This is a genomic window from Thauera carbonicopians (assembly GCF_025699485.1).
Lineage (GTDB): Bacteria > Pseudomonadota > Gammaproteobacteria > Burkholderiales > Rhodocyclaceae > Thauera.
The window spans coordinates 115,343-173,013 of sequence record NZ_JANUXN010000005.1 but is presented as its reverse complement, the minus strand read 5'-3'; the positions used below and the strand labels follow the sequence as shown (position 1 = coordinate 173,013).

General features: G+C 64.3%; 46 protein-coding genes (1 of these 46 cut by a window edge). 23 read left to right on the top strand and 23 right to left on the bottom strand.

Annotated features, from left to right (window positions below; translation table 11 throughout):
* Both narL and NX068_RS09835 read right to left on the bottom strand, forming a co-directional pair.
* A protein-coding gene (gene narL, locus NX068_RS09840; protein WP_263461097.1) for a two-component system response regulator NarL crosses the window boundary here: on the bottom strand, positions 1–175 show its 5' end (the start). Its footprint begins 476 nt before the window's first position; only the first 175 of its 651 coding nucleotides appear in the window; its start codon is at positions 173–175; the stop codon falls past the left edge of the window.
* Entirely contained in the window at positions 172–2,121 is a 1,950-nt protein-coding gene (locus NX068_RS09835) for a histidine kinase (protein ID WP_263461096.1), read from the bottom strand. The genes narL and NX068_RS09835 overlap by 4 nt, the downstream gene beginning before the upstream one ends.
* A gap of 284 nt (positions 2,122–2,405) precedes the next feature.
* Here NX068_RS09835 and NX068_RS09830 point away from each other — a divergent pair, with 284 nt between their 5' ends.
* Positions 2,406–3,101 (top strand): Crp/Fnr family transcriptional regulator, encoded by a 696-nt coding sequence (locus tag NX068_RS09830; RefSeq protein WP_263461095.1) that lies wholly within the window; start codon positions 2,406–2,408, stop codon positions 3,099–3,101.
* Positions 3,102–3,264: 163 nt separating this feature from the next.
* On the opposite strand, the gene NX068_RS09825 is transcribed toward NX068_RS09830, so the two are convergent.
* From NX068_RS09825 to gmk, 5 genes are all read right to left on the bottom strand, one after another.
* The gene (locus NX068_RS09825; RefSeq protein WP_263461094.1) at positions 3,265–4,689 is read right to left on the bottom strand and encodes an exonuclease domain-containing protein; all 1,425 of its coding nucleotides are present in this window, start codon (positions 4,687–4,689) and stop codon (positions 3,265–3,267) included.
* Positions 4,690–4,726: 37 nt separating this feature from the next.
* A complete protein-coding gene (locus NX068_RS09820) occupies positions 4,727–4,915 on the bottom strand; it encodes a DUF3460 family protein (protein WP_263461093.1) in 189 nt (62 codons plus the stop codon).
* Positions 4,916–5,006: 91 nt separating this feature from the next.
* Entirely contained in the window at positions 5,007–7,211 is a 2,205-nt protein-coding gene (locus tag NX068_RS09815) for a RelA/SpoT family protein (protein ID WP_263461092.1), read from the bottom strand.
* Positions 7,212–7,235: 24 nt separating this feature from the next.
* Positions 7,236–7,451, bottom strand: coding sequence for a DNA-directed RNA polymerase subunit omega (gene rpoZ / locus NX068_RS09810; protein WP_263461091.1), 216 nt, complete (start codon positions 7,449–7,451; stop codon positions 7,236–7,238).
* A gap of 2 nt (positions 7,452–7,453) precedes the next feature.
* Positions 7,454–8,068 (bottom strand): guanylate kinase, encoded by a 615-nt coding sequence (gene gmk, locus NX068_RS09805; RefSeq protein ID WP_263461090.1) that lies wholly within the window; start codon positions 8,066–8,068, stop codon positions 7,454–7,456.
* Positions 8,069–8,242: 174 nt separating this feature from the next.
* Here gmk and NX068_RS09800 point away from each other — a divergent pair, with 174 nt between their 5' ends.
* Positions 8,243–9,076, top strand: coding sequence for an aldo/keto reductase (locus tag NX068_RS09800; protein ID WP_263461089.1), 834 nt, complete (start codon positions 8,243–8,245; stop codon positions 9,074–9,076).
* A gap of 98 nt (positions 9,077–9,174) precedes the next feature.
* Entirely contained in the window at positions 9,175–9,507 is a 333-nt protein-coding gene (locus NX068_RS09795; RefSeq protein ID WP_263461088.1) for a helix-turn-helix domain-containing protein, read from the top strand.
* Between the two features lie 227 nt (positions 9,508–9,734).
* Here the strand turns inward: NX068_RS09795 and NX068_RS09790 are convergent, their stop codons facing one another.
* Positions 9,735–10,742: a LysR family transcriptional regulator gene (locus NX068_RS09790; protein WP_263461087.1), complete on the bottom strand. Its 1,008-nt coding sequence runs from the start codon at positions 10,740–10,742 to the stop codon at positions 9,735–9,737.
* A 268-nt stretch (positions 10,743–11,010) separates the two neighbouring features.
* Here NX068_RS09790 and NX068_RS09785 point away from each other — a divergent pair, with 268 nt between their 5' ends.
* The 5 genes from NX068_RS09785 to NX068_RS21225 all read left to right on the top strand — a co-directional run bounded on the left by NX068_RS09785 (position 11,011) and on the right by NX068_RS21225 (position 17,912).
* Positions 11,011–12,204, top strand: coding sequence for an efflux RND transporter periplasmic adaptor subunit (locus NX068_RS09785; protein ID WP_263461086.1), 1,194 nt, complete (start codon positions 11,011–11,013; stop codon positions 12,202–12,204).
* 10 nt (positions 12,205–12,214) lie between these two features.
* Complete coding sequence (locus NX068_RS09780) at positions 12,215–15,406, top strand: efflux RND transporter permease subunit (protein WP_263461085.1); 3,192 nt, start codon at positions 12,215–12,217, stop codon at positions 15,404–15,406.
* Between the two features lie 16 nt (positions 15,407–15,422).
* Complete coding sequence (locus tag NX068_RS09775) at positions 15,423–16,952, top strand: efflux transporter outer membrane subunit (protein ID WP_263461084.1); 1,530 nt, start codon at positions 15,423–15,425, stop codon at positions 16,950–16,952.
* A 353-nt stretch (positions 16,953–17,305) separates the two neighbouring features.
* The gene (locus NX068_RS09770) at positions 17,306–17,551 is read left to right on the top strand and encodes a type II toxin-antitoxin system Phd/YefM family antitoxin (RefSeq protein ID WP_263461083.1); all 246 of its coding nucleotides are present in this window, start codon (positions 17,306–17,308) and stop codon (positions 17,549–17,551) included.
* A 220-nt stretch (positions 17,552–17,771) separates the two neighbouring features.
* Positions 17,772–17,912 (top strand): Lrp/AsnC ligand binding domain-containing protein, encoded by a 141-nt coding sequence (locus NX068_RS21225; protein ID WP_327084817.1) that lies wholly within the window; start codon positions 17,772–17,774, stop codon positions 17,910–17,912.
* A gap of 102 nt (positions 17,913–18,014) precedes the next feature.
* Here the strand turns inward: NX068_RS21225 and NX068_RS09765 are convergent, their stop codons facing one another.
* From NX068_RS09765 to NX068_RS09750, 4 genes are all read right to left on the bottom strand, one after another.
* Positions 18,015–19,232 (bottom strand): ATP-binding protein, encoded by a 1,218-nt coding sequence (locus NX068_RS09765; RefSeq protein ID WP_263461082.1) that lies wholly within the window; start codon positions 19,230–19,232, stop codon positions 18,015–18,017.
* A 34-nt stretch (positions 19,233–19,266) separates the two neighbouring features.
* The gene (locus tag NX068_RS09760; protein ID WP_263461081.1) at positions 19,267–20,505 is read right to left on the bottom strand and encodes an LA2681 family HEPN domain-containing protein; all 1,239 of its coding nucleotides are present in this window, start codon (positions 20,503–20,505) and stop codon (positions 19,267–19,269) included.
* Positions 20,506–20,854: 349 nt separating this feature from the next.
* Positions 20,855–21,778 carry an HNH endonuclease gene (locus tag NX068_RS09755; RefSeq protein ID WP_263461080.1) on the bottom strand — a complete coding sequence of 308 codons (924 nt, stop codon included), beginning with the start codon at positions 21,776–21,778 and terminating at the stop codon, positions 20,855–20,857.
* 138 nt (positions 21,779–21,916) lie between these two features.
* Positions 21,917–25,111: an SIR2 family protein gene (locus NX068_RS09750; RefSeq protein WP_263461079.1), complete on the bottom strand. Its 3,195-nt coding sequence runs from the start codon at positions 25,109–25,111 to the stop codon at positions 21,917–21,919.
* A 462-nt stretch (positions 25,112–25,573) separates the two neighbouring features.
* Here NX068_RS09750 and NX068_RS09745 point away from each other — a divergent pair, with 462 nt between their 5' ends.
* The 4 genes from NX068_RS09745 (at position 25,574) to NX068_RS09730 (ending at position 36,505) form a co-directional block, all read left to right on the top strand.
* Positions 25,574–27,319, top strand: coding sequence for an HsdM family class I SAM-dependent methyltransferase (locus NX068_RS09745; RefSeq protein WP_263461124.1), 1,746 nt, complete (start codon positions 25,574–25,576; stop codon positions 27,317–27,319).
* 312 nt (positions 27,320–27,631) lie between these two features.
* A complete protein-coding gene (locus tag NX068_RS09740; RefSeq protein ID WP_263461078.1) occupies positions 27,632–30,121 on the top strand; it encodes a hypothetical protein in 2,490 nt (829 codons plus the stop codon).
* Positions 30,105–34,301, top strand: a complete 4,197-nt coding sequence (locus NX068_RS21220) for a C-terminal helicase domain-containing protein (RefSeq protein WP_263461077.1) — start codon at positions 30,105–30,107, stop codon at positions 34,299–34,301. The genes NX068_RS09740 and NX068_RS21220 overlap by 17 nt, the downstream gene beginning before the upstream one ends.
* Before the next feature lie 14 nt (positions 34,302–34,315).
* Positions 34,316–36,505 carry a DUF8724 domain-containing protein gene (locus NX068_RS09730; protein WP_263461076.1) on the top strand — a complete coding sequence of 730 codons (2,190 nt, stop codon included), beginning with the start codon at positions 34,316–34,318 and terminating at the stop codon, positions 36,503–36,505.
* Between the two features lie 274 nt (positions 36,506–36,779).
* On the opposite strand, the gene NX068_RS09725 is transcribed toward NX068_RS09730, so the two are convergent.
* Positions 36,780–37,646, bottom strand: a complete 867-nt coding sequence (locus NX068_RS09725; RefSeq protein WP_263461075.1) for a YicC/YloC family endoribonuclease — start codon at positions 37,644–37,646, stop codon at positions 36,780–36,782.
* A gap of 92 nt (positions 37,647–37,738) precedes the next feature.
* On the opposite strand from NX068_RS09725, the gene NX068_RS09720 reads away from it, so the two are divergent.
* From NX068_RS09720 to hemW, 5 genes are all read left to right on the top strand, one after another.
* Positions 37,739–38,695, top strand: a complete 957-nt coding sequence (locus NX068_RS09720) for a serine/threonine protein kinase (RefSeq protein ID WP_263461074.1) — start codon at positions 37,739–37,741, stop codon at positions 38,693–38,695.
* An 11-nt stretch (positions 38,696–38,706) separates the two neighbouring features.
* Positions 38,707–39,621 carry a PP2C family protein-serine/threonine phosphatase gene (locus NX068_RS09715; RefSeq protein WP_263461073.1) on the top strand — a complete coding sequence of 305 codons (915 nt, stop codon included), beginning with the start codon at positions 38,707–38,709 and terminating at the stop codon, positions 39,619–39,621.
* A 15-nt stretch (positions 39,622–39,636) separates the two neighbouring features.
* Positions 39,637–40,389 (top strand): ribonuclease PH, encoded by a 753-nt coding sequence (gene rph / locus NX068_RS09710; protein ID WP_263461072.1) that lies wholly within the window; start codon positions 39,637–39,639, stop codon positions 40,387–40,389.
* Entirely contained in the window at positions 40,386–40,991 is a 606-nt protein-coding gene (gene rdgB / locus NX068_RS09705; RefSeq protein ID WP_263461071.1) for an RdgB/HAM1 family non-canonical purine NTP pyrophosphatase, read from the top strand. The genes rph and rdgB overlap by 4 nt, the downstream gene beginning before the upstream one ends.
* Before the next feature lie 64 nt (positions 40,992–41,055).
* On the top strand, positions 41,056–42,273 hold the full coding sequence (gene hemW / locus NX068_RS09700; protein ID WP_263461070.1) for a radical SAM family heme chaperone HemW: 1,218 nt from the start codon (positions 41,056–41,058) through the stop codon (positions 42,271–42,273).
* 60 nt (positions 42,274–42,333) lie between these two features.
* Here the strand turns inward: hemW and NX068_RS09695 are convergent, their stop codons facing one another.
* The 5 genes from NX068_RS09695 to thiS form a co-directional block, all read right to left on the bottom strand.
* Complete coding sequence (locus NX068_RS09695; protein WP_263461069.1) at positions 42,334–42,960, bottom strand: YbhB/YbcL family Raf kinase inhibitor-like protein; 627 nt, start codon at positions 42,958–42,960, stop codon at positions 42,334–42,336.
* Between the two features lie 48 nt (positions 42,961–43,008).
* The gene (sppA, locus tag NX068_RS09690) at positions 43,009–44,844 is read right to left on the bottom strand and encodes a signal peptide peptidase SppA (RefSeq protein WP_263461068.1); all 1,836 of its coding nucleotides are present in this window, start codon (positions 44,842–44,844) and stop codon (positions 43,009–43,011) included.
* Between the two features lie 13 nt (positions 44,845–44,857).
* Positions 44,858–45,619 (bottom strand): tRNA (guanosine(46)-N7)-methyltransferase TrmB, encoded by a 762-nt coding sequence (trmB, locus tag NX068_RS09685; protein ID WP_263461067.1) that lies wholly within the window; start codon positions 45,617–45,619, stop codon positions 44,858–44,860.
* Positions 45,616–46,401, bottom strand: coding sequence for a thiazole synthase (locus NX068_RS09680; protein WP_263461066.1), 786 nt, complete (start codon positions 46,399–46,401; stop codon positions 45,616–45,618). The genes trmB and NX068_RS09680 overlap by 4 nt, the downstream gene beginning before the upstream one ends.
* A gap of 108 nt (positions 46,402–46,509) precedes the next feature.
* Positions 46,510–46,713: a sulfur carrier protein ThiS gene (gene thiS / locus NX068_RS09675; protein ID WP_068635707.1), complete on the bottom strand. Its 204-nt coding sequence runs from the start codon at positions 46,711–46,713 to the stop codon at positions 46,510–46,512.
* A 197-nt stretch (positions 46,714–46,910) separates the two neighbouring features.
* On the opposite strand from thiS, the gene metX reads away from it, so the two are divergent.
* A complete protein-coding gene (gene metX / locus NX068_RS09670) occupies positions 46,911–48,038 on the top strand; it encodes a homoserine O-succinyltransferase MetX (RefSeq protein WP_263461065.1) in 1,128 nt (375 codons plus the stop codon).
* 1 nt (position 48,039) lies between these two features.
* Positions 48,040–48,630, top strand: a complete 591-nt coding sequence (gene metW, locus NX068_RS09665) for a methionine biosynthesis protein MetW (protein ID WP_263461064.1) — start codon at positions 48,040–48,042, stop codon at positions 48,628–48,630.
* 209 nt (positions 48,631–48,839) lie between these two features.
* Here metW and NX068_RS09660 read toward each other — a convergent pair whose 3' ends face one another.
* Positions 48,840–49,157, bottom strand: coding sequence for a hypothetical protein (locus tag NX068_RS09660; protein WP_263461063.1), 318 nt, complete (start codon positions 49,155–49,157; stop codon positions 48,840–48,842).
* Positions 49,158–49,350: 193 nt separating this feature from the next.
* On the opposite strand from NX068_RS09660, the gene NX068_RS09655 reads away from it, so the two are divergent.
* From NX068_RS09655 to NX068_RS09640, 4 genes are all read left to right on the top strand, one after another.
* On the top strand, positions 49,351–50,880 hold the full coding sequence (locus tag NX068_RS09655) for an AmpG family muropeptide MFS transporter (RefSeq protein ID WP_263461062.1): 1,530 nt from the start codon (positions 49,351–49,353) through the stop codon (positions 50,878–50,880).
* The gene (locus NX068_RS09650; protein ID WP_263461061.1) at positions 50,880–51,626 is read left to right on the top strand and encodes an AzlC family ABC transporter permease; all 747 of its coding nucleotides are present in this window, start codon (positions 50,880–50,882) and stop codon (positions 51,624–51,626) included. Before NX068_RS09655 ends, NX068_RS09650 begins: the two co-directional genes overlap by 1 nt.
* Positions 51,623–51,949, top strand: coding sequence for an AzlD domain-containing protein (locus NX068_RS09645; RefSeq protein WP_263461060.1), 327 nt, complete (start codon positions 51,623–51,625; stop codon positions 51,947–51,949). Before NX068_RS09650 ends, NX068_RS09645 begins: the two co-directional genes overlap by 4 nt.
* A gap of 79 nt (positions 51,950–52,028) precedes the next feature.
* Positions 52,029–52,757 carry a uracil-DNA glycosylase family protein gene (locus NX068_RS09640; protein WP_263461059.1) on the top strand — a complete coding sequence of 243 codons (729 nt, stop codon included), beginning with the start codon at positions 52,029–52,031 and terminating at the stop codon, positions 52,755–52,757.
* Positions 52,758–52,812: 55 nt separating this feature from the next.
* On the opposite strand, the gene NX068_RS09635 is transcribed toward NX068_RS09640, so the two are convergent.
* The 4 genes from NX068_RS09635 to NX068_RS09620 all read right to left on the bottom strand — a co-directional run bounded on the left by NX068_RS09635 (position 52,813) and on the right by NX068_RS09620 (position 57,646).
* Positions 52,813–53,343: a GNAT family N-acetyltransferase gene (locus NX068_RS09635; protein ID WP_263461058.1), complete on the bottom strand. Its 531-nt coding sequence runs from the start codon at positions 53,341–53,343 to the stop codon at positions 52,813–52,815.
* On the bottom strand, positions 53,331–53,630 hold the full coding sequence (locus NX068_RS09630) for a type II toxin-antitoxin system TacA family antitoxin (protein WP_263461057.1): 300 nt from the start codon (positions 53,628–53,630) through the stop codon (positions 53,331–53,333). Before NX068_RS09630 ends, NX068_RS09635 begins: the two co-directional genes overlap by 13 nt.
* 196 nt (positions 53,631–53,826) lie before the next feature.
* Entirely contained in the window at positions 53,827–55,449 is a 1,623-nt protein-coding gene (locus NX068_RS09625) for a methyl-accepting chemotaxis protein (protein WP_263461056.1), read from the bottom strand.
* Positions 55,450–55,750: 301 nt separating this feature from the next.
* Positions 55,751–57,646 carry a DUF3857 domain-containing transglutaminase family protein gene (locus NX068_RS09620; RefSeq protein WP_263461055.1) on the bottom strand — a complete coding sequence of 632 codons (1,896 nt, stop codon included), beginning with the start codon at positions 57,644–57,646 and terminating at the stop codon, positions 55,751–55,753.
* Positions 57,647–57,671 lie beyond the last annotated feature (25 nt).

Below are 57,671 nucleotides of genomic sequence, written 5' to 3'. Positions count from 1 at the left end.
CGAGCAGCACCAGGTCCGGCTGCCGCGCGCGCGCCATCTCGATGCCCTCCTCGCCGCCGGCCGCCTCGCCCACCAGGCGGAAGCCCGGCACGGTCTGCAGCAGCTGGGCGAGCCCCTTGCGGAACAGGGGGTGGTCATCGACGATCAGGATGGATTCGACGGACAGTTCGTTCATCGGCGGTTTCCTTGCTGGAACAGTGCAGTGCCCGTGAACGCGGGCGGAATGGCAGGCAGGGGGGATTGCGCGGAAGCAGGCGCGGCGGTGACGGCCTGGAAGCGGGCGCCGACACGGGTGCCGCCTTCGCTGCGGCGGCCGATCTCGATCGTGCCGCCGAGGCTGCGCGCGCGTTCGCGCATGATCGACAGGCCGTGGTGGTCGCGGCCGCCGATCGGCCCTTCGTCGATGCCGACGCCGTCGTCCTCGATCGAGACCGTGACGTAGCCCGCTTCGTCGCACTCCAGGCCCACGCGCGCATGGCGCGCCAGCGCGTGGCGCAGCATGTTCGACAGCGCCTCGCGCACGATCTGCAGCACGTGGACTTCCTGGTTGGGCGTCAGGCTGCAGCCGGCCAGGCGGATGTCGAGCGTGATGTCGACATCCGCGCGCTCGCCGTATTCCGCCACCGCCGCGCGCAGCAGGCTGCGCAGGTCGCCGGACAGCTCGAGGCGGAAGGACACCAGCAGTTCGCGCAACTGGCGGTAGGCGTCATTCACCCCGTTGCGCAGGTCGCCCAGGATCGTGTCCGCATCGCTCAGGCGCGCCGGATCGGCCAGCGCGCGCTGCAGCAGGCTCATCTGGATCTTCATGTAGGACAGCGACTGCGCAAGCGAGTCGTGCAGTTCACGCGCGATCACCGAGCGCTCTTCCTGCAGCGCCAGCAGGCGCTCCTGCTCGCCGCGGCGGGCGGCCCCAAGCGCCATGCCGATGTGGCGCGACAGCGCTTCGACCAGTTGGCGCTGCCAGTCCTCCAGCCCATGGTCGGCCGGCAGCGCCAGCCGTAACATGCCGTAATGGTGCTCGCGGTCGCGCAGCGGAAAGCGCAGCAGCTTGCGCTCGCCCTCGACCGTTTCGCCTGCTGCCGATTGGGCGCGGCAGGCGTTGCAGGCCTCGTCGCCGCGCGCGCTGCGGTCGACGCAGGGGCCGATGGTCGAGGCGATCACCGTTGCCGCCCCGCCCTGGCGGGGCTCGATACAGGCGAAGCTGCCGTCCAGGCCGGCGACGTGGTCGATGTCGCGCAGCGTGGCCTCATAGACCGCCGGTTCGGTCGGCGCCTGGTAGAGGCGGGCGATGGCGTGGTAGAGCAGTTCCAGCGCGCGGTTGCTGCGCTGCAGCTCCAGCGTCTTCTCGGCCACGCGCTGTTCCAGGGTCTGGTACTGGCGCGAGATCTCGCCCGCCATCAGGTTGAAGGTCGCGCCCACGCGGCCGAGTTCGTCGTGGCCGACGTGCTCCACGCGCGCCGAGTAGTCGCCGCGCGCGACCGCCCGCGTCGCCGCCAGCAGGCCGCCCAGCGGCTTCAGCAGCGAAGCGCGCAGCACCACCAGCGCCGCGGCGATGACCACCAGCGTGGCGATGATGGCGCCGGCCAGGATCTCGCTCAGGTCGCCGATGCGGGCCTCGGTATCCTGCTCCAGCACGAACACCAGGGTATTGAGCTGATCGACGAAACGGTCGACGTCGCCGAGCAAGGCCTCGATCTGTCCGGCCGATGCCGCCGGCCCCAGTTGCGCCACGCCCTTCAGGCTGGATCTGACGCTGAGCCGCCAGGCCGATTCGACACCGCGATAGGTGGCGGCGAACAGCCCGCCGGGCTCGCGCTGCACGATGCGCTGCAGTTCAGGGTGTTCCAGCACGCGCTCGAAGTCGGCGATGGCGGCCTCCACCCGCGGCAGCGACAAGGTTCCGCTCGGCGCCCCCGCGATCACCAGACTCGCCGCCCGGTGGGTCAGCCGCCGCAGCGCGCCGGCGTGGTTGATCGCGCTGGCACTGCCCTGCACGCTCTCGGCGACCATCACCGACGCGCTCATGCCGGCCAGGCTGATCAGCGCGAGCGCGAGCATCGCCACCGCCACCAGCAGCAGGATCGAATGCCTGACGATCAGGCGCGGCATCGCGAACTTCATGCAGTCCCTCCGGCGTCCCGTTTGCCGACGCCCCCTGTGTTTTCCATCCGGCTCACACCGATTCCCGCCCACCCATTCATTTCAAGTACGGATTTCCGGCCTACCCCTTTATACCCGCAAGCGCCGACATCGGCCGGGGAACGAATATATCATCCAATGTTTACAGGCACTTGCATGCCATGCAGATACCTCTTTGGAGGTATGCCGCGCGCCTGCACCGCCGCCGCCCTGCCTTGGATGCATCAGCCCCCCTGACTAGACTTGGCTGCAGCCAGCAGGAGCCGATGATGACACGAGTAAAGACCCCCGCCAGCATCCCCAGCCTGAGCGAGATCGCGCCCTTCGATCTGCTCGGCGACGCGCGCCTGCACCAACTGGTCTCCGCCTCGCGCCTGATACGCGCGGAACGGGGCGAGATCGTCCTCCAGGCGCAGGACGTTCCCTCCTGTATGCACGTGGTCCTCGACGGCGAAGTGAAATGCCTGCTGCTCGCGCCTTCGGGCAGCGAGAAGCTCATCCGCATCGTCGGCGCCGGCGACATTTTCGCCGAGGAAGCCGCCCTGCTGGGGCGCCCGGCGATGGCAATGGCAATGGCCGGACGCAATACCCGGCTGCTGCAGGTTCCCGTGGCGCTGGTGCGCGAAGCGATGGCCGCCGAACCCACGTTCGCCGAGGCCATGAGCACCCGCCTCGCCGCCGCCAGCTACGAGATGATGATGCACATGCAGCTCTGTATCCAGCTCAGCAGCACCCAACGCGTGGCGCAGTATCTGGCTCAGCTCGCGCCGCAGGGCGCCGAGCATGCGGAGATCCATCTCGCCTCCGACAAGCAGACCATCGCCGCCCAGCTCAACCTCACCCCCGAGACCTTCTCGCGCGTGCTGTCGCGCTTCGTCCGCGACGGCCTGGTGCGCCCGCAGGGGCGCCGCGGCCTGGTGCTGGACAAGGTCAGCCAGCTCAGGCGCGCCGCATCGCATTAAGGCGACGGCTCGACTGCCTCAGAGCCGTAGCATGGGTAGAGCGTAGCAAAACCCATCGGCCATGACGCCCGTCGAAGGTGATGGGTTTCGCCCTCGGCTCTAGCTGCGCGGCTCGACCTGCGCGGCTCGACCCATCCCACCCCGCAGAAACCCTCGCCACGCATCAGGACTCGAACGGCTCGACAGCGTCCAGATGGGCGGGCACGGCGAACCAGCGCCCGAGCAGGCGCCAGGTGTCGATGTCGAAGCGGCGCTCCCTCCCTATCGTCGGCAATTCCTCGCGCCGCGCCACGCTGCCGAGGTGGCACCACTGGTCGAAGACATGCCAGGCTTCGCGCCCCGAATGGGCATCGCGCTCGCCGACCACCACCGCACCCGGCCATGGCCAGGGTTTGACGCCGAGCGAGGCCAGGCCGCCCAGCAGCCTGGCGTCGTGTTCCGCCGCCGTTTCCCGGCGGGCACAGACGCCGGCGCAGCGGCGCGCCTGAAACGCCGAGCATGCTCCGGCCGTGCCCGGCTCCAGGCCGAGCCGGCGCGGGCACAGGCGGTAGAGCATGGCCAGTTCGCGCAGCCGGTTGTCCGCCTCGCGCTTGTTGCGGAACAGGCCGTGCAGGCCCGCCCAGGTGGCGGGATCGGCGCCGGCGACCGGCACTCGCTCGTAGATCGGCGCGCGCCGGCGATTCTCGATCAGGCGTAGCGCAAACGCTTCGCCACCGTCTTCGGGCAGGCGGTTCGACGGCGGCCGCAGGCGCTTGACGAACTCGGCTTCGAGCAGCAGCGAACCGAGTTCGCCGGCCGTTGCTATCCATTCGATGCGGCGGGTCCGTTCGCGCAGTTCGGCGCCCTTGCCCTTGCGCGTGCTGCCGGCGAAATGCTCCTTGACCCTTGCCCGCAGACTGGCGGCGCGGCCGATGAACAGCGGGCGGTCGATGCGTCCGGGCGGTGGCGCTTCTGCTTCGGCATGCAGGAAATAGAGGCCGGGCTCGTCCGGCAAGGCTTCGAGCAAGCCCTCCGGCAGTCCGGGCGGCGACGCCGGCGCCTTCATCGCGCGCTCGACCGCGCGCTGCAGCACTTCGGGCTCGAAGCGCGCCTGCGCCAGCTGCACGAACTGCCACAGCGCCTCGGTGTCGCCCATCGCCCGGTGGCGGGCGCCGCAGTGCAGGTCGTGGCGCTCGATCAGCGCATCCAGCCCATGGCGGTGATGCTCGGGAAACAGCGCCCGCGACAGCTTGACGGTACACAGCACCGGCGCATCGAAATCCCGCCCGATGCGGGCGAAGGCATTCTTGATGAAGCCGAAATCGAAACGGGCATTGTGGGCGACGAACACGTGGCCGGCCAGCAAGGCCTGCACCTGGTCGGCGAGCTCGCCGAAGCACGGCGCGCCGGCGACCATTTCGTCGCTGATGCCGGTAATCTGCCGGATCAGCGGCGGGATGGGCGCCTGCGGGTCGACCAGGCTTTCCCAGCGGTCGACGAGCACGCCATCCTCGACACGGAGGATGGCGATCTCGGTGATGCGGTCGCGTACCGGATGGGCGCCGGTGCTTTCGACGTCGATGAAGGCAAGCCGGCGCGGCAGACTCATGCGTTCGGCGCCCGGCCCGGCAGCAAGGGGAGACGGCTCAGTGATTGGCGTCGTAGTAGTAGGGCTTCACCGGCACGCGCGCTTCCTGCAGGCGCTGCTGCTCCTCGACCGATTGCGGCTTGTCCCACCACAGGGCGCGGCCTTTCTTCTGCTCGGTCTGCTCTTCGGGATGCTTGGCCATCCACTCGCGCATGAACTTGGTGTGATCGGATTCGTACATCGCCATCGTCGGGCCCCCCTGTTCTGAAGTGGCCGCAATTCTAGCAGCCAGCGGCAAAACGCGCCGCTGCGGCGATGCACCGCCCCGTGCGCAGGCTTCAGACCGCGCGGCCGTCGCCCTTGACGCGGCCGATGCGCACCACTTCCTGCACCCGCCGCACCGCGCGCATGACGCGCGCCAGGTGCATGCGGTCGCGCACCTGCAAGGTGAAGTTGAGCGCGGTGTAGGCCCCCTGCTCGTTGTCCATGTGCACGCTCTGGATGTTGCAGTCTTCCTCGGCGATGGCGCTGGCCACCCGCGCCAGCACGCCGCGCGCGTTGCGCGTCAGCACGCGGATGCCGACGTCGAACAGGCGGTCGTCGCCGGCTTCCCATTCGACATCCACCCAGCGCCCGCGGTCGCCGCGCAGCTTGGCCACGCTCGGGCAGTCGTGGGTATGCACTTCCAGCCCCTGGCCCTTGCGCAGCGTGCCGATGATCGGATCGCCCGGGATCGGATGACAGCAGCGCGCCAGCTGCACCGCGATGCCTTCGGAACCGCGGATCGTGATCGCGCCCGCCGGCTTCGGCTTGATCACGTCGGGCCGGCCCGATTCCATGTCCTGCGCCTGCGCCAGGCGGCGCGCGATGATCGCCGGCAGGCGCTTGCCCAGGCCGAGGTCGGAGAAGATCTCCTTCTTGTGGCGCACGCCGCGGTCGCGCAGGAAGCGCTCCCAGGCGAAAGTCGAGATCTGGCCCAGGGTCAGGCCATGCGGCCGCAGCGCCTGGTTGAGCAGGCGCTCGCCCAGCGCGACGGACTCGTCCTGCTGGGCGTTCTTCATGAAATGGCGGATCTGCGCCCGCGCCTTGCCGGTGCGCGCATACGACAGCCAGGCCGGGTTGGGGTTGGCATGGGCGGCGGTGATGATCTCGACCTGGTCGCCATTGTTCAGCTCGCTGCGCAGCGGCATCAGGTCGCCGTTGATGCGGCAGGCCACGCAGCGGTTGCCGATGTCGGTATGCACCGCGTAGGCGAAATCGACCGGCGTCGAGCCCTTGGGCATCGAGAAGATCGTGCCCTTGGGCGAGAACACATAGACCTCGCCCGGAAACAGGTCGATCTTGACGTGCTCGAGGAACTCGGTGGCCTCGCCCGAGGCGGACTGCAGCTCGAGCAGGGACTGCAGCCAGGAATGCGTCTTCTGCTGCAGCTCGGTCAGCGTCTTCTCGTCTTCCTTGTACAGCCAGTGCGAGGCCACGCCGGCCTCGGCGATGTGGTGCATCTCGCGCGTGCGGATCTGCACTTCGACCGGCGTGCCGAAGGGACCGATCAGCGTCGTGTGCAGGCTCTGGTAGCCGTTGGCCTTGGGGATCGCGATGTAGTCCTTGAACTTGCCCGGCACCGGCTTGTACATCGAGTGCAGCGCACCCAGCGCCAGATAGCAGCTCGACACCTCGCCGACGATGACGCGGAAGCCGTAGATGTCCAGCACCTGCGAAAACGACAGGTGCTTCTCGGCCATCTTGCGGTAGATGCCGTAGAGGTGTTTCTCGCGGCCGCTGACCTCGGCGGTGATGCCCCATTGCGGCAGCCGTTCCTCGATCGCCGTGCTGACCTTGCCGACCACTTCGCGGCGGTTGCCGCGCGCCGCACGGATGGCCTTGGCCAGCACCCGGTAGCGCAGCGGGTACTTGTTGCTGAAGGACAGCTCCTGCAGCTCGCGGTACAGGTCATTGAGGCCGAGCCGGTTGGCGATCGGCGCGTAGATTTCCAGCGTCTCGTTGGCGATGCGGCGGCGCTTGGCCGGGCGCATGTGGCCGAGCGTGCGCATGTTGTGCAGGCGGTCGGCCAGCTTGATCAGGATGACGCGCAGGTCGCTCGCCATCGCCAGCAGCATCTTGCGGAAGTTCTCGGCCTGCGCTTCCTCGTGCGAGCGGAACTCGATCTTGTCGAGCTTGGACAGGCCATCGACCAACTCGGCCGAAACCTTGCCGAAGCGTTCGGCGATCTCCGCCTTGGGGATGTGGGTGTCCTCCATCACGTCGTGGAGGAGCGCGGCGATCAGCGCCTGCGGATCGAGGTGCCAGTCGGCCACCAGCGAGGCCACAGCGACCGGATGGCTGACGTAGGGCTCGCCGCTGACGCGGAACTGCCCGGCATGGGCGTCGGCGGCAAAGTGATAGGCTGCCTCCACGCGGCCGACGTCCTCGGCACGCATGTAGGTCAGCAGCTTGGTCTTCAGTCCCTGGAAGTCGAGCGACAGCACGCTCGACGGCGGCGGGCGAAAAGGTTCCTGAGGGGCTTCCCGCTCGCTCTCGTCCATGTGTCTAGCCCCTCACGACCCGGCTCAGGCCTGGCCGCGGTTCAGCATCTCCAGCCCGACCTTGCCGGCGGCGACTTCGCGCAGCGCGATCACGGTGGGCTTGTCCTTGTCGGACGGGTCGAGCTCGATCTGCGGCGTGCTGCCGATGGTCAGCTGGCGCGCGCGGTAGGTCGCCGCCAGCGTGAGCTGGAAGCGGTTGGGAATCTTCTTCAGGCAGTCTTCGACGGTGATGCGGGCCATGTTCAATCCTGTTCCAAAAAGTCGAAATATTCGGGATGGCGCTTGTGCTGGCTGGCATGGCGCAGCCGCGAGGCGCGTACCACGGCAACCAGGTCGTCCAGCGCCTGATCGATTTCGTCGTTGATTATAACGTAGTCGAATTCCGCCACATGGCGCATTTCCCCGCGCGCGCCCAGCAGGCGCCGGCTGATGACCTCGTCGCTGTCGGTGCCGCGCCCGCGCAGGCGGGATTCGAGCTCCTCCATCGACGGCGGCAGGATGAACACCCCCACCGCCTCCGGGAAGACCTTGCGCACCTGCTGCGCGCCCTGCCAGTCGATCTCCAGCAAGGTGTCGCGCCCGGCGGCGATCTGTTCGCGCAGCCAGACCTTGGAGGTAGCGTAGTAGTTGCCATGCACCTCGGCCCACTCGAGGAACTCGCCGCGGTCGCGCAAGGCGCGGAAAGCCGGCACATCGACGAAGTGGTACTCCCGCCCGTCCTGCTCGCCGGCGCGCGGCGCACGCGTGGTGTACGAGATCGACAGCTGCACGCGCGCATCGCGCTGCAGCAGACCATGCACCAGCGTGGTCTTGCCGGCGCCGGACGGCGCGGTGACGATGAAAAGGGTTCCGGACATGGGGACGCTCGCAAATTCGCAAAAAACACCGCCCGGTGGGCGGTTGAAGGCTGGGATTGTAACGCGGGCGGGACGGAGGGTCGTGGGCAGCGCCCGCACCGCCTGTCGGCCGCCCTCTGCGGGCTCGACTGATCTACGATGCGACGGCAAGCCGACAATCATGGGATGAAAAACATGAAGACCATTGCACTACCCTCCGGAGAACACGTCCCTGCGCTGGGCATGGGAACCTGGATGATGGGCGAGGACCCGGCGCGCAGGGCCGACGAGATCGCCGCGCTGCAGCACGGCATCGACCTCGGCATGACACTGATCGACACCGCCGAGATGTACGGCGAAGGCGCTTCCGAGACCTTGATCGGCGAAGCCATTCGCGGCCGCCGTGACCAGGTCTTCATCGTCAGCAAGGTCTATCCGCACAACGCCGGCCGGCGCTCGATGCCCATCGCCTGCGAGCGCAGCCTGGAACGGCTCGGCGTGGATTGCCTGGATCTATACCTGCTGCACTGGAGCGGCTCGATCCCGCTCGATGAAACCGTGGAAGCCTTCGAGCGCCTGCGGGCGGCCGGCAAGATCCGCCACTGGGGCGTCAGCAACCTGGACGTGCGGGACATGAAAGCCCTGTTCACCGAGCCGGAAGGTGAACGCTGCGCCGTCGATCAGGTGCTGTACAACCTGTCCCGCCGCGGCATCGAATGGGATCTGCTGCCCTGGTGCCAGGCCCGCAACATGCCGGTGATGGCCTACTCGCCGCTGGAGCAGGCGCGGCTGCTGCGCAATCGGGAATTCGCATCGCTTGCCGCATCGCGGAGCGTCACCGCCGCCCAACTGGCGCTGGCCTGGCTGCTCCATCAGGAAGGTGTCATCGCCATCCCTAAGGCGACGGGCCGCGGCCGGGTGGAGGAGAACTTCGGCGCGCTGGATGTCGTCATCGACGCCGAACTTCGGGCGGAGCTGGATCGGATCTTTCCGCCGCCGACGAGGCCCAGCCCGCTGGAGATGATCTGATCGGAGTTCAATTTTTATACGCCATAGCGACTTATACCTTGCAAAAAACACGCTTTATCGTATAAATACAGCAAAGATGAATCGCTATGTCGTATGGCATGAAACCGCAATCGCGTGTCCGTAACCCTGAAACGCTCGCCCTGCTGGGCAAGCAGTTGCGCCGTGCCCGCGAAGCGGCCGGCCTGGCTCAGGGCAATGTGAAACACATGCGCCAGGGCACGGTATCGAAGATCGAGAACGGCCGCGAAGTCACGCTGGACACCTTCCTCACCTACGCCAGTTCTCTCGGCCTGGAGGTAGCGCTGGTTCCGATCGGGCAAGCCGCTCTGCTGGAGCAGAAACGGCTTTCCGGCAAATCGACCCCGCCCGTCCCTGAATCAGCCCCGATGGATCTGCTGACCGAATTCGAGCATCTGAAGGATCCGGAATGAATACCGTGCGCACACTGGAAGTGCGCCTGGGCGACCTGCGGGTCGGCCATCTGACGCACTATCCTGGGCAGCCGACTGAAGGACGCATGAGCGAACCCCACACACTCTCGCCATCCTCATCACGATACGGTACACGCGCCATGCGCGGATTGGCCACGGCCAGGCCTGCACCCAGCAACGCACAGACCACCTCGAAAGGCGGTTGAATCAGCTGAACCGTCCCGGGCCTACAGCACGCTCTCGGCCAGATTGTGTTGCTCGGCCACCGAGCGCAGCGTGTTGCCGGTGCACGGCCCCTCGTAGCTGCAGCAGTAATCGACCGCGGCGCGGCCGCCGAGCAGCGGGCAGGCGGCGAACAGCTCGGTGACCCAATCGACGAAGGCGCGCACCTTGGGCGACAGGTGGCGGCTGGCGGGATAGACCACCGATATCGGCAGCGAGGACGGCTGCCACTGCGGCAGCACCTCTTGCAGCGCGCCGGATTCCAGATGCGGCGACACCATGAAGCGCGGCGCCTGCACCAGCCCGAAGCCCTGCAGCGCACAGGCGAGGTAGGCATCGCCATCGTTGACCGCCACCACGCCCTTCATCTTGACCTCGGCGACTTCACCATCGACGACGAAATCCCAGTCCATGGGACGGCCGGTCAGGCTGGAGAAGTAATGCACCGCGTGATGCCCGGCGAGGTCGGCGATGGCCTTCGGTTCGCCGTGGCGTTCGAGGTAGGCCGGCGCCGCGCAGGTAACGACGAAGAAGGTGCCGATACGGCGCGCCACCAGCGAGGAGTCCGGCAACTGGCCGATCCGGATCGCGCAGTCGACCGCCTCGCGCACCATGTCCACCGGCCGGTCGCTCATGCCGATGGCGAGCTCGACCTCGGGATGGCGGGTATGGAACTCGCACAGATAGGGAATCAATACCAGGCGGCCAAGCGCGGCCGGCACGTCGATGCGCAGCCGGCCGCGCGGCGCGCGCGCGGCTTCGCGGAACGAGGCCTCGGTCTCCTCGACGTCGGCCAGGATGGCAACGCAGCGTTCGTAGTAGGCGGCGCCGTCCTGGGTCAGGCTCAGCCGCCGCGTGCTGCGGTTGAGCAGCCGCACCTGCAGCAGGCGTTCGAGATTCTGGATGATGGTGGTGACGGTGGCGCGCGGCAGCCCGAGGCTGTCGGCCGCGCGCGAAAAGCTGTTGGCATCCACCACGCGCGTGAACACCTGCATGGCCTGAAAACGATCCATTTCCCCTGCTCCTGATTCCTGTCCGCGAACCCGCCGGTGGGCGAATTATCCGTCAATCCTGGCTGAGATTATTCGCGATGAGCGAATAGTGTTTCCGAATTCGGCACATTTATCCAGGACAAAACAACAGCCAAGATTTGATGCACTGCGACATGACCGAAGCCGCCACGCATGCGGCCAGGCACGACGCCCCGCCACCGGAGCGCCCCTGAAACACCTGATCGCCCGCCGCCTGCCGGCGCCGCGATCCCCCGACAAGGAGTACACGATGTCCCTCTCGCGCAAGCCCCATGCCCTCGCCGCCGCGATCGCGGTGCTGCTCGTCCTCGGCGGCGGCTTCGCCGCATTCGGCCCGCAGGCCGATGCCCAGGCCACCGTCGCGCCGCCGCCCAGCCCGGTCGATGTGGCGACCGTCGCCAGCCGGCAGATCACCGACTGGCACAGCTATTCCGGCCGGCTGGAAGCGGTGGACCGGGTCGAGATCCGGCCGCTGGTATCCGGCACCATCACTGCGGTGCATTTCCAGGACGGCGCGCTGGTGAACAAGGGCGATCCGCTATTCACCATAGACCCCCGGCCCTACGCCGCCGCGCTCGAACATGCCCGTGCCCGGCTCGCCGCCGCCGAAGCGCGCGCCGCCTACACTGCCGGCGATCTCGCACGTGGCGAACGGCTGATCGTCGACAACGCCATCGCCCGGCGCGACTACGAAGAGAAGCGCAACGCCGCGCGCGAGGCCGAGGCCAACCGGCTGGCCGCCCGCGCCGCGCTCGAATCGGCCCGCCTCGACCTCGAATACACCCGCATCACCGCGCCTGTGGCCGGCAAGCTGTCGCGGGCGGAAGCGACCGTCGGCAACGTCGTCGCCGCCGGGCCGGGCACGCCGCCGCTGACCACGCTGGTGTCGATGGCGCGCATGTACGCCGCCTTCGACGTCGATGAGCAGAGTTTCCTCGCCATCATCAACGGTCGCCAGGGCGAGGCCGGCGTGCCGGTGCACCTGGGGCTGGCCAACGAGGACGGCCATCCGCGCCGCGGCACGGTCAGCTCGGTGGACAACCGCATGGACACTTCCAGCGGCACGATCCGCGTGCGTGCCGTGTTCGACAACGCCGACGGCACCCTGCTGCCCGGCCTCTACGCCCGCATCCGGCTGGGCAGCAGCACGCCGCGTGAGGCCGTTCTGATCGACGAGAAGGCGATCGGCACCGACCAGGACAAGCGTTTCGTGCTGGTGGTGGACGAGGCCAACCGCGCCGCCTACCGCGAAGTCACGCTGGGCGCCGCGCAGGGGCCGCTGCGGATCGTCGAGGAGGGGCTGCGGGAGGGCGAGCGCATCGTGGTCAACGGCCTGCAGCGCACCCGCCCCGGGCAGGCGGTCGATCCCCGGCCGGTGCTGATGTCGGGCGCCCCCGCCCCGGCCGCCGCCGCGCGCGATGCCGGCGACCCCGACAAGAGCTGAGCGCGCCGCCATGAACATCTCGAAATTCTTCATCGACCGGCCGATCTTCGCCAGCGTGCTGTCGGTACTGATCCTGCTCGGCGGCCTGCTGGCGATGTTCCAGTTGCCGATCTCGGAGTACCCGGAAGTGGTGCCGCCCTCGGTGGTGGTGCGCGCCCAGTACCCCGGCGCCAACCCCAAGGTGATCGCCGAGACCGTGGCCTCGCCGCTGGAAGAGTCGATCAACGGCGTCGAGGACATGCTGTACATGCAGTCGCAGGCCAACAGCGACGGCAACCTCACGCTCACCGTGCATTTCCGCCTCGGCGTCGACCCGGACAAGGCCCAGCAACTGGTGCAGAACCGCGTCTCGCAGGCGCTGCCGCGGCTGCCGGAGGACGTGCAACGGCTCGGCGTGACCACGGTGAAGAGCTCGCCGACACTGACCCTGGTGGTGCATCTGGTGTCGCCGGACGACCGCTACGACGCCACCTATCTGCGCAACTACGCGGTGCTCAACGTCAAGGACCGCCTGTCGCGCATCACCGGCGTCGGCGAGGTGGCGATCTGGGGTGCGGGCAACTACGCCATGCGCGTGTGGCTGGACCCGAACAAGGTCGCCCAGCGCGGCCTCACCGCCAGCGACGTGGTGCGCGCCATCCGCGAGCAGAACCTGCAGGTCGCGGCCGGCGTGATCGGCGCCTCGCCCACGCTGCCCGACGTGCCGCTGCAGTTCTCGGTGAATGCCCAGGGGCGGCTGACCACCGAGGTGGAGTTCCGCGACATCGTGCTCAAGACCTCGGCCGACGGCGGCGTCACCCGGCTCGGCGACGTCGCCCGCGTCGAGCTGGACGCGGCCGAGTACGGCCTGCGCTCGCTGCTCGACAACAAACCCGCCATCGGCATGGGCATCATGCAGTCGCCGGGCGCCAATGCACTGGCGGTGTCCGAGCAGGTGCGCGCGGCCATGGCGGAACTGAAGCAGGACTTTCCCGACTCGGTCGACTACCGCATCGAATACGACCCCACCCAGTTCGTGCGCGCCAGCATCAAGGCCGTGGTGGTGACGCTGCTCGAGGCGGTGGCGCTGGTGGTGCTGGTGGTGATCCTGTTCCTGCAGACCTGGCGCGCCTCCATCATTCCGCTGCTGGCGGTGCCGGTGTCCATCGTCGGCACCTTCGGCCTGATGCTGGCCTTCGGCTATTCGATCAACGCGCTGTCGCTGTTCGGCATGGTGCTGGCGATCGGCATCGTGGTGGACGACGCCATCGTCGTGGTCGAGAACGTCGAGCGCAACATCGCCGCCGGCCTCGCGCCGCGCGACGCCACCTACCGCGCGATGCAGGAGGTCAGCGGCCCGATCATCGCCATTGCGCTCACCCTGGTGGCGGTGTTCGTGCCGCTCGCCTTCATGACCGGGCTCACCGGCCAGTTCTACAAGCAGTTCGCGATGACCATCGCCATCTCCACGGTGATCTCCGCCTTCAACTCGCTGACCCTGTCGCCGGCACTGGCCGCGTTGCTGCTGAAAGGCCACCACGACCACCGGCCCGACTGGCTGACGCGGGCGATGAACCGCACGCTCGGCGGCTTCTTCGCCCGCTTCAACCGCGCCTTCGGCCGCGCCTCGGAAGACTACGGCCGCGGCGTCGGCGGCGCGATCGTGCGCAAGGGCAGGATGATGGGCTTGTACGCGGTGCTGCTGGCGCTCACCGCCGGCGTGTCGTGGATCCTGCCCGGCGGCTTCGTGCCGGCGCAGGACAAGCAATACCTGATCAGCTTCGCCCAACTGCCCAACGGCGCCTCGCTCGACCGCACCGAGGAGGTCATCCGCCGCATGGGCGAGATCGCCCTGGAACAGCCCGGCGTGCAGAGCGCCATCGCTTTCCCCGGCCTGTCGATCAACGGCTTCACCAACAGCTCCTCGGCCGGCATCGTGTTCGTCACCCTCAAGCCCTTCGCCGAGCGGCGCGCGGCGGAACTCTCGGCCGGCGCCATCACCGCCGCGCTCGACAGCCGGTACGCCGCGATCAAGGACGCCTTCATCGCCGTGTTCCCGCCGCCGCCGGTGATGGGCCTGGGCACGCTGGGCGGCTTCAAGCTGCAGATCGAGGACCGCGGCGCGCTCGGCTATGCCGAACTCGACGCCGCTGCGCGCGCCTTCATCGCCGCCGCGCAAGAGGCGCCGGAACTCGGCCCCGCCTTCACCAGCTATCAGATCAACGTGCCGCAGCTCGACGTGGATCTGGACCGGGTCAAGGCCAAGCAGCTCGGCGTGTCGGTCACCGACGTGTTCGACACCATGCAGATCTATCTCGGCTCGCTGTACGTGAACGACTTCAACCGCTTCGGCCGCGTCTACCAGGTGCGCGCCCAGGCCGACGCCCCCTTCCGCGCCCGGCCCGAGGACATCGGCCAGTTGAAGACGCGCAACGCCGCCGGCGAGATGGTGCCGCTGTCTTCGCTGGTGAGGGTGTCCAACGGTTTCGGCCCGGAGATGGTGGTGCGCTACAACGGCTACACCGCGGCCGACATCAACGGCGGCCCGGCGCCCGGCTATTCCTCCGACCAAGCCGAGGCCGCGGCCGAGCGCATCGCCGCCGAAGTCCTGCCGCCCGGCATCCGCTTCGAATGGACCGACCTCACCTACCAGAAGATCCTGGCGGGCAATGCCGGGGTATGGATCTTCCCGCTGAGCGTGCTGTTGGTCTTCCTCGTGCTGGCCGCCCAGTACGAGAGCCTGACCCTGCCGCTGGCGGTGATCATGATCGTGCCGATGAGCATCCTCGCCGCGCTCGGCGGGGTGTGGCTGACCGGCGGCGACAACAACCTGTTCACCCAGATCGGACTGATGGTGCTGGTGGGGCTGTCGGCCAAGAACGCCATCCTCATCGTCGAGTTCGCCCGCGAGCTGGAACTGCAGGGCAGCACGCCGAAGGAAGCCGCCATCGAAGCCAGCCGGCTGCGCCTGCGTCCCATCCTGATGACCTCCATTGCCTTCATCATGGGCGTGGTGCCGCTGGTGCTGTCGTCCGGCGCCGGCGCCGAGATGCGCCAGGCGATGGGCGTGGCGGTGTTCTTCGGCATGCTCGGAGTGACCGTGTTCGGCCTCTTCCTGACGCCGGTGTTCTACGTGCTGCTGCGCACGCTGGGCGGCGGCCGCAAGCTGCACAGCGCCAGCCCGCATGCGGCGCCGATTCCCGCACCCCATCTCGCGTCCTGAGCACGGAGCCGACGACATGAGAGCACCCCACACACGCAGCTCCCGCGCGCGGCGGATTCCGCTGCTGCTCGCCACCCTGCTCACGCTCGCCGGCTGCTCGCTGGCACCGGTCTACGAACGCCCGGCGGTCACCACCCCGGCCGCGTTCAAGGAAGCCGACCCGGCGCTCGAAGCCGCCGCCGCGGCGCGCTGGAAGACCGCCACGCCGGCCGAGGACCGGCACCGCGGCGAATGGTGGCGGCTGTTCGGCGACGACGTGCTGAACGCGCTCCAGGCCGAGGCGCTGGAGTCCAATCAGGATCTCAAGGCCGCCGCCGCACGCCTCGCCCAGGCGCGCGCGCTGGAAGGCAGCGCCCGTGCCGAGCGCATGCCGCAGGTCGACGCCGGCTTCGGCCCCACCCGCCAGCGGCCCTCGCCCGCCTCCCAGGGCCTGGACGAGGATGCCCCGGTGTCGCCCGACACCCTGTGGCGCGCGCAGCTCGGCATCGCCTACGAGGTCGACCTGTTCGGCCGCGTCGCCTCGACGGTCGCCGCCGCCGGCGCCGACAGCCAGCAGTACGAGGCCTTGCTGCGCTCGGTGCAGCTCGCGCTGCAGGCCGACGTCGCCCAGGCCTATTTTCTGCTTCGCGAACTCGACGCCGAGCAGGCTCTGTTCGACGCCACCGTGAGCCTGCGCGCCGAGGCGCTGGAACTGGTGCGGCGCCGCTTCGAGGCCGGCGACATCGGCGAACTCGAAGTCGCCCGCGCCCGCACCGAACTGGCCGCGACCCAGGCCGAGGCGCACGGCATCGCCCGCCGCCGCGCCATGGCCGAGCACGCGCTCGCGATCCTGCTCGGCCGACCGCCGGCCGCGTTCGACTTCGCACCGCGGCCGCTCGGGCGGATCACGGTCGAGGTGCCGGCCGGGCTGCCGTCGGCGCTGCTCGAACGCCGCCCCGACATCGCCGCCGCCGAGCGCGCCATGGCCGCCGCCAATGCCCGCATCGGCGCGGCGCACGCGGCCTTCTTCCCGCGCCTGACGCTGACCGGCGCGTTCGGCCACGAGTCGGCCGAACTCGGCGACCTCTTCCAGTGGTCCAGCCGGACCTTCCTGCTCGGCCCGCTGGTGGGCGGCATGCTGTCGCTGCCGATCTTCGACGGCGGCCGCAGGCAGGCCGGGCTCGACCGCGCCCGCGCGGTGTACGAAGAGGAGGTCGCGCGCTACCGCCAGAGCGTGCTCGAGGCCTTCCGCGAGGTCGAGGACGGCCTCGCCGCGCTGCGCCTGCTCGGCGCGCGCACCCACGCGCAGGACGAGGCGGTCGCCGCCGCCGAGCGCGCCGCCCGCCTGTCCCGCCTGCAGTATCGCGAAGGGGCAACGAGCCATTTCGAGGTCATCGATGCCGACCGCAGCGTGCTGCAGCAGCGACGGGCGGCCGTCCAGCTCGACGGCGAGCGCGCGCGCAGCACGGTGGGGCTGATACGCGCGCTCGGCGGCGGCTGGGACGGGGTGGCGGGCACGACCGGCGAACCTCTGGCGGTGGTGGGGCAGGTCGTGCGCGACGATTGATCGAGGGCGCGCAGCGGACGTGTTCAGCCTCAGTCATAGCGCGATCTCCACGGCGATTGACGAGGAGGCTGTGAGGTAAAAATTCGGGCGTTGCCCCAAAGTCGCGGGGTCAGTGCATTTACCCCACAGGAATCGTGCGCCACGCGGATACCGCTGAGGCTGTCACGATGCCATAGGCCGGCGCGACTTGGTGCCTCGTCGAAGCACCATTGTTACCCTTGTATCGTGTGGTCGTTGTATCACTGGGGCCACCTTTGGCGAACAGCTGAAGGCCGATTCTATGCGGACGAAACGCCGTCCTTGATTCCACTGGGACTAGTCTATAGTCCAGTCTGATTCAACCGGAGAATGCCATGAACGTTGAAATCGGCTCGTATGAGGCCAAGGCCAAGCTGCCGGAGTTGCTCCGCGGCGTACAGGCAGGCAAGCGCTACACGATCACCCTGCGTGGCGAACCGGTTGCTGACCTAGTGCTGGCCGAAGGCAGTGAGCAGGCGGATGCCGTGGCGGCCGTTGAGGCGATGCGTCAGTTCATGCGCGCAGTGCCGCCCGTCAAGGGGGTCGATCTCAAGGCGCTGATCAACGAAGGCCGAGCATGAGTTTCGTGCTCGACAACTCGGTGGCGATGTGCTGGCTGCTGGCCGATGGCAAGCCTGGAACATCTGACGCTCCCCAAGCAGTAACGCAGAGTTGAGGGTTCAATAGATTCCGGACAGTCGGACGCGCACCCACTAGCAGTAACTTTGCCCGCTACGATGGGGCCAAGCGCGAAAAAGACTCCAAAGCCCCCGTGGCCGTCAATATTTTGGACCGCCTGACCTGCTCCGCATCGTAGCCGCCGACCTCAACGCCTATCGGAAATTCCAGGTCGACCACCTCACGCGGATCAAGGGAGTGCAAAGCGTCAAGACGGACATCCCGATGCAGCAGATCAGGCTGACGTCTGAGTTGCCGCTTTGAGTTCGGTAAACTCGGTTGAGCTTCCTCCGCCTCGCCACATAATATCGGCCAAAAGCACCCACCACTAGGCTGTAGGCACTCACGTCAAAACGCGCATCGCCGCTATGTGAACTTCAATTCAGGCGGCTGGCCATGAGTATGGATGACCTGCCATCCATTCCATTGCACGTTACCGAGGTCCAATCCCCGATTCGGCAGACTCATCAGCGTCTGGAACTGGTTGACCGGATCCAACAGGTGATGCGAGTAGGTATCGAAGAAGCCGTCCACGAAAACCGACGGTATCTCCTCCAGTACTAGAAGCGTGGGGCAGTATCGGCCTGAAAGCCGTGCCGCGGCGGTAGCCAATTCCAGTACGACTCCGGCCTCTTCGCCTCCACTCAAACTATTCAGAGTTACCCCTGGTGGCCTTTCCGGCATATCCAGGCGGAGAACCTCTACCCCATCGCCCGGATTGCGCTCAAAGCGGAGATTAGCGGCTCTCGCGTGTGGAAAACGGTTCGCTTCCTGCACCAACCCCCTGATAACCGCCTTCGGCAAACCCAAGGCGCGTGACAACCACTCGATATGGTCCCCACAAGCTATGGTCGAGCGGCACGGTTGAATCACCTTAAAGCCCAACGGCACGAAGGCACACGGGCTCCCGTCGATCTCGTAGGCCGCATCGCCCCCTGATGCGGTCACGGACAGTTGCTGCAGCTTTGGATTCAACACCGACATCCTCACCTGGATCGGCAATGACTGGACAGTCATCCAGTGCGAAAATCGCTCCGGATCGAAAAATCCGGTAATCCATTCAATTAATGCTGTCTTGCCGGTTCCGTTCATCCCATAGAGTAGATTCAGCTTGGCGAACTGGAAGCGCTGCCCCGACACGAACAACGGATTCTGCCCGACTGAGAACTCGTGCAGCCAACCGATCGGTGGGAACAATCGTTCGTGCTCCAGGGCAACACGTGACTCGTGCAGGGCCTTGTAGCTATGCAGTACCTCCGGCGGATAGGCACTTCCCTGGTGGTTGTCCACGAGCTTGGCATGTCTGCCACAGAGCCATATCCCGTTGTCCGCGCTGTGCAACTCCTCGGGCGTCAACCCGCCTTGGCCGCGGGGTCCATTGGAAGCTGCGGAGTAGATGTGGGCAGCGTATCCGCTGTGGGAAACATATTGACCATTGGCCCCGATACCCGTGGTCCGGCGATTGCACCCGGGGAAGCTGCACTGGTACCCCGCACGCTCGGCGATCTGCCGGCGGACAGAGGCGGAGAAGTCATACCGCCCTCTGGATTTTTTGTTCTCCATACGTTCGCTCATCGCTTCCATTCGTCACGCCAGATATTGAGTGACATAGGTGCGCTCAGCCCCTTCTTGCCCCTGGCCCGTCTGCGCTCCTCCTGGCCAGCGACAGGTATACGAGTGCCGACCGAACCAGTTGCAGGAGCCGCAACGTCTTCTGCTCCAGCTCCAATCGAGTGACGTAGTAGGCCAAAGTGTCGTGGAACGGATGGTCCTTGCCGCGTAGAGGCACCGACATCTCGCATACCTTCACGTACTTGTGTTCAAGGTGGTTGCGAAGTTCAGCCAAGGCACGCGCCTCCGGCTCTGTCGTGTCCTTTACCTCTTTCTCAAAAAGATCCTTACTCAGCCAGTACAAGCCGCGAAGCGGCCAGTTTTCTGAGTTGGCGACGAGCACCCGCAACGGCCCACCTTTCTTCTCGCGCCAGATCGTTCTGAAGCTCACTTGGTGTTCGGCAACGCCTAAGCCAAGGTAGAAATTAAGGAAGTAGGCGATTTTGTCAAAAAGCGAGTAACCCAGTCTAAAGGCCATTTTTACTTTTTCAAGCGAGAGCCCGTAAGACGGATAGTCCAACGTGTTGAACAGCAGCACCTCTCGGTCCGAAAAGTGGGCTTCTTCCGCATGGGTTCCTTCCCACAACAGCCATCGTGCCGAGACGAACAACTGTTTGAGTTCATTGAACATGCCAGTCACGATCGGCGGCTTACCCGCCGGCAAGGTGAAATCCGGTAGGCTCAAAACATCCTGTGCGGCGATCGGCACCGGATCGACGTCATTCAACGGATTGAGAAACAGCGTGTGCTTCAGGCACCAGCGACGGTAGGCCTGTTCTGTCGGGCTCTCGCCCAATGACCAGGCATCAGGCCGGTACGACTGACCGATGGCCTCCAGATCGTAATGCTGCGCAATCTGCTTAGCGGCCTGCACAAAGGCCCTCTGCACCCCAGGGTCGCCCAAGTGCGGAAGAAGATTGATCAGTTCCACCGCTTTGGCAAGGTCTCGGTAGGCGTGATAGGCGAACACGCCTTCATGGCCCGGATCGTACAGCGCCGCAGCGTAGTACATAAGCCCGCGGCCCCGATTCGCCTTGGCCATCCAGAACCGAGGGTCGATGGCCAAGGCGGCGCTCCAGCAGGCACGCGCCTCGACGAAGCGGCCTAACGCATCAAACTGGTTGCCGAGGTTGGTCAGTATCTGGCAGCGCCGGACCGGCTCCATTGCGGCGAACCCGGAACCATGCGCCGCACGGCGCAGCAGAAATATCTGTTGTTGGATCTCGAGCTGCTCGAAGTTCCACAAGTCCTCGCGTTCGCGATAGCGTCGTTGATACCGGCATGCCCATGCGTTGGCACGGAAATAGTCGAGCAGGGCCCGCGCCTCCCCCCCAAACCACGCGCTTCCAGTTGGTCTGCGAGATCGAGCGCGTGGGCAACGAGAATCAGATTGTCGGTATCGGACGCTTGGTCGACCAGCCTTCCGATGGTGTTGAGCGCGTCCGCGTCGGACAACCCGTCCAGGTTCGGTTTGTCGACATTCCTGTCCTCCACTACCCCTCCTTCGTCCCCGCTACCCGTCGGACTGACATCGTAATGCTGCCCCACCGACATTCTCACATCGGATCCCGGGATGATCCTCCTCTGCTCGCCCCCTAACCAACATAACGATTCTCGTTGTGCCAGCGCAGGTAGGCCGCGCCAGGGCGCTGATCCGGATGTTCCGGCAGCCGGAGCAGTGGCTGACCATGCAGGCGATAGTAGGCCTTGCCATTGAACCACTCCTCGCGGATACGCGGGCTGACCTCAATGTGGTAATCCGGAGTGATGGTCACCAGGCCGATGTCGAACAACTTGTGAAAGTCGGAGCGCAGCAGCAACCCGTTGGCGGGATCATGCGGGCCACTTTCCGCATAGGGCTGGATGTGCGCTGCCTCCAGCACGGGTAAGGTGGATTCGCCGGTCAGTGCGCAGCGCCGCTGGTAGGCATCGGTGACCAGCACCCGGAAAGCGCCTTGTCCCAACCTGGGTCGGATCGGTACGGGTGCCCCATAGCGCTGCAGCGATACAGGCTCACTGACCCCGGGCGGTTCGCTGGGTTGTGCCGTGACTCTCGCCTGCACCTCGGCCCAGAGGTGCTCACCGGCGGGTTCGGCCGTGTCATAGTAGCGTCCCCGAACGATGTTGGCGGAAAAGTCGATCGGGTCGGGTATCCAGGCCTCGCGCGGCCAGAAGAACGGCTGGGCGAGTACGGTGCAGCCGATCTCCGGATCTCTCGCTGCCGGATCGGCGAGTAGGCTGCGGATCATCTTCTCGAAGACGCTGCGTTGCGCTGCGCCGTTCTTGTGTCCGAACGCTTCCCAGGCGATGGACAGCGGCAGCGAAGTCGACTTCACGAAATAGCCGCCTCCCACGATATGGTGGTAGGGGCGCTTGAGCTTGAACAGGAAAGGCGTGCCCGGCGTCAAGCCGGCGTAGGTGGTGGCACCCCGAGGTTGCCAGAAGTTGACTTCATCAGGGGCCGACTGGCTCAGAAAACTGAACCAGGCGTTGTCGGTTACGCCAACCCAGAACTTCATTTACTACCCTCAGAATCAACGTTCGGCGCGCTCGTAAACCGGGCACGGTGGTATTGCAGGTAGGCGGCATGCGCCGGCACCAGCCAACGCGACTGCAACAATCGATCAAGACCGCGCAGCCTACCATCCTCAGCGTACTTACATGAATAGACGGTAATCGTAGGAGCGATCGCTATATCGATCCAATAGCGCGCCAATTGCGGCTACACGCCTGGAGGTTTCGATCGTTGCGGGTAGCTGGCCGTAGAGATCAAAGCTGTTGAAGTTCATCTTCGACAAGCCGAGTACTTCGTCCGCCAGCTGCATGAGTTCACTCGTTCCCGCATGGCGAACCAGTACGAGTGGCGCTGGAATACGCCTCTTGCCTTGATAGTATGTCAATTTAGGATTGAGTGCGGTTGACGCTCCGTGAACCCAAAGCAACGCCGTTTGATCATCGACCACAATCGTGGTGCCCCGTCGGATGGGGAAATTGTCGATCCCGAAACCACCTCCCTTATTGGGTCGAGAGGCTAGATATCTGAGCGTGTCGTCGACGTAGATCTGAAGAAGCTCTACGCAATCTACGCCTTGAAGTCCTGCTTGTAGCCCTTCTCTCTCAGCCTTGAGAAACGGCGTTTGCTTATGAACAACAATGCGTCTGGGTAGACGAAGGTGTGCATTGAAAAACAGCTCCCGAATGCCTTCACCAAGGCGTCTAGCATCTTCGAAGCTCATGAAGGCATTCTTCCTGCGCATGATCGGTTCTTCGATCTTGCTCAGACGGAACTGCAGCCCGTGACCGCTGGGACTGTAGAGATGGCTGCACCCCAGTACGACGTGCCCTGGACCTTCACCCTTGGGACGAAGACTGAAGCCAATTCCGACATATGCCGAATCCTTGTCCAGCTCTTTCAAGGCCCATGGAGTACGCATTCCTTTGGCGTATATTGCAAGAGACAACCACCAACGCACGCGACACTGTTGCAAGTTGTTTAGGGTATCTTCTTCCAGAAACTGCGTTGAGCAACCGAGGGGAATTGCGGACGATTTGACGAAGTCGTGCAGATCGAATCGCTCGTTTTCCAACTCATATCCGCGCAGGCCGTGCCAGCGTGTCGGAATATAGATAAAGGTGACACTCGGGCTCTCCGCGGCTTTCAGCGAAGATAGCGCAGAAGCGATTCGTACACCAAGCATTCGGCATGCGGACGGTGAATCCTCCGTAGGCTCTACAAGCTCAACGAATGATCGTTGGCCGGGCTCAGCAATCTCCAGGGAACATTTGAAGGCGGCGCTGAAGCCAGGGAATGATAGCAAGTAGTCCGAGTCGTATTTCGTCGGATCGACGGCACCGTGCAATTGAGATAAATATTGGTGCACTCTCCTCGCGTCCTTCGCCGGCGCAATAATCGCCACCCGTAGCTTCGTGGAGATACCCGCCTCTGTCAGCAAAGCATCGAACGGGCGGTTTTGCAGCAGACCGCGGACTGGGTGGGTGTCTTCTGCAAGACCAGCTCCCGTTGAGCTCGCAAAGGTGAGTTTCGGTTCGGAGAGCTGCAAGCCCACCTGAGGTGCGGCACGCTCTTGGCTATCCGTCAGCTTGACTGTTCCAGAGCGCTCATCCGTGATTCGAGCAAAGAGTGGCCAGGACGAGATCGAGAACGTGATGCCATTTTCCACGTCTGGGAAGCGGACCTGTACATCCCGGTGCGGTAAAAGGCGATTTCGCCACATCTCAAGGGCTTCGTTGAACTCCTTGTTGTGTTGGTATCCCAGAACCTTGACTTTTAGTGCGCGTTCTACCTCGATCGGAGCGGCATTCCCCTGACGATCGGAAACAAAGAGCGTTGGTTTCATTACAAGTGCCAGGCCGTCGGCTAGCGTCTTGGCTTGCAGAATCACTGCTTGATGAACCTGCCATAAGCGCTCGTCGAGTTTTTCTTGCTTATACGCGTTGGCGTCCCAGATGAGCGAGTCGAGATCAGACCGGCATCCTTCCGCGCGTGACAACGAGATGACTACCGCACGCCGCATGAGCTGATTACCCGTGCCATCTTCATAGCGCAGATCCTCATCGCTAATGGCAACGCGGTTGAACGTACCGTTAACGTTCGCACCGAACGCTGCTTTCAGCTGGTCGATAGTTGCCATGGCGTACACCTTCCCTCTGAACGGGGCGGCCACAAAGCCGTGGCGGTCGCCAATTTCACGCAATGTTGACCAGACGGTACCTGGAGCAGGCCACTCCAAGAGATCGAACTCAATAATCTCTCGGGGCGGAACCATCGGGAATGCATTGCTTTTCACCAACCCCGTCACTGGCAGTGACGGCAATGAAAAGGCGGTACGCTGGCTTACCGGGTCAGCCTTGAAACGGCTGAGGGTTAACTCGATACGCTCCCGGTCTTCCTGCGAAGTTACATGAAGCACCAAGCGCCGCATGAGATCATCAAAGACGACATTTGGGATGTGATACCCGAAAGGCTCCGTACCTTCGTTGGCTGAAATCAGGCGCCGTACTTCGGAAGGAGGGTCTGAGTCGCCATACTGGGCCCAATAGAGGGGGTTCTTGCCAGCGCTCTCTCGATATGCATCATAGAAGACCTGCATGACGCTTCGATCCCGACCGCTGTATCCACATACCAGGACGGGATGGGTGCGCAGCTTTTCCAGCAGCACTTTACGCAATTCCGTTTCTTGTTCTTCAAGTTCGCGACGCGTGTTCTTTAAGGCATCGTAGCGATAGTCCCCATGCAGTGAGATACACTGCATCTCGCCTTCTCCGGGATTGCGGTACAGACGTTGCTGGCAATCAATGCCAATCTCCGTCACCGTTATTCCCGCCGCCACGGCTGCACGGGCTGCGAGCCCATCAAAGTTAGTAGTCCAGACGGAAGCAATCATCCCTTGACGGGCGAGTTCTGCAAGGAGCTGGTATCCCAGGTAAGGGCTGGACTGCTTGACCCATCGCTCAAAGTACATACGCCTGTCGTCGCTACGGGCGAAGCATTCCTCGATATAGACCGAATACTCCTCGGGGCTCCCTTCTGGTGGGTACTTGCGCCTGCTATCCAACCAGGCTTGGATGCGGTGTCTGACTGAAGGCAGTGACAGTTCGCTGAACTGAGCCTCTAAGCCTGGGTTATTGGTCAGGAAGATGCTCCGCTTCCACTCCCAAAGACATTGGTCCGCCGACGGCATGCCTGAACTCATTGAAGCGCCGGCACCAAGGAAGACCAACAACGGCCTGTCTCGTGCCACACCAATCGAGCGCACGAGGGCATCGACAGTCAACTGATGTACAACCAAGAGATTGTCCTCCCTTTCGAGGTTTCGCTGCGAACGCTGCATGACAGGCTACTACGGCATCCACACCACAGGCAAACGACCGCGGTAGCCAAAATCCCGCTTGTATCTTCGCACAACGAGATGCCCGGTTTCGACAAGGTACAACGCCAAGCCACGGCTTCTGGCTATTTCGTTAGCATCTGCTGCACGGTAAAATCCCTCACCATAGCAACAACAGCCTTCCACCCCATGAAGGCATGGCGGGTGTAGAGCAGCCCAGCAACCGGCGGTACATCCCGCAGGGCAGATAGAGCGACGTTGGTCCGTGGCCATCAGGTGCACGCATCACGAAACCAAGGGGAGGCAGCGGCGTAGGGCCTCGGCGGTACCACTATGTCCGGCTCTGCCGGTCTTGCAGGTGCGGAAGAAGTCGCCAAGACAAACGCAGGTTTAGGGGAGGGGGATGATCGAAGAGTCGGGAGTAGATGAAGCTGCCACGCTAGGCCGATGTCGGAGGCTCGCTTGATGCTGCCGCCGTCGAAGCTGCTCATCACACGACATATCAAAGCACTCGGCTTGGCAGCCAAGCGTTGTGACAGCGATGTGCCAACGCTTGTTGGGACGGTGTTGCGCATGTGGTGCAAGACCGCATTTCCTGCACTGCCAGAGCCGTCCCTGCCCTATTCTAAGGCGCTTGCTGCTGAGCCGGAGCTGGAAGCGTTCGTGGCTGTACTGCATCAGCTGAGCCTCCTTGAAGCCACATATTGGCTCAGCTCCTCATACGCGGTATTGGTCGAGGAAAGCTATCGGAAGCAGTTGGCGATGTTCTTCACGCCGGCGTCGTTGACCGATGGACTACTCGATGATCTAGCCCAGCAAGGCGTTGACTTTGGACGCCAGTCCTTCATGGATCCGGCCTGCGGTGGCGCCGCCTTCTTGGTCCCGATTGCACTACGCATGCGAGAAGCGCTGGTGGCGAAGGGCGTCAGGCCACGCCGGCGGCTTAAACACATTGAGCAGCACCTCCACGGTACCGAGTTGGACAAGACGCTTTGCGAGATGTCCAAGCATTTCCTGCGCATGGCGCTGCATAGTGAAATCCGGAAGACCGGCTACGTCCCGACGTTTAAAGTCTATCAGGCGAACTCATTGATCCGGTTCGCCACCAATCTGAGCACCGTCGATGTTGTCGTCTGCAATCCACCGTATCGCAAGATGACGGCCGAGGAGCTGCTGCCATTGCGCGACGCCTATGCGGAGGTTATCGAAGCTCAGCCAAACCTCTACTGCCTGTTCATTGCCCTGTGCGTACGCTTGCTGCGCACAGGCGGGCGTGCTGCGTTGGTCACACCGACCAGTTTTTTGTCCGGTCTGTACTTCGGCCAGCTGCGCAAGTTCCTCATGCGTAATACCGATGTCGAACACATCGGCATGGTCAGCGACCGGCAGGGCGTATTCATCGACGTAGAACAAGAAACGGCATTGACCGTCCTGCGCCGGCGTATCGAAGAGGAGCGCGCGCAGGTACAAGCCGCCGTCTCTGTAGTGTCTGGCACGGGCCAGTATCAGAGCGTGGGTGAATGCCTGCTGCCAAACTCCGGCGCTGTGTGGTCTATTCCACGTGCCATCGCGGATGTAAGGCTCCTCAAGGCCACCATGCGCTCTGCGTTCCGTCTCTCTGATTATGGCTACAAGGTGCGCATAGGCGCATATGTCTGGAATCGCGACAAGCGCCCTAAATTCGAGTCGCTTCAAGATGCGAAACAGGCCAATGCACACACAGCTATGCCTCTACTCTGGTCACGGGACATCACGGCCGGTGGCGTCGTGCGACTTGAAGACACCTCTACCAATCACGGCGAACATCGCTTTGTGGACCCGGGCCACAAGACGCACTCATCGGTCGTTAGGTCGCCGTGCGTGGTGATACAGCGTGTGACGTCGAATGACCAGCCCCGCCGTCTGGTGGCCGCCGCGGTGTCACCAGGCGTTTTCTCGACTTATGGTGGCTTTATCGGCGAGAACCATGTAGTCATCCTCGAGCAGAAAAGCGATAAACCGGCGTTGCCACCCGAAGAATTAGCCGCACTTCTGAGCACACACCTCATCGACCGCTGCTTCCGATGTATTTCCGGCGCTACCAACGTTTCGGCGTTCGAGCTCAATCAACTCGCGCTGCCAAACCCGCGGTTGCTTAAGGAGGCCATAGCCAATAGCGACTCAATGGATGCGGCGGTGCACGAAGCCTTCGGGCTCGTTGTCCAGTGCTGATTGGGCAACGCGAGTCAGTTCGGATTATCTCTAATGCCTGAATTTAAGCCACTGGCCGAGCGCCTAGCCGATCGAGAAAAAGCCCGGAAAAAGCGCGGTGAACTAGCGCGCAAGATCACAGCCAAGCCCATTGGTTCCAAGCACCAAGTACGAAAGCCCAGCGTACAGGCATCCACCTCGCCCACTCCTCCGGCTTCTGCATTACGCATACAACGTCCCTGGGCACAGGTCCGCGCTGGAAGCGCACATCTGACCTACCAAGCAAGGACGGGGAACGAATCTATCGCGCCGCAGCCTTGGACGAATGGGCTCGTGAGCACGCTTCTGGCAGCGGCGGACGAGGGCGGCGTTACCCTTTGCCTGGTCTGGCCGGCTAAGCTGACGTCGTTGCCGCTCCTGCATGCCTTAGCCAATGTTGAGCGTGTCTTTGCCAAGGATCTGCGAGGACTGCGTACTCTGCTGTACCCAGGCAACCATGCATGCCGCGCACCGCTGCACAGCGTGCTCGCGGACCGTCAAGCGCTCAGCGAGCTGTATCGGCAGCTATGGGTACAAAAGGAGCATGGCTCAACCGAACCGGAGACCTGCACATCCTCACCAGCATTTCTGGCCGCTCTTGGGGGGCTTAATGACGTTAGTCTGCATTCCCCAGAGCTGCCCAATCCATCGCTCGCAGAACTGGTTCCCGCATTTGTCTTCGATCCAGCCAAACGAACCTGGGGAACATTGGTAGCCAATCCTCTCGAACGAACCTTGTCCAAGGTCGAGCGACTTGCAAGTCGGCGTGATTTGCGTCAGCAGGTCAGCTTGGAATGGAGTATCCCCGACAAGGCACCAGGGGCACTGATGGTCGTGCATCACACCGCCAAAAAAGACATGTGGCGAACCGCCCTTGCTGCGCCAGCCCTGAAGGCGGAGGGGCGACCGGAAGTTCTACTACTCGACGCCACCCATGCCGCGTTGCACACGGACGACTCTGCAGTCAGACGCATCCTTGATTTCTTGTTGTTCGCACGCGAAAACGGTTTCGCCGATACCGGGGCAGTCGTCGTCACCGACGATCCCAAGACCTTCTTCATCCTGCGAAAGCAGTTTCATGGCTTCAATCCGACCTTCTCGACAAAGGTGTGGGCCGCCGAAGCCGACGGCTCTTTACTCTCAGCACATCCTGTACCTTCGAATTGGGAGCCGGCCCAGCGCAGCAACGCCAATTTCAGTGTCAGCATTGTCGACCGGGATGCGTCTCAGCTCGCCTTGGCATTCCAACGGCTGACCACCAAAGCCCGCGGTGAAGACACTCCAGCACACAAAGCGCTGTTCCAAGCGTGCATGTATATCCTGCGACTGTCCAACATGCCAGCAGGGTATAGAGATTTGACCGCGGTCTCAGCTGAGGCTGAGGCCGGCGACTATGGCAGTCACCAGAACGCCTGGATACCAATAAAAGAGGCGCTCCGTGAGGCACTGGCCTCTGGTGCCTTGAACGAAGTTCGCACATCGGTTGAGCAGACGATTGAGCGCGCCGAAAAACTCCTCGACGACTGGAATAATGCAACCCCAATGGCAGCCCGTATGCTGGCCGAAGTCAGGAAGCATGCTTTGACTGGGCGTCATGGCATCTCGCTAGTGCTACCCAGCAACAAGTACGTGTTATTGGCCCTTCGCTTCCTCCAGCGCAATTTGGCGAACGACTGGCCCACTGCCGAGGCACGCCTTGAATGGCATACGCTTTCGACTGTGGCCAAGACGCTCCCCGACGAACGCAAAGGCAAGCATTTTGCATTCGTCGGAATGAACCCGGATGTGCTTCGTATTCTGGTCACGCACCCAGACGTGCCACACGGTACTGCGATCCTGGTTGCGTATCGACAAGCCGAATCCGCCCTTCAGACATTGACTGGCATGAAAGAGGTCGGAGCGTTCAAAGCGTACCGAGGACGTATCGGGTTGTTGGCCCAAGAGCTCGGACGACGATTGGCTGAAGTCCCGAACCCCATCGTTATCGGAAAATTGCGCGAAATACCGATGACGTTCAAGTTCGATGAGTACGGGAACAACGGCCAAGGTGGCGAGCAAACGTACTACAAGTTCGAACTGGAGGGTGACGGACTGATGTACGCCTCAGGATGGGTCTACCGCCACGTGCCAGATGAAGACCCTCCTTTCAGGCGCACTGCTGCCAGCGCCATTCACCCAGGCGATTTCATCTTTGACATGAGCGACGAACTGCGTGCCAAGCTGGAGTCGTCACTACAACTGAACGACGAAGGCATAAGCTCAGTCGCACACCCCGTGCGCATGCTGCTCAAGCTGTACCACGATGACGTGCAAAGACGTTGCGCGATGATGTTCAAGGCCACGAAGCGGTCCGCGTTGGCGCGGGAAATCCACGCAAGAATGGTCGACATTGACCCTCAAGCGACGAACTGTCGACCAGGCCGTGTGTACTACTGGCTGGCCTTGCAAGCGAAGGACGACACCAAGCCGCACGCCTCGAAGGATGCGAAGTATTTCAAGGTGTTCTGCAAAGCCCTGGACATTAGCGACGAAGCCGCCGAGCAGCATTGGGGCTTCGTCCGAAACGCACGGCGTCTAAATCAATACCTAGGACGGGAGTTGGTTGCCCGTTACGCCGAAATCCTATTCCAGCCTGAGAGCGCAGCAATCTACCGCAAGCTACCTCAGGCGATCATCCAGCACCTCCAGCAGGAGGCGTTGTGCTGCGTTTACCGTGTCGAACGCGTTGTACCTCCGCGTACGGAGACAAGCAAGAAGGGGAAGCCAAGTGCCCATTCTCAGTGAGAACCCGCGCAACATCCATCCTGCCTACAAGGAGGCCGTTGTAGACAGTTTGCTGAATGGGCTGTCGGCACGGCTCGCTGGCCGAGGCGACTTTTACAAAGTCATTTACGGCGCAAAACCAAGTGCTACGCTGATGTCGGAATTCATCGTGCCGATGCCTGCCGAAGAGCGTAGCGGGGATGAGGAAGCCGACCCGATTCGTATCAGTGCGCACGGTATGGACTTTCAGCTTCGCTCGGCCGCGACGAATACGAATCTGAGTGTGTCTCTGACCGGCGCCGTCTACGTACGGATTCTCCCGAACGAGGACGACATGAAGCCTGGTGGCCGTCTTGAGCCCACCTTCCCATTGACCAAAGAGGCACGCACTGAAATCCGTAGTAGAGTCAAGAACGCTCTGACGACGCTCGAGGCGACGCTGCCAGGCGGCAAGTCAAATCCGGAATGGGCTGCGCAGAGTTACGAGGCCCGAAAGGGTGTGTACGAGTCCATGGGACTACCCTTCGACAACCGCCTGGACCGGACACCACCCAGCGAAGAAACTGAAGCAACGGCTGGGGAGGAAGACGAAGACGGTGTGGAAGGCGAGGTCCGCCCCGCCCAGGAGATCGCCGTCGGCCCCGTCACACCCGATGCCCTCGCGGACGATATCCCGCCTCCGCCGAAATGGCTCCGGCTCGAACTGACGCTGCCTGCGTTCGAATTTACGCCGGCAACGGCGGAGGCTGATGCGAAAAAGGCAAGCCACGCTCTGAACGAAGCCATCGCCAAACAGCTTTCAGATTGGGTTGCCAGCACCGACCCCAACTTCGGTGGAAAGCAATGGGGCTACCGCCGTGTGCGGGTACGTCCGTCCAACGTACGCGACTGGCAGCGCTATCTTGAAGCGGTTCGGACTTCCAGCCTTCCCATCGTGATTCCGAAACTCGATCTGCGGTGGGTCGTTCAAGCAGTGCCTGACCCGGTTGACGCGACTCGCCTCACCGTGCATGTGGCGCTTGAGAACTGGACATCACCGCTCACAAAAGACAACTTCAGAGAATTGGAGCCCGCACTCTTTCAGCTCTCTATATCTGTGACCTTGCCGGCGATTGACCATCTGTTTCTCCATCTAGATCGCGTCAAACCATCGTACCGATACAACCAATACCTTAAATATCCAGCGCTCGGTTTCAATGGTGGCATTACGCTCACGAAGAACGACGCGCTGCATCGCCTCACGACGACGTGGGCTCCACGCTACGTATTGCCGCGAATCATCCCAACCGATGGGGCGGTCGAACGTAGGATAGAGAAGCTGGCCCAGCCCGACTGCCTGGCCGGTCTCCAACCCCTCATCGCGGCATATGAAGCCTGGCTGACCCAAGTTGAGCAGCACCCGGTCGGCCAAGGGCTCGATGGGCCTAACGCAGCCGAGCAATTGGCGGCGGAGCACGACAAGCTGCATGAGGACCTCATAGCTTGGCGCAGGGAGCTGGGTGCGATCCGTTGCGGCTTGGCCATCCTTGAAAAGTCGCGTGCGCACTGGAGCGGCCCGGGCATCCAAAAATCGCCGCTGGGCATTCCGTTCGAGGCATGGGTGTCGATGAACACCGCCATGTCCAAGGTTGCCAGGTCGAAGGGGTACGACGAATGGCGCCTTTTCCAGCTCGCATTCATCCTGGCTTCCATCCCGGCATTCGCAACGCGCATCCCCAAGTTTCACGACTTCTATACAGCCGACGTTGCCAAGCATGCCAACGCCGTCACACTGCTGTACTTCTCAACCGGCGGCGGAAAGTCTGAAGCCTTCCTTGGCCTGCTTGTGTTCGTGCTCTTTCTCGACCGACTGCGTGGCAAACATAGGGGCGTGTCGGCGTTGATGCGCTATCCGCTGCGCCTGCTCACGCTGCAGCAAGCCCGTCGAACTTTCGCCACCATGGGTGCCGCCGAAGAGGTACGGCATGCGCGTCAACATCCGGGCGAGCCGTTCTCACTCGGATTCTGGGTAGGGGGCAGCAACACCCCCAACTGGCATTCCGCAGACGGCTACAACGAAGTGCCACGTGACGACGAGGTTCTCCCCAGCACCGAACCCAAATACAAGGACCTCCAGCCCTACAAAAGCGCCCGTGAGCGCTGGTTGAAGCTTTCCTCCTGCCCATTCTGCGGGAACAAGGACGGCAGCCTGCTCGCACTACGTCGCCATTCCGGCAATGGTGCCAATGCGATGGGCCACTACTGCTCCGCTCCCAAGGAGCAGTGCTCTTGGAACGCGCGCTTCATCAAGCCGACCCCTCTGCCTTTTTACATCGTGGACGAGGACATCTACGATTTGGCTCCATCCGTGTTACTGGGCACGGTCGATAAGCTGGCTGCCATCGGCCAGTCGCAAGGCACCATCCGCAAGTTCTTCGGCATGTTCGGCTTCGCGCCGCTGGTTGAAACCGGCAGCGAACGCCTGTTGGTGCCGATGAAGTCGAGAGAGTGGGATGGGCACCCCGGTGCTAGCTCGCGGGCATTGTTTCCGGCATTTTCATCCGGAGAAAAACGATTCTTTGACCCATTCCCTGCCCTGCTGATTCAGGATGAGGCGCACCTTCTGGATGAGTCTCTGGGCACATTCTCCGGCCTGTTCGAATCTGCGCTGGACGCTGCTTTCGACCACCTTGCTCCGTTGTTGAAGGGTTGCCTATCGTACGAACCCGATTCGACGGTGCGCCGGAAAATCAAGGTCATTGCCGCCTCGGCCACGGTCACCGAGCCGCAACGGCAAATGTGCCACCTCTATCAGCGCGATAACACGGTTCAGTTCCCCCACCCGGGGCCGACACTCTACGATTCCTTCTATGCAACCCCCATGCAACCGGACGACATGCCAGACGATACCGAGCGTGCCGCCATGTCCGTCAGCGATGTCGAGTTGCGGAGTCACTGGGCGCGGGTCTACGGCTCTGTCCTGACCAATGGGCACCGTCATACCGTCGCCATGGCCGCCGTCCTGGGCCACTACCACCTCATGCTTACGGACCTGTACGAACGCCTCAGAAGCGAAGATCCGGTCAAGGAAAAGGCTGCACGCAACGAGCTGATTCGCTGGGTGTCGCCTGGCCCCCTACAGCCCCAATTCGTTCGACTGCTGACACAGGCAGATGCCGCGACCTTGCTCACCCTGGTAGACCTGCACCGCATTGCCCTGACCTATGTCACCAACAAAAAGGGGGGTGACCAAGTCATTGATACCGAGAAGGTGCAGTTCGAGAAGCTCCATCGTGCGGAGGGATACAACGAGCACGTCTTGATTTCTGAACTCATCTCGGGCGCTGTCTCTGCTGCAGACATACAGGACATCGTCCGGAGGGCCGAGGCACGCGTTGGTGCAGAGCAGCCATTCCCAGAGCTCAACAACACGCTGCGGTCGATCATTGCCACATCTGCCATCTCACATGGCGTCGATGTGGAGGAGTTCAATGCGATGTTCTTCGCCGGCATTCCATCGGACATCGCGGAATACATTCAAGCCTCATCACGCGTCGGCCGTACCCACGTAGGATTTTCGCTGCTGGTGCCCGTGCCGCAGCGCTACCGAGACCGGTTCGTGCTCGAAATTCATGACATCTTCCATCGCTTCCTGGAACGGATGATTTTGCCGGCCGCGGTGGACCGTTGGGCGGAAAAAGCACTTGTGCGCGTGATGCCAAGTTTCTTCCAGGAATACGTTTGCGGCATGAATGCCATCGAACGATTGTGCGCGGTAGACGACAACAAGAAACGTAACAGCCCGACGTACGCGATGGCTCATGACGTACGCGATTTCCTAGCCGTGCCGGCCAATATGAAAGCGACCGAAGCGTTCATGGAGAAAGCTCTGGGACTGCCATTCTCACCGTCACCGGAAGGAAAGCGCCACTACCGCTCGTTGCTCAAGCGTCAGCTGACTCACTACCAGCAAGACCTGAACATCGACCGCCTGGTCAACGCCACGCATCTGGTGAAGTTTTTCGCTGAGCGCGACAACCTGCTCCGGCCGATGACCTCTCTACGCGATGTGGACCAGCCTGGACTCATTCGTGAGTCGAGTATCGACGCCGCTTCGAGGCCGGTAAAAGGGGGAATGACTGCGCGTACGATGACTTTTATCCGCCGGGGTTCAGGGGCAGATATCGATTCGACCGATAGCGCTACAGAAGCGCGTAGCTGACGGGAGACAACAGGATGGCCAAAGCAAAAACAATGAATCGTTCGCGCAACCAGCTTGCGACAGCCTATGCACCAGAGAGCTTCTTTACCTTCGAGGGCGGCATGGGGTCGTGCATCGCCCGCTCGTCGGCCGGAGAACCCATCCAGTTGTCCGAATCGACTAAGGACTTGCTGTTCGAGCGAATGAACGAGCTCGGAAGAGCGTGGTTTAACGCTGCCTCATCGGTGCGCGACAATGACCCGACAAAACCAAGTATCTTGCCTGCGCAGTGCGTGGATCGGGCCATGCTCGACCCGACGGAGATGGAGTTTCAGTTGCCCGGGCAGGATCGCTTCTACCTTTGCCGTCCATCCCACATGGAATACACGCCAGCGCCTCTGGCGTTCGTTTGCCGGACCTGCGGGATGTTCCAAGACTATGAAACACTCGAGGAGCTAGATAAGGATCTGGGAAATTTGTCTTCAGCCCACTGCCCTAATCCGAAGACAAAGGGAAAGTGTGACTGGGAGCAGCTGGACGTCATCTTCGTACACTGGTCCGGCCACTGGGAGGCCCCCTTCCCGGGCCAATGGCATTGCAACCGAGAAGGCCGGGCTGTCAAGCACCGCGACAGCTGCGTATGCGGCAGTTCTCAGTTCAAGTTGAATCGACGATCCGCTGGCATCGGTGACTGGTTCTTCGAATGTGCTGTCTGCGAGAAGCCACTCTCACCGAAGTGGCTGCAGAACGACCGCGACACGCTGCGGATCATTGGCACTGCAATGGGGCCCGACCGTTTGACCGAAGTGCGCATGCAAGCAGCCCCCTATCGAGCGTCGAGTGCCTACTACGTCAAATCTGACCTATTCATCGACTTCAAGGATGGCAGTCAGCAGCTGCTGACTTGCCTAAGACCCGGGCGGGAGGCAGAGCTCAAAGATTTTGTCGCCAAGCAGTATGGATTCGCCGCTCAGGATATTGCGGACGAAGACGTACAAAAAGCCTGCGAGGGCAAGCCCGAGTGCACCAAAGACTTAGCGGACTATCTGGCGGCTGTGCAACAAATCCATACGCTGGAGGAGTTTCCAGAACCCATACGTACGACCCTCAAAGGGTCAATTAACCTTGCTTATAGTCACAAGCAACGCGTCCTAGATGAACTTCGGCGACGCCAGATTCTGCTGCCAAAGGTGGACCTTCCGCTAACGGTGCTATCGAACATCCGCGACAGGCAATCGAAGTTTGCATCGAAGTTCGACCCGTTCCGTCTGGCTATCGAGCATGCCACATTGAAGAGTTCCCGCCTTGACGTCGAGACCAGAACGAACGGCAAGAAACCATATGTCTCGTTCACCAGGTTGGACGAAGACCTTGCGCCCGAGGACAAGGACAGGACGGAGCAAGTTCAGGCTGCGACGCGTACTTTGCTCGACAAGATGGGGCTTGACGACATGGGGCTCATCCGCGAGTTTGATCTATGTCGCTTCAGCTTCGGCTACTCCAGAATGGAGTCGACACCCATTCTCCGGGACAAGCGCGGCATGGACATGCCTGTCCGTCTGAATCTGTTTCCACCGGTAAAGCAAAACGACAGCACACGGTATCCCGTGTACGTTGTCCAACAGGGTAACGAGGCCATTTACGTACGCCTCAAAGAAGAAAGTGTTCTCGAATGGCTGCATAGTTTGAAATGCCCGGACATGTTCACGCTGAACGCCGGCGAGAAAATTGGCGCGGGCCTGTTGGGCGCAACAGAGTCAATGAGTCCATTCCTGGACAATCTGCCCGAGACGACTACACCCCCCGTCTATCTCTACCTGTATACGTTGCTCCACAGCTATTCGCACCTATTGATGAAGCACGTCTCCGAATATTCCGGCCTAGACCTAGGTTCGCTTGGCGAATACATCTTCCCTGCTGATTTGGCCTTTGTGGTCTATCGCAACGGAACCACGATGGACCTGGGTAACCTGTCGGCGCTCTGGCGCAATACGGGTACTGCAATGTTGACGGCGATGTTGGGCTCAAAGGCCACTCAATGCGGCACGGGCTCACTTTGTACGGCACGCGGCGGAGCATGCCCTGACTGCATAATGATGCCAGAGACATCCTGCATTGCCGGCAACAAGCTACTGTCACGATCGGTTCTGCGTTCCATTGGCGGCATGCCGCGCCTCGACAAGCGAGGGGCACCCATCTGCGGCTACCTCGACATGGTCAATTAATCCGCCCATCCTATTTGCCGCGAGTCGCACAGGATTTTCATTATCTGGATACCATCTATTACCTTGCCCGATTACCTCCACCCAGCCTTCCCTGTGGGAAGGCTATGCTCCCTCTTCAAACGACTCAACCTGATGCGGTTGAGAGAAATTGAGCATACCGACAGATTTTTGCATGGTGAGTCCAGTATGAAGAGGAACCACCATGCCGGCATTGTCGTCCGATGAGTTCGATCGGAATATCCAGAAATTGGGCCACATATCCCCACCCGCCCCCTCATTCTAAGTTTTGCACCTGCTCACGCATCTGCTCGATCAACACCTTCATCTCCATCGCAATTCCCGTGATGTCGGTCGCCGGCGATTTCGACGCCAACGTGTTCGCCTCCCGATTCAGCTCCTGCATCAGGAAATCCAGCCGCTTGCCCGCAGCACCGGGCGCTTTCAGAATGCGCTCCACCTCATCGAGATGAGTGCTCAGCCGCGTCAGTTCCTCCGCGACATCGATGCGCTGGGCGTAGAGGGCGACTTCCTGGCGGATGCGGTCTTCGTCCAGGCTGGCGACGGCGTCGCGCAGCTTGGCGGTGAGGCGGTCCTGGTATTCGGCGACGATGGCGGGCATGCGCGGCGAGGCGGTGGCGACCAGTTCGCGCATGCGGGCGACGCGCTCGCGGATGGCGTCGGCGAGCTTTTCGCCTTCGCGCCGGCGGGTGGCGATCATTTCGTCGAGGGCGGCGTCGGCCAGCGCGCGGATGTGCGGCAGCAGTTCGTCGAAGCCGAGGCTGTCGTCGGCGAGCATGCCGGGCCAGCGCAGCAGTTCGTTCACCGACAGCGGCGCGGCGTCGGGGAAGCGCGCGCGCAGCGTGGCCTGGGCTTCGGCGAGCTGGTCGGCGAGCGTGCCGTTCAGCGCCAGGCTGCGCGGGGCGCTATGGCCGGCCTGCAGATTCAGGCGGCATTCGACCTTGCCGCGGCCGAGGCGGGCGCTGATGCGCTCGCGGATGGCGGGTTCGGCCTGGCGCAGGTCGTCGACGATGCGGAAGCCGAGGTCGAGATAGCGTGAATTCACGCTGCGCAGTTCAAGGTGCAGGCTGACGCTGCCCAGGTCGCGGGTCTGGACCGCGAAGCCGGTCATGCTTTGGATCATCGGGGGTCTCCGGGAACCCGGCGCGATGGATTACACTGCGGGTCCCACTCAGGAAAGAGGCTGGGAAAGCCCGGATTCTAGCGCCCACGAAGATGCCGCCTCAAGCCAACTGCGCGCTGCCCGCAGGCTTCCAGCTCGACCAGTACCGCATCGACCGCCAGTTGTCGCTGGGCGGGTTCTCGATCGTGTATCTGGCACACGACGAAGTCGGCACGCCGGTGGCGATCAAGGAATACCTGCCCAACTCGCTGGCGCTGCGCAAGGATGGCGAGATCGAGCCGCAGGTGTCTGAGGAGCATCTGCCCGCCTTTCGCTACGGCATGAAATGCTTCTTCGAGGAAGGGCGCTCGCTGGCCAAGCTGCTGCATCCCAACGTGGTCCGCGTGCTGAACTTCTTTCGCGCCAACGGCACGGTGTACATGGTGATGCAGTTCGAGCGCGGCCGCACGCTGCACGACATCATCCAGAAGCATCGCGGCGAGCTGAAGGAGTCCTTCATCCGCACGGTGTTCGTGCGCATGCTGAACGGCCTGCGCGAGGTGCATGCGCACAAACTGCTGCACCTGGACATCAAGCCTTCCAACATCTACCTGCGCGCCGACGGCACGCCGGTGCTGCTCGACTTCGGCGCCTCGCGCCAGACGCTGGCGAGCAACCAGCCGGTGCTCAAGCCCATGTACACCCCCGGTTTCGCCGCCCCCGAACAGTACGACCGCCGCGACCAGCTCGGCCCCTGGAGCGACGTCTACAGCGTCGGCGCCGCGCTGCACGCCTGTATCGTCGGCAAGGCGCCGCCGCGCGCGGACGAGCGCGTCAAGCACGACACGCTGCAGCCGCTCAGCAGGACGCATGCGGAGAAGTACAGCGCACAGTTGCTGGGGCTGGTGGACTGGTGCCTGCAGCTCGACCCGCTGGCCCGGCCGCAGAGCGTCTATGCGCTGCAGAAAGCCCTGGTGCAGAAAGCCACGGCGACGACCGAGGCCACGCCGCACACGCGCTGGTTCACCGATCTCGGCAGCCGGCTCAAGGCCTTCGTCGGCCGCAGTTGAAGGAGCGCAGCATGCGATTCACCATCTACCAGGAAAGCCGCACCGGCCGCCGCTCCGCCAACCAGGACCGCATCGCCTACTGCTATTCGCGCGATGCGCTGCTGATGCTGGTCGCCGACGGCATGGGCGGACATCAGCACGGCGAGCTGGCGGCCCACATCGCCGCGCAGTACATCACCCAGGCCTTCCAGCGCGACGCCCACCCGGCGCTGGCCGATCCGCTGCACTTTCTGTCGCGCGCGCTGACCGGCGCGCACCACGCCATCCTTGACGACAGCTTCGACCGCCATCTCGCCGAGGCGCCGCGCACGACGATCGTCGCCTGCGTGGTCCAGGACGGCACGGCCTGGTGGGCCCATGCGGGCGACTCCCGCCTCTACCTGCTGCGCCGCGGCCGCATCCTGCAACAAACGCGCGACCATTCGCGCGTGCAGTTGCTGCTCGAACAAGGCATCATCAACGCCGCCGAAGCCTCCACCCATCCCGGACGCAACCGCATCTACTCCTGCCTCGGCGGCACGCATGCACCGCAGATCGACTATTCGGAGCCCTGCGCACTGAAGGACGGCGACCTCATCGCGCTGTGCAGCGACGGCGTGTGGGGACCGCTCGACGACGACACCATCGTCTTCGGCCTGAACGGCAAGCCGCTTGCCGAGGCCGTGCCGCAGTTGCTCGACCGGGCCGAATTCCACGGCGGCGACAAGGCCGACAACCTGTCGCTGGTGGCCATGTGCTGGCACGACGACACCGGCGCGGCGCAGCCCGACGCCATTTCGACGCAGACCATGGCGCTCGACGACTTCGCCACCGAGATGGAGCTTTCCAGCCGCGGCAGCGGCCGCCTCGTCGACCTCGACGAGGACGAGATCGAACGCGCGATCCGCGAGATCAACGCCGCCATCCACAAATTCGACAAACGATAGCTACAGGACATCCCCATGCGACCCAGCCAGCGCAAACCCGAAGAACTCCGCAAGGTCCGCCTCGTCCGCGGCTTCACCTGCCACGCCGAAGGCTCGGTGCTGGTCGAATTCGGCGCCACCCGCGTGCTGTGCACCGCCAGCGTCGAAGACAGCGTGCCGGGCTTCCTGCGCGGCAAGGGCCAGGGCTGGCTGACCGCCGAATACGGCATGCTGCCGCGCGCCACCCACACCCGCGGCGCGCGCGAAGCGGCCAGGGGCAAGCAGACCGGCCGCACGCAGGAGATCCAGCGCCTGATCGGCCGCAGCCTGCGCGCGGTGGTCGACCTCGCCGCGCTGGGCGAGCGCCAGATCATCATCGACTGCGACGTGCTGCAGGCCGACGGCGGCACCCGCACCGCCGCCATCACCGGCGCCTGCGTCGCGGTGCACGACGCCATCGGCGGCCTGGTCGCCGCCGGCAAGCTGGCGCGCAGCCCGATGCGCGAATTCGTCGCCGCGGTGTCGGTCGGCATCCACCAGGGCACGCCGGTGCTCGACCTGGACTACGCCGAAGACTCGGACTGCGACACCGACATGAACGTGGTCATGACCGAAAGCGGCGGCCTGATCGAGGTGCAGGGCACGGCCGAAGGCGCAGCCTTCTCGCGCACCGAGCTGAACGCCCTGCTCGACCTCGCCGAAGGCGGCATCCGCCGCCTGGTCGAACTGCAGCGCGCCGCCCTAAGTGACGCCACAACTCATGGCGCCAACACGAGGAGCCCGACATGAGCAAACGACTGGTACTGGCGAGCAACAACGCCAAGAAGGCGGCCGAAATGCAGGCCCTGCTCGCGCCGCTGGGCATCGAGATCATTCCGCAGAGCGCGCTGGGCGTCGGCGAGGCCGAAGAGCCCCACCTGACCTTCGTCGAGAACGCGCTCGCCAAGGCCCGCCACGCCGCCGCGGCCACCGGCCTGCCGGCGGTGGCCGACGATTCCGGCCTGTGCGTCGCAGCGCTGGCCGGTGCACCCGGCGTGCAATCGGCCCGCTTCGCCGGCGAGCCGAAGTCCGACGCGCGCAACAACGCCCTGCTGCTGGAAAAGCTGGCCGCCTTCCCCGATCCGGAACAGCGCAGCGCCTATTTCTGCTCGGTGGTGGTGCTGGTGCGCTACGCCGACGATCCGCAGCCGCTGATCGCCGACGGCGAATGGCACGGCCAGATCCTCAGCGCCGAGCGCGGCGAAGGCGGCTTCGGCTACGACCCACTGTTCTGGCTGCCCGAACTCGAACAGACCGCCGCCGAACTCGACGCCGCGCTGAAGAACACCCTCAGCCACCGCGGCGCGGCGATGCGCCACCTGCTCGCCCGCCTCGAATCACACCCGCTGTAAGCCGCCGGGCGGGCCTGGCGCGCAGTCCGGCGCCGCCCCGCTCCGCCCGGCCCTGGACCCTGCCGTGACCCGTCGCATCATCCCGCTCACCCCCGCCCCGGCGGCACGCACAGTGCCGCTGCCGCAGCGCCCGCAACTCGATGCCCCGCCGCCGCTGGCGCTGTACGTGCATTTCCCCTGGTGCGTGCGCAAGTGCCCTTATTGCGACTTCAACTCGCACACACCACGCGACAACGGCATTCCGGAACAGGCCTGGCTCGACGCCGTGCTCGCCGACCTGCAGCACGCGCTGCCACAGGTCTGGGGCCGGCGGGTGCACAGCATCTTCATCGGCGGCGGCACGCCCAGCCTGATGTCGGCGCCCACGCTCGATACCCTGCTCACCAGCGTCCGCATGCTGCTGCAACTCGACCCGCTGGCCGAGATCACCCTCGAAGCCAACCCAGGCACCGTCGAAGCCGAACGCTTCCGCGACTACCGCGCCGCCGGCGTCAATCGCATCTCGCTCGGCATCCAGAGCTTCGACGACGCCATGCTGGCCAGAATCGGCCGCATCCACGGCGGCGACGAGGCAAAACGCGCGATCGAGGCCGCCGCCACGCATTTCGAGCGCGTGAATCTCGACCTGATGTACGCCCTGCCCGGCCAAACGCTGGAGCAGGCGCTGGCCGACCTGAACACCGCGCTCGGCTTCGGCACCGAGCACCTGTCCTGTTACCACCTGACGCTGGAGCCGAACACCCCGTTCGCCCACGACCCTCCATCGCTGCCCGACGACGACAGCGCCGCCGACATGCAGGAAGCGATCGAGGCCCGCCTCGCCGCCGCCGGCTTCGCGCACTACGAAACCTCCGCCTTCGCCCGCCCGCACGGCCAGAGCCGGCACAACCTCAACTACTGGACTTTCGGCGACTACCTCGGCATCGGCCCCGGCGCCCACGGCAAGCTGTCCAGCCACGAAGGCATCCGCCGCGAGATGCGCCACAAGCACCCGGCACGCTATCTCGAAGGCGCGGCGCGCGGCGACTTCGTGCAGGAAGCCCGCGAAGTCGCGGTGGCGGAACTGCCCTTCGAATTCATGATGAACGCGCTGCGCCTGACCGATGGCGTGCCGGCCAAGCTGTTCGCCGCGCGCACCGGCATTCCGCTCGAGGCGATCGGCGGCAAGCTGCGCGCTGCGCAGGAACAAGGGCTGCTGGAGGCGGGCAACAACCGCATCAGGCCCAGCGCACGCGGGCAGCGTTTCCTGAACGACCTGTTGCAGGTGTTCCTGGAAGACTGAAACCCCGCCCGGCTCCCACCTCGAGAGGCGGGCCGGGTGGGAGTCGGGAACGGCGCAATATCAGAGCAGCGACGGATTCAGCGTATACGTCCCCGTGATGCGCGCTTCCGCCAGCACGTGGCCGTCGATCGCCGCGCGCACGTCCTGGCCGCTGAAGCGGCCTTCGACCGGGCAGTTCGCCACGTCCAGCGCATACAGCGTGAATACGTAGTGGTGCATCAGCTCGTCGTTCCACGGCGGGCAGGGGCCGTCGTAGCCGTAGTAGTCGCCCTTCATCGACTCGTCGCCGGCGAACCAGGCAGTGTAGTCGTTGACGCCCTGCCGGGCGCCGAGCGAAGTGTCGGGCCCCTGCTTGCCGCCGGGCGTCACTTCGTTGGAAAACTGGCCGGCATCGATGGAACGCAGGTCGGGCGGCAGATCGACCAGCACCCAATGGAAGAAATCCACCCGCGGCAGATCCACCGGCACCGTGCGCCCTTCCTGGTTCACGTCGTCGCCCCTGCTCGGCACGTCGGGGTCGTGGCAGATCAGCACGAAGGATTGCGTGCCTTCGGGCACCTCGCACCATTCCAGTTGCGGATTGTGGTTGCCGCCCAGGCACACGTAGCCCTCGTCGGCCGGAATGCAGAAGGCAAACTCGCCCGGGATGGGATTGTCGTCGGCAAAGCTCTGGCTGCTGAGTCTCATGCGGTCTCCTTGTTCACGCTCGGGATGGATGACACATGCGCGCGCCCCTCAGGGCGCCTCGCACAGGCAATGCAGGTAGTGGTGCTGCGGATCGTTCCATTGCAGCAGGGCTGCTGCGGGCGCCTGCGCTTCGGCCAGCAGGCGAAGCAGCGGCGACGGCGCGGCCTGGGGCAGTTCGATGCCGAACTGCCCGGCGAAACCCGCCAGCCGGCGCAGCAGGCGTTCCTGCAGCGACTGGCCCGGCTCCGGCCACACCACGTCGTAGCTCTCCAGGCCGGCGCGCGCCGCGGCGGCGGCGACTGCCGCCTCCAGGCCGCCGGTCTGGTCCACCAGGCCCAGCTCGCTCGCCGCCGCGCCGAGCCACACCCGGCCGCGGGCGACGGTCTCGACTTCGCCCTGTTTCATGTCCCGTGCCTTGGCGACGACATCGATGAAGCGGCGGTAGCCGTGCTCGATGCCAAGCTGCATCGCCTCGGCCGCGGCCGGGCTGAGCGGCCGGCGCGGATCGAGCGCACCCGCGAGCGGCGCGGTGGCGACGCCGTCGATGTTGATGCCGAGGCGCTGCAAGGGTTCGGAGAACTCCGGGAACATCGCGAAGATGCCGATCGAGCCGGTCAGGGTCGCCGGCGCCGCCCAGATCTCGTCGGCACCGGCGGCGATCCAGTAGCCGCCGGATGCCGCCACCGAACTCATCGAGGCGATGACCGGCTTGCCGGCCTTGCGCGTCAGTTCGAGTTCGCGGCGGATGACTTCGGACGCCCAGGCGCTGCCGCCCGGGCTGTCGATGCGCAGCACCAGGGCCTTGACCTGGTCATCGTTGCGGACGGCGCGGATCAGTTCGGCGAAGGTGTCGCCGCCGACCACGCCGGCCGGCTCGCGGCCATCGACGATCGCCCCCTGCGCCACCAGCACCGCCACCTGCTCGCCATGCTGCGGCTGCTTGCTCCGCGCCACGGCCAGGTAACGATCGACATCGACCATGCGCGGATCACTGTTGTGCGACTTCGTGCCGACACGCTCGATCAGGCGTGCGCGCCATTCGTCGCGCGTGCTGAAGCGGTCGACCAGGCCGGCGTTGCGTGCCGCCAGCGCGCCGTCGCCGCCGGCTGCCGCCAGCGCATCGCGATAGTCGTTCACATGGGCGTCGATCGCTTCCGGCGCCAGCTTGCGCGCCGCGGCGACGTCGTCGCGCAGCATCGCCCACACGCCGTCGAGCAGGTCGCGCGAAGCGGCGCGATCCTCGTCCGACATGTCGTTGCGGGTGAAGGGCTCGGAGAAGGACTTGTATTCGCCGACGCGGAAGACGTGCATCTTCACGCCCAGCTTGTCGAGCGCATCCTTGAAATAGGCGCCGTAGCGCGACAGGCCGTGCAGCAGCACGAAGCCGTCGGGCGACAGGTGCACTTCGTCGGCGGCCGTCGCCAGGTAGTACTGCCCCTGGGTGAAGCGCTCGCCGCGCGCCAGCACCGGCTTGCCCGAGGCCTTGAAGTCGAGGATGGCGTCGCGCAGCTCGCCCAGCTTGGAGAAGCCGCCGGCCATCAACTGGTCGGTTTCGATCACCAGCGCGCTGATGCGTGCATCGTCCTTGGCCAGGCGGACCGCTTCGAGCAGGTCGGCGAGCACGTTCTGCCCGGTGGGCGTACCGCCGGAGCCGAGGAGGTCCAGCGGCCCGTCGAACACCGCCTGCTCGACGATGGCGCCGCCCGGACGCAGCAGCAGCGCGGAGCCGGCCGGGATCTCGGGTTCGGGGCGGAAGAAGAAGGCCACGACCATGCCGACGCCGAACACCAGCATGGCGTAGAACAGCCCGCGCACGACGAAGTCCAGTGTGCGCACGAACAGCCGCAGCGTGGCGAAGATGAAACGGAACAGGCCCCGGATCACAGGACGCCCCTCCTCAGTCGGTGCGGCGGCGGAACACCAGGTCCCAGACGCCGTGGCCCAGCTTCAGGCCGCGGTTCTCGAACTTGGTCAGCGGCCGGTAGTCGGGCCGCGGCGCGAAGCCGTCGGCAGTATTGTGCAGCAGGGGCTCGGCGGAAATCACCTCGAGCATCCAGTGCGCGTAGTCTTCCCAGTCGGTGGCGCAGTGCAGGTAGCCGCCCGGCGCCAGCTTCTGCGCGATCAGGGCGACGAAATCCGGCTGGATGATGCGGCGCTTGAAGTGGCGCTTCTTGCGCCAGGGGTCGGGGAAAAACACATGCACGCCGGCCAGCGCGCCGTCGGCGATCATGTCGCGCATCACCTCGACGGCGTCGTGCTGCATGATGCGCAGGTTGCTCAGCTTGCCTTCGGCGATCAGCTTGCACAGCGCGCCGACGCCCGGCGTATGGACTTCGATGCCGAGAAAGTCGTGGCCGGGCATCGCCGCGGCGATCTTCGCCGTGGTCTCGCCCATGCCGAAGCCGATCTCGAGGATCTTCGGTGCTTGGCGGCCGAAGGCCGCATCCAGGTCGAGCGGCGCCATGCGGTAATCGATGCCGATCTTCGGCAGCATCTCGTCCAGGTAGCGCTGCTGCGCTTCGGACATGCGGCCCTGGCGCAGCACGAAGCTGCGGATGCTGCGGCTGGAGAAGCGGTGCTCGGGACTGTCGCGGCCGATGATCTCGATACCGGCCACGGCTTGCTGCATGTCGTGCTGCACTTCGCCTGCCTCGCTCATGAACCTATCAGCCCCTGGGTCGGCGAGCTGGGGTCGGCCGAGTAGAACTTGCGCGGCATGCGTCCGGCCAGGAAGGCCTCGCGGCCGGCCTCGACCGCCTTCTTCATCGCGCTCGCCATCAGCACCGGCTGGCCGGCGCCGGCGATGGCGGTGTTCATCAGCACGCCGTCGCAGCCCAGCTCCATCGCGATCGCCGCATCCGACGCGGTGCCGACGCCGGCATCGACCAGCACCGGCACCTTGGCGTTGTCGATGATCAGGCGCAGGTTCCACGGGTTCAGGATGCCCATGCCCGAGCCGATCAGCGAGGCCAGCGGCATCACCGCGGCGCAGCCGATGTCTTCCAGCATGCGGGCCTGGATCGGGTCGTCGGCACAGTAGACCATGACGTCGAAGCCGTCCTTGACCAGGATCTCGGCCGCCTTCAGCGTCTCCGGCATGTTGGGGAACAGGTTGCTCGGGTCGCCCAGCACTTCGAGCTTGACCAGCGCGTGGCCGTCGAGCAGCTCGCGCGCCAGGCGCAGCGTGCGCACCGCGTCGTCGGCGGTGTAGCAGCCGGCGGTGTTGGGCAGGATAGTGAAGCGGTCCGGCGGCAGTACGTCGAGCAGGTTGGGTTCGTCCGGGTTCTGGCCGATGTTGGTGCGGCGGATGGCGACGGTGACGATCTGTGCGCCGCTGGCGTCGATGGCCTCGCGGGTCTCGGTGAAATCCTTGTACTTGCCGGTGCCGACCAGCAGGCGCGAGCCGTAGGACTTGCCGGCGATGACCAGGGGGTCGTTCATGGTGTGAAAGCCTGTGTTGTTCTCGATGATGGGGTGGAGCTTGCGCCGATGCATGCGCTGCGCGAAGGCGGATTCAGCGGCCGGACCTGCGGCCGGCGGGTGCCGGACTCAGCCGCCGCCGACGGCGACGACGATCTCGACCCGGTCGCCCTCGGCGAGCTGCACTTCGGCATGGCGCGCCTTGGGCACGATGTCGCCGTTGCGCTCGACCGCCAGGCGCTTGCCGACGAGGCCGCGCGCTTCGAGCAGGCCGAGGACGGTGAGACCGGGCGCCAGCGCTTGGGGCTGGCCATTGACGATGACCTGGATCATGACGGTACCGATTGGTGATGCGGAGGAAAATCTTATCATGCCGCGAGGTTTGACTTTTCCCGCGGCGGGCGCTAAGTTCGCCGGACCTAGCGCCGATTTGATCAACAGCTTGCGGGCGCTCAACAAATACGGCTAAAGCGAGGGCACCCAGTCCGCTGCTTCAGCCGACTGGGTTTTTTGTTTTCTACGGCACGAACATGATCCAAGCTCAATCCGTCGGGGTCGTCGCACCGCAGCGGGCGGACTTCGCCGAGCCGCTCAAGCTGCGCAGCGGCGGGCAGCTCGACAACTACCATCTGGTCTACGAGACCTACGGCACGCTCAACGCCGAGCGCAACAACGCGGTGCTGGTCTGCCACGCGCTGTCGGGCTCGCACCACCTCGCCGGCCACTATGCGGACGATCCGCACAACGTCGGCTGGTGGGACAACCTGATCGGCCCGGGCAAGCCGCTGGACACGCGCAAGTTCTTCGTCATCGGGGTGAACAACCTCGGCGGCTGCTACGGCTCGTCCGGCCCCAACCAGACCAATCCGGCCACCGGCAAGCTGTGGGGCGCCGACTTCCCCTTCGTCACCGTCGAGGACTGGGTCGAATCGCAGGCGCGGCTGGCCGACCGGCTCGGCATAGCACGCTTCGCCGCGGTCGTCGGCGGCAGCCTGGGCGGCATGCAGGCGCTGTCGTGGTCGCTGCAGTTCCCCGAACGCGTCGGCCACGTCGCCGTGATCGCCGCCGCGCCCAAGCTCACCGCGCAGAACATCGCCTTCAACGAAGTCGCGCGCCAGGCCATCCTGACCGACCCCGAGTTCCACGGCGGCCACTACTACGAGCACGGCGTGGTGCCGGCGCGCGGCCTCAAGCTGGCGCGCATGGTGGGCCACATCACCTACCTGTCCGACGATTCGATGGCGGAGAAATTCGGCCGCAGCCTGCGCCACGGCCGCAACACCTACAGCTACGACGTCGAGTTCGAGATCGAGTCCTACCTGCGCTACCAGGGCGACAAGTTCGCCGGCTACTTCGACGCCAACACCTACCTGCTGACGACCAAGGCGCTGGACTACTTCGACCCCGCCTTCGACTACGGCGGCAGCCTGCCGGCCGCGCTGGCGCGCGCCAGCGCCGACTTCCTGGTGATCTCCTTCACCACCGACTGGCGCTTCTCGCCCGAACGCTCGCGCGAAATCGTCTATGCGCTGCTGCACAACAAGCGCAACGTCAGCTACGCGGACATCGACTGCCCCGCCGGCCACGACTCATTCCTGCTCGACGAAGCGCGCTACCACGCGCTGCTGTCGGCCTGGTTCGACCGCATCGAGGTATGACATGACCGCCTATCGTTACGACCATGAAGTGATCGCGCAATGGATCGAGCCCGGCGAAAAGGTGCTCGACCTCGGCTGCGGCGACGGCACCCTGCTCCGGCATCTGGTGGAAGTGCGCCAGGTCCAGGGCTATGGCGTCGAGAACGACCCCGACAAGCTGCAGGCGAGCGTCAGGAACGGCATCAACGTGATCCAGATGGATCTGGAGAAAGGCCTCGTCGGCCTGGAGGACGGCTTCTTCGACCACGTCATCATGAGCCTGTCGCTGCAGGCCATGCACAACACCCAGGGCATCCTGCACGAGATGCTGCGCGTCGGCCGCGAGGCGGTGGTGAGCTTCCCGAACTTCGGCTACTGGCGGCACCGCCAGAGCATCCTCAACGGCCGCATGCCGGTGTCCGAGAGCCTGCCGCACCAGTGGTTCAACACCCCCAACGTGCGCTTCTTCACCATCGCCGACTTCGACGTGCTGTGCGAGATGAACGGCATCGCGGTACGCGAGCGGCTGGCTTTCGACGAAGGCAAGCTGGTGCTGGAAGAGCCGAACTTCCTCGCCAGCGTGGCGGTGTATCGGCTGGGCCGGGCCGCCTAGGCCGGGCCGGCCGATCAGCCCGGTTCCTGCATAGGCCGTTTGAATCGGCAGGGTGGGTAGAGCCGAAGGCAAAACCCACCACTTCAAAAAAGGCCCGCGGTGCGCCTGTGGCCCGGCATGATGGGTTCGCTACGCCCTACCCGCCCCATCCGGACCGTTGACCGCCCTGCCGCCACCGTCCATCGGCTGGCGGCCCCGGGCAGCGGGGATCAACCGACGGTGAAACCCGCCACGTCGACGCGGATCGCCGGGCGATCGAGCGCAGCCGCCGTCACCAGCGCGAACTTCTTCGCCCACTCGGTGGCCTGCTCGAAGCGGCTCTCGCCGCCGTACTTGGCGACGTTGAGGACCATGTCCAGCACCAGCACCTTGCCCATCGGGTTGGACGGGGTGCATTCGAGCTCCTCGAATTCCTGCGCCAGCCAGCTGCGCGCCTGTTCCTTGGTCGTGCCCGCCACTGCGGATTCATGCAGCGCAAATTCGTACTCGCGGTTGCCGCCGAATACCACGGTCACTGTGTACGACATGAAGGACTCCCTCCTCGAAGCTGGAAATTCTGCAGCCGAACTCGGCTGGATGGCGGCATTGTTGAGGCATCCGCCCGCGGACGCAAGCAACGTATCGAATTGTGTAGACTCCCCATACCGCTCCGTATCTGCCGGCGAGGCCTTGCCGATCTGCGATAATGCGCCGTCCCGCCACGCTGCCCGCCCACGCCTCTTGCCCGCCTCTCATCCCCTCGCTCTCGCCCGCAGCTGGCGCCTGTCCGCCATCCTGGTGCTCGGATTCGCCTCCGGCCTGCCGCTGGCGCTGACCGGCCAGGCGATGCAGGCCTGGCTGACGGTCGACGGCGTCGATCTCGCCACCATCGGCTTCTTCGGCCTGGTCGGCGTGCCCTACACCTTCAAGTTCCTGTGGGCGCCGCTGATGGACCGCTTCGAGCCACCCTGGCTCGGCCGCCGCCGCGGCTGGCTGGCGCTGACCCAGCTCGCGCTCGCCGCGCTGCTGTGGTGGATGGCGAGCCTGTCGCCGACCGCCACCCCCGGCCTGTTCGCCGCAGCCGCGGTGCTGGTCGCCTTCCTGTCGGCCTCGCAGGACGTGGTCGTCGACGCCTACCGCACCGACCTGCTGCCCGAGGACGAACGCGGCCTGGGCGCCTCGGTGCACGTCTTCGCCTACCGCTTGGCGATGATCCTGTCCGGCGGCATCGCGCTGATCTGGGCCGGCCAGTGGGCCTCGTGGCCGCGGGTGTACCAGACCATGTCGCTGCTGATGCTGGGCTGCGGCATCGTCTCGCTGCTGGCGCTGCCGCGCGTGTCGGCAGCGCTGAAGCCGCTCGATTCCGATCCCAAACGCGAATTGATCGGCTTCGCCGCGATGCTGTGCGGCGTCGCCGCCGGCTACTGGATCGCCCGCCAGGCGCTGATCCTGCTCGGACTCGACCCCGACGACGCCAACCGCTGGATCCAGCTGCTGTTCGTCCTCGCCGAGATCGCGCTGGCGCTGCCGCTGGCCTGGTGGGCGGCACGCCGCGCCGGCTTCGAGACCCTGAACCGCTCGCTGTCGAGCTATTTCGCCCAGCAGGGCGCGGCCGCCTTCCTCGCCCTGATCATCCTGTACAAGCTCGGCGACGCCTTCGCCGGCAGCCTGACCACGCCCTTCCTGATCAAGGGCATGGGCTTCTCGCAGGAAGAAGTCGGCATCGCCAACAAGGTCATCGGCATCTGGCTGACCATCCTCGGCGCCTTCATCGGCGGCCTGATCATGACGCGGCTGGCGCTGTACCGCTCGCTGCTGCTGTTCGGCGTGCTGCAGCTGGTGTCGAACTTCGGCTTCTACCTGCTGGCACAGCTCGGCAAGGGCGCCTGGGGCGCGATGATGGTGCCGGCCTTCGACTGGGGTATCGTCTCGCTGGACGCGCCTGCCGCGCTCGACCTGCTGCTGCTGGCGGTGATCGCCGGCGAGAACATCAGCGGCGGCATGGGCACGGTGGCCTTCGTCGCGCTGCTGATGGGCCTGTGCAACCAGCATTTCAGCGCCACCCACTACGCCATGCTGTCGGCCTTCGCCGCGGTCGGCCGCATCTACGTCAGCCCGCTGTCGGGCGTGCTGTCGCAAAGCATCGGCTGGCCGGCCTTCTTCATCTTCTCGATCGTCGTCGCCGTGCCCGGCGTGGTCATGGTGTGGTGGCTGCGCGACGCGCTCCAGCGCCTGGGGCGGCCGAAAGTCGATCCGGCGATGGACGACTGATGGCAGGAAAGGCAACAAGCGCGGGCGGCGAATTCCTCGCCGGCTGCCGCGACGAAGCGCCGCTGCTGCTGGGCGTCATCCCCTTCGGCATGATCTACGGCATCGCCGCGCTCGCCGCCGGCGTACCGGCCTGGATCGCACAACTGGCCTCGGCCGTGGTCTTCGCCGGCGCGGCCCAGCTCGTCATCGTGCAGATGCTGGCGGCCGGCGCCGGCGCGCTGCCGATCGCGCTGACGTCCGGCCTGCTCAACCTGCGCCACGTGCTGTACAGCGCGTCGATGGCCGAATACGTCCGCCACCTGCCCCGCCGCTGGCGCCTGCTGCTCGCCTATTTGCTGACCGACGAAGCCTACGCCGTGGCCGTGCTGCGCTACCAGCGGCACGCGGCCGACACCGCCCAGCCTGATGACGGCGCCGATCTGCGCCACTGGTACTTCTTCGGCGCCGGCTTCACGCTGTGGGCCGGCTGGCAACTATCGACCGCTGCCGGGCTGCTGTTCGGCGCCACCATCCCTGCCGAGTGGGAGCTGGACTTCGCCGTGCCGCTGACCTTCATCGCCCTGCTCACGCTGCTGCTGCGCGAACGCGCCGGCCGCGCCGCGGCCCTGGTCGCCGGCCTGGGGGCGCTGGCCTTCGCCGACCTGCCCTACAAGCTCGGCCTGGTCGCGGCGATCCTGCTCGGCCTGCTCGCCGGCGTATGGACGGGGCACCGCCTCGAACGCGTGGAACGGAGATCCGCAGTATGAGCACGCCCGCGCTGCTCGCCCTGCTGGTCGTCGTCGGCATCCTGACCTTCCTGTACCGCTACGCGATGATCGGTTTCTTCGCCCGGCACGAGCTGCCTGGGTGGCTGCATGCGCTGTGCCGTCACATAGCCCCGGCCAGCTTCGCCGCACTGACCGCCAGCGCGCTGTTCGTGCACGGCGGCGACGTCCAGTTCGCCTTCGATACGCCCCGCCCCTGGGCCGCACTGGCCGCCGTCATCGTCGCCTGGCGCACGCGCAACGTGCTGGCGACCATCGCCGCCGGCATGGCGACGCTGTATCTGCTGAAATTCCTGATCTTCTGAATCGCCCGTCGCCTGTGTCACGCCGGCACGAACGATCCGGCTAAACTCGACTCTCCGCTGCTTTCCTGCTCCAACCGCCATGACTTCCACCGCCTCCCTCCTCATCGACGCCGCCCGCAAACTGTCGACCGAAGTCGACGCGATGCGCTTCTCCGCGCCCGTCACCCACGTCTACAACCCGCTCGACTACGCCTGGGAAGTGCACCGCCGCTACCTGGAACGCTACGGCGAAGGGCGCAAGCGCGTGGTCTTCGTCGGCATGAACCCCGGCCCCTTCGGCATGGCGCAGATCGGCGTGCCCTTCGGCGAAATCGCCAGCGCCCGCGACTGGCTGAAACTGGAAGGCCCGGTCGGCCAGCCGCGCGAAACCAACCCCAAGCGCCCGGTCGAAGGCTTCGCCTGCACCCGCTCCGAAGTCAGCGGCCAACGCCTGTGGGGCCTGTTCCGCGAACGCTTCGGCACGCCCGAAGCCTTCTTCGCCGAGCACTTCGTCGCCAACTACTGCCCGCTGATGTTCTTCGAAGGCGGCCGCAACCTTACGCCGGACAAGCTGCTTGCAGCCGAGCAGCGCCCGCTTCTGGCTGTCTGCGACGTCCATCTGCGCACGCTGGTCGATGCCTTACAGCCGGAATGGGTGATTGGTATTGGCAACTGGGCGGAAAAGCGCGCCATGGAAGCGCTGAGCGGCACGGCTGATATCAACTTTGGCCGTGTGCTGCACCCAAGCCCGGCCAGCCCGGCGGCCAATCGCGGCTGGGCCGAGGCAGCGACGAAACAGTTGGTTGAATTGGGGGTTTGGACAGACTGATGATGGTTTGAGCTCCATACTCGACGACGTAAATCCAGCGGCCAAATGATGTCGTTCATGGCTTCACCATGCAGCCGCGCACCGTCTCGATAGGCATCAATAAAACATGTTCGCCCAGCGGTGAGGGAGTAAAACCGTGCGCCTGGTAAAACCCGACGGCAGCGCTATCGATGGCATGCACGATGACGCCACGCGCTCCTGCGATTTCGGATGCGGCAAGGCAACGGCATAGCGCGTCCGCAAGCAGCGCCGACCCCAGCCCTTGGCCTTGCCATTCAGCATCGACAGCCAACCGGGCGATGAGCAGGAGCGGCACGCGCTCCGGCATGTTCTGGCGCAATTTGGCGGAAGGCAGCGCGTTGCGCTGTTCCAGCGCGGTGGCGATGGAGAAATAACCGACAACGCGATTAGGCTGGGCCTGGGGGCAAACGACGTAGCTCCGGGCCGACAAACCTTCGCTGCGTCGAGCCTGCTCGTACAGCCAATGGTCAAGCGAAGGGTGACTGCCGTTGCGGAAACGCGAAACGTCGTGGCGCGGGGCGAGCGGCTCCGGCCTGCCGAGCAAAGGGGCGCTTACGCTTCCCACGGTGCTTTGCGCTGCAGCCGTCGTACCGCGTCGGTGGAGATGGCGGGCGGGGCGTCGAGCAGCGCCAGAAAGCGCGCATGAGCCTCCTCGTCGACAAAGAAGGTGCGCTGGTCGAGCAAAGTTGCTTCGGCCTGGCGGTAAGCGCAGTCGAGCATGAATTCGGACAGCTTCTGACCGCGCAGAGCCGCCGCCTGGCCGAACAACACCTTGGCTTGCCTCGGGGCACGAATCTGGATGACTTCATCCTTTGCCGCGGTCTTTTGCGCTGCGGAGCGGGGGGGCGACATGGCGAATCTCATGATCTGGGAAGGAGATCAGTGTAGTTCGTGTATCGACATTGTCAATACATTACTCCACACCTGTTCATCACCTGACCGGGCAGGAAGTACGCGACTGGCTGGAGCCTGGGGCACCGATGACGAAAAGGCGGTGCCTGAGTGCCACAGGTGATCGTCGCTGAAACCGCAAGACCTGGATCGGAGATCACCGGATAAAGCGGAAATAGCCAATCAACTCGCGCAGGCGACCGGTGGCCTGCTGGATCTGATTGCTGCGCACGGCCACTTCCTGAATGGTGTTCGAGGTTTGGCCGATGCCGCTGACGATGTCTTCCATGCGTTGAGCGATTTCGCCACCCGCTGAAACCTGCTGGCGGGTGCCGGTGGCAATGTTGCCCGCCAGCAGATGAATCCGTTCGCCCTGATCGACCACCGCATGCAGTCCGTTGCGGGCAGTTTCGGCAGTGGCATTGACGGTTTCCACCTGGGTTCCGGCGACGGCCATGGTGGCGTGCACACTCTGGGTGCGCCCCTGGATATGCTGGATGCTGGCGGTGATTTCACCCGTCTGCTTGCTCGAATTTTCGGCCAGCTTGCGCACTTCGTCGGCAACCACGGCAAAACCGCGCCCGGATTCACCAGCCCGTGCCGCCTCGATGGCGGCGTTCAGCGCCAGCAGATTGGTCTGGTCGGCAATGTCGCGGATGACCTGGCTGACTCGCTCGATGGCCGAAATCGACTGGAACAGCTCGTCCATGGTATGCCCGGCATCCCGCACCGTGACGACCACGTGCTCCGATGCCTGCTGGCTTTGCTGCATGCGCTGCGTCGCCTCTTCGAGCAGGTTGCGCGACAGCTGCACTGCCTGGGACGCCTGCTGCGCGTCCTCTGCAATCCGGTCCACCGACGCCACCATCTCCTCGACCGAGGCGGCAATGCTGTTGGCGGCCTCCGACTGCACCGCCGCTGTCCGCCGGGTGGCGTCGATTTCCCTGCTGAGGTAATGGATGTGGCTGTCGACCGACGTACTCTGCTCGGCAATTTCCGCCATCATCGCCCGCAGATGGGTCTGCATGGTGATCAGGGCATCGTTCAGCTTGCCCAGTTCATCCACCCGGTGCAGCGGAATTTCGTCGGTCAGATCACCTTGGGCGATATTCTGCAAACGGCTGGTGATGCGGCTGAAAGCCACCATCATGCCGCGCTGGAAAGTGAGCAGACCGAGCGCAGCAGCGATGCCGGCCACGCCGAACAGCATGACGAACTGCCCGGTCACGTCTGCCGTGAGGCCCAGGTCGGGCCCCAAAACCTGCATACCGACGCCAAGAAGCTGGGCGAGGATCATGACGATGACCAACGCAGCGAATTTGGCCTGCAACGGGATGCGTGCCCAGAGCGTCGTTTTCGGAATGCTGGCGCTGCCGTCGGCAAGTTTCCGGTAGAGCGCTTCGGCATCCGCAATCTGCTTCCGGCTCGGCTTGGTGCGCACCGACATGTAGCCGACTTTCCTGCCGTCCTTGAGCACCGGTACGATCAAGGCATCGACCCAGTAGAAATCACCGTTCTTGCTGCGGTTCTTGACCATGCCACGCCACGGGCGGTCGGCCTTGATCGTGTCCCAGGCCCAGGCAAAGGCCGCAGGCAACATGTCCGGGTGGCGAACGATGTTGTGGCTCTTGCCTATCAATTCTTCGCGTGAAAAACCACTGATTTCGACGAACGTGTCGTCGGCGTAGGTGATGATGCCTTTGAGATCGGTACGTGAAACGATGTACTTTCCGTCGGGAAATTCCCGTTCCACATTCGTGACAGGTTTGTTGATCTTCATGTCAGGACGGCAATCGAATGAATTCTGATGAGGCTTCGGTATGGAAGAGATCGACGCCGGAAAGCTGCCGCCTGAAGCCATCGAACACATTCGCTGCCAGGCGTTCGTACTTCGCGAGCACGGCCACATGACCATGTGGCCGCATCTCTTCTGGAAACCCCTGTATTACCGCCCTGCGCTTGACTCCGGTTGTTGCTGCACCAGAAGCAGCCAGTGTTGCACTCTATGATTTTTAACCGGGCGCTGATTTGATTCTTGCTAAATCCCTCCAGAACTGCCTTATCAGGCGGTCTGCCCCGTCTCAGCGCGGTGCGTAGCTCAGCGCCGCGTCATACTCGAACGCGATCTCGCGTGCCAGCGCCTGCAAGGCAGCATTGCTGGCTGGTGGACACACCGGGCTAGCGGTATCCACCACCAGCTTGCGGCGGATGACGACTTCGCCCTCGCCTTCCAGCGCATAGTCGGACGTGAAGGTGTAAGGCAGCTCCGCATCCTCCGACACCAGGCGGCGGCTCAGCGGCAAGGCGCCGAGCTGCACCTTGTCCGGCCACTTGATGCGTTGCTCCTCGATCATCGTGGTTGCCGGGCACATGAAGGGCGCGCGCCGGGCCGAATCCATGATGGCCTTGCCATAGAGCTGGATACCGCCGAAGCCCACACCCCGGGTGATCGGGAAGTGGCCTGGTGCATTCAGGTCGAGTCCGCGTGTCAGGCTGTAGCTCAGCCCGGTTTCCACCGCTTCGCCCAGCGCCAGGCTCGCCGGCCGGCGCAGTTGCGCCTGCCCGTGTTCGCCCGCGTTGGTGAGGATGGCCGCGGCAATCTGGGCGTCGGGCACGGCGGTGGTCTGGACCATCATCGCCCGATCCATCTGTGCAGCGATCCCTGACGAACGCACCGTAGTGTCACCCTGCAAGCGCCCTTCGGCATCGACCGTCATCCGCTGCACGATACTGGCGCCCGAATCCTGCGCCCGTACGGCCGGGGTCTGCACCACGCGGCCCTCGGCGACGACCAACGCCGGCTTGGCGGCCGACTCGAAGGGCAGGATGCCGAAATCCACGTAGCGCGCAGTCGAGTCGACGTAGAGATCCAGCGTGGGCAGGTAGAGCAGCGCATGGTTGAACGAAGCCAGCGTGGGATATTGCGACAGCCACTGGCTGGTGCCGGCATTGAGCAGCACCGGCGAACTGTCGATGCCCTTGGCCCGCAGCAGCGCGGCCAGCAGCGTGACGTGGTCCTTGCAGTCACCATAGCGGCGCGACAGCACTTCGCCCGCCGCATGCGGCACCCAGCCGCCGCGGCCCATGTGGATGGCGACGTAGCGGATGTTGCCCGCCACCCATTCGTACAGCGCACGCGCCTGCTCGCGCGGCGTCTCCTTGCCGGCAGTCAGTTCGTCGGCCAGCGCCTGGATTTCCGGCGTCACCGCATCGCGGCCGGCGATCATGTCGCGGTAGGCGGCAGCGAATGCGCCGTAGTCGGCAAAAGTACTCACCGCCACGCGCGGGCTGTAGTCGACGGCCGAAACACTGCCCGGCTCGGACGGCCACGGCTCCTCCACCTTCATCGTCACCGTCCACGTCACCTTGTCGCCGTCAGCCTCGCGCGTGACTTCGGCATCGTGCGCCTCGACGTGCAGCGGCATGTCGGCTGGCAGCGTGAAGCGGATGCGCGTGTCCAGCGAAGCGAAATGGGCCGAGCGCCACTCCAGGGCCGAGAACAGGCCCGGAATCACCGGCTCGAGGCGCTGGGAGCGCGCAGTAGCAATCGCCCTGCTACCGGGCTGCAGGTCGGGAAACACCAGGGTCTTGCGCTTGCGGTCGGTGAATACCGCCGCCTCGGGAAAGGGATAGGCCTCCTGCAGGTGCACGTCATCCGGGTGCAGCACGATCTCGCGGCCATCCGGCTGCGCCACCCGGGCATCGATGAATTCCGCCTTCTCGGTGCCGCTCTGGAATGCCAGTTGCGCCTTGCCGTGCGCTTCGATGCCCTGGGCATTTTCGAAGCGCTTGACGATCTCGGACGTGCGTACATAGGTGCCGTCGCGCGCAACTTCGTAATCGACATGGACACGCTCGAAGACGACACCCGCCGTGTATGGCTGGTTCGCCCACACGGAAGGCGCCAGCAGGATCAGCACCATGGTGGCCGACACGATGGACAGCGGGCGGGATTGCAATTGGGGGGCGACGGACATGGGTTGATGATCTCTCTGTCGGGAA

Excerpts from the sequence above, each read along its gene's own strand:
- NX068_RS09695 (WP_263461069.1), bottom strand. The coding sequence starts at position 42,960 with ATGAGACTCAGCAGCCAGAGCTTTGCCGACGACAATCCCATCCCGGGC.
- rdgB (WP_263461071.1), top strand. The coding sequence starts at position 40,386 with ATGAGCAAACGACTGGTACTGGCGAGCAACAACGCCAAGAAGGCGGCC.
- metX (WP_263461065.1), top strand. The coding sequence starts at position 46,911 with ATGATCCAAGCTCAATCCGTCGGGGTCGTCGCACCGCAGCGGGCGGAC.
- NX068_RS09795 (WP_263461088.1), top strand. The coding sequence starts at position 9,175 with ATGAAACCGCAATCGCGTGTCCGTAACCCTGAAACGCTCGCCCTGCTG.
- NX068_RS09775 (WP_263461084.1), top strand. The coding sequence starts at position 15,423 with ATGAGAGCACCCCACACACGCAGCTCCCGCGCGCGGCGGATTCCGCTG.
- NX068_RS09770 (WP_263461083.1), top strand. The coding sequence starts at position 17,306 with ATGAACGTTGAAATCGGCTCGTATGAGGCCAAGGCCAAGCTGCCGGAG.
- NX068_RS09745 (WP_263461124.1), top strand. The coding sequence starts at position 25,574 with ATGCTGCCGCCGTCGAAGCTGCTCATCACACGACATATCAAAGCACTC.
- NX068_RS09830 (WP_263461095.1), top strand. The coding sequence starts at position 2,406 with ATGATGACACGAGTAAAGACCCCCGCCAGCATCCCCAGCCTGAGCGAG.
- metW (WP_263461064.1), top strand. The coding sequence starts at position 48,040 with ATGACCGCCTATCGTTACGACCATGAAGTGATCGCGCAATGGATCGAG.
- NX068_RS09790 (WP_263461087.1), bottom strand. The coding sequence starts at position 10,742 with ATGGATCGTTTTCAGGCCATGCAGGTGTTCACGCGCGTGGTGGATGCC.
- NX068_RS09750 (WP_263461079.1), bottom strand. The coding sequence starts at position 25,111 with ATGCAGCGTTCGCAGCGAAACCTCGAAAGGGAGGACAATCTCTTGGTT.
- gmk (WP_263461090.1), bottom strand. The coding sequence starts at position 8,068 with ATGTCCGGAACCCTTTTCATCGTCACCGCGCCGTCCGGCGCCGGCAAG.
- NX068_RS09620 (WP_263461055.1), bottom strand. The coding sequence starts at position 57,646 with ATGTCCGTCGCCCCCCAATTGCAATCCCGCCCGCTGTCCATCGTGTCG.
- thiS (WP_068635707.1), bottom strand. The coding sequence starts at position 46,713 with ATGATCCAGGTCATCGTCAATGGCCAGCCCCAAGCGCTGGCGCCCGGT.
- NX068_RS09820 (WP_263461093.1), bottom strand. The coding sequence starts at position 4,915 with ATGGCGATGTACGAATCCGATCACACCAAGTTCATGCGCGAGTGGATG.
- NX068_RS09815 (WP_263461092.1), bottom strand. The coding sequence starts at position 7,211 with ATGGACGAGAGCGAGCGGGAAGCCCCTCAGGAACCTTTTCGCCCGCCG.
- rpoZ (WP_263461091.1), bottom strand. The coding sequence starts at position 7,451 with ATGGCCCGCATCACCGTCGAAGACTGCCTGAAGAAGATTCCCAACCGC.
- NX068_RS09730 (WP_263461076.1), top strand. The coding sequence starts at position 34,316 with ATGGCCAAAGCAAAAACAATGAATCGTTCGCGCAACCAGCTTGCGACA.
- NX068_RS09800 (WP_263461089.1), top strand. The coding sequence starts at position 8,243 with ATGAAGACCATTGCACTACCCTCCGGAGAACACGTCCCTGCGCTGGGC.
- NX068_RS09625 (WP_263461056.1), bottom strand. The coding sequence starts at position 55,449 with ATGAAGATCAACAAACCTGTCACGAATGTGGAACGGGAATTTCCCGAC.
- NX068_RS09780 (WP_263461085.1), top strand. The coding sequence starts at position 12,215 with ATGAACATCTCGAAATTCTTCATCGACCGGCCGATCTTCGCCAGCGTG.
- rph (WP_263461072.1), top strand. The coding sequence starts at position 39,637 with ATGCGACCCAGCCAGCGCAAACCCGAAGAACTCCGCAAGGTCCGCCTC.
- NX068_RS09725 (WP_263461075.1), bottom strand. The coding sequence starts at position 37,646 with ATGATCCAAAGCATGACCGGCTTCGCGGTCCAGACCCGCGACCTGGGC.
- NX068_RS09630 (WP_263461057.1), bottom strand. The coding sequence starts at position 53,630 with ATGTCGCCCCCCCGCTCCGCAGCGCAAAAGACCGCGGCAAAGGATGAA.
- trmB (WP_263461067.1), bottom strand. The coding sequence starts at position 45,619 with ATGAGCGAGGCAGGCGAAGTGCAGCACGACATGCAGCAAGCCGTGGCC.
- NX068_RS09715 (WP_263461073.1), top strand. The coding sequence starts at position 38,707 with ATGCGATTCACCATCTACCAGGAAAGCCGCACCGGCCGCCGCTCCGCC.
- NX068_RS09755 (WP_263461080.1), bottom strand. The coding sequence starts at position 21,778 with ATGAAGTTCTGGGTTGGCGTAACCGACAACGCCTGGTTCAGTTTTCTG.
- NX068_RS09785 (WP_263461086.1), top strand. The coding sequence starts at position 11,011 with ATGTCCCTCTCGCGCAAGCCCCATGCCCTCGCCGCCGCGATCGCGGTG.
- NX068_RS09680 (WP_263461066.1), bottom strand. The coding sequence starts at position 46,401 with ATGAACGACCCCCTGGTCATCGCCGGCAAGTCCTACGGCTCGCGCCTG.
- NX068_RS09640 (WP_263461059.1), top strand. The coding sequence starts at position 52,029 with ATGACTTCCACCGCCTCCCTCCTCATCGACGCCGCCCGCAAACTGTCG.
- NX068_RS09720 (WP_263461074.1), top strand. The coding sequence starts at position 37,739 with ATGCCGCCTCAAGCCAACTGCGCGCTGCCCGCAGGCTTCCAGCTCGAC.
- NX068_RS09660 (WP_263461063.1), bottom strand. The coding sequence starts at position 49,157 with ATGTCGTACACAGTGACCGTGGTATTCGGCGGCAACCGCGAGTACGAA.
- NX068_RS09645 (WP_263461060.1), top strand. The coding sequence starts at position 51,623 with ATGAGCACGCCCGCGCTGCTCGCCCTGCTGGTCGTCGTCGGCATCCTG.
- NX068_RS09825 (WP_263461094.1), bottom strand. The coding sequence starts at position 4,689 with ATGAGTCTGCCGCGCCGGCTTGCCTTCATCGACGTCGAAAGCACCGGC.
- NX068_RS09835 (WP_263461096.1), bottom strand. The coding sequence starts at position 2,121 with ATGAAGTTCGCGATGCCGCGCCTGATCGTCAGGCATTCGATCCTGCTG.
- NX068_RS09650 (WP_263461061.1), top strand. The coding sequence starts at position 50,880 with ATGGCAGGAAAGGCAACAAGCGCGGGCGGCGAATTCCTCGCCGGCTGC.
- NX068_RS09765 (WP_263461082.1), bottom strand. The coding sequence starts at position 19,232 with ATGGAAGCGATGAGCGAACGTATGGAGAACAAAAAATCCAGAGGGCGG.